The sequence below is a fragment of the Micromonospora sp. NPDC048887 genome (genome assembly GCF_040649715.1).
Classification (GTDB): Bacteria; Actinomycetota; Actinomycetes; order Mycobacteriales; family Micromonosporaceae; genus Micromonospora.
The window spans coordinates 1-53837 of record NZ_JBEZGA010000019.1 but is presented as its reverse complement, the minus strand read 5'-3'; the positions used below and the strand labels follow the sequence as shown (position 1 = coordinate 53837).

The following is a 53837-nucleotide window of genomic DNA, read 5'->3' as shown; positions in this document are numbered from 1 at the left end:
AGAGCATGTACGACGACCTGCGCTCGGACGTCACAGGCGTGCACGACGAGTTGAAGGACGTGGCGAAGGCCGCCGACCTGCGCACCCCGAGCGTGGCGACCAGCACCCCCGCACCCACCCCGACGCCCCCGGCCCCCCGCCCGTCCTACGACGACGCCACCTGACCGCTCGCCCTCTCGCGCGCCGTCGATCATGAAGGTGGCGGCGCGTCGGCGACCGCCAACCTCATGATCGTCCGCTGAAACGGGCGCCGCCCCCTCCCGCATGGCGGGAAGGGGCGGCGGAGAGCGGGAGCGGTGCGGGTCAGCGGCCGGCCGGCTTGAGGCCCAGGGGCTTGCCGAGCAGGGACTCACGGCGCACGGCCAGGCGGTCGGCGACCTCGAACAGCGCCTTCGCGGCCGGGGCGTCCGGCTGGGCCAGCACGATCGGCTGACCGGCGTCGCCGCCCTCGCGTACCCGGGTGTCCAGCGGGATCTGCCCCAGCACCGGCACCTGCGCGCCGATCGTACGGGTCAGCGACTCGGCCACCGCCGCGCCGCCGCCGGCCCCGAAGACCTCCATCCGGGAGCCGTCCGGCATCTCCAGCCAGGACATGTTCTCGATCACGCCGACCACCCGCTGGTGGGTCTGCAACGCGATCGCGCCGGCCCGCTCGGCCACCTCGGCGGCGGCCGCCTGCGGCGTGGTGACGACCAGGATCTCCGCGTTCGGCAGCAACTGGGCCACCGAGATCGCGATGTCGCCGGTGCCCGGCGGCAGGTCGAGCAGGAGGACGTCCAGGTCACCCCAGTAGACGTCGGCGAGGAACTGCTGGAGCGCCCGGTGCAGCATCGGCCCGCGCCAGACCACAGCGGCGTTGCCGGGGGTGAACATGCCGATCGAGATGACCTTCACGCCGTGCGACTGCGGCGGCATGATCATGTCCTCGACGCGGGTCGGCGCACCGTCGGCGCCGAGCATCCGGGGCACCGAGTGACCGTAGATGTCCGCGTCCACCACGCCCACCGACAGGCCCCGGGCGGCCAGCGCGGCGGCCAGGTTGACGGTGACGCTGGACTTGCCGACGCCGCCCTTGCCGCTGGCGACCGCGTAGACCCGGGTCCGCGAGCCCGGCTGGGCGAACGGGATCACCGGCTCGGCGGTGGCGCCGCCACCGCGCAGCTTCGACTGCAGCTCCTGGCGCTGCTCCGGGCTCATCACCCCGAAGGTGATCTCGACACCGCTCACGCCGGGTACCGCGCCCACGGCGGCGGTGATGTCGCTGCGCAGCTTGTCCTTCAGCGGGCAGCCGGCCACGGTGAGCAGCAGCTCCACCCGGACCACGCCGTCCTCGTCGCGCTCGGCGGACTTGACCATGCCGAGTTCGGTGATCGGCCGGCGGATCTCCGGGTCGTTGACGGTGGCCAGGGCGGCCTGGATCGCGTCGGAGACGGTGCTGACGGGTGCTGACATGCCCGCAATGCTACGTCGCGGGTCATCCGCCACCGCCGCTGGCGGGGGCGGTGTGAGCGATTCGATGACCGGTCAGCGGTCGCGCGCGTAGTCGCTGTCCAGCTCGTCCCGGGGCTCGTCCAGCGGCTCGCCGCCGCCCGCCCGCCGGCCCTCACGCTCCTGCTGCCGCCGCTCCAGCTTGCGCCGCCGCTCGGCCGCCTCGTCCAGCTCCTCACCCAGCCGGGTCAGCTCCGAGCGCAGGAAGTCCCGGGTCGCCACGTCACCCATCGCTATCCGCAGCGCGGCGATCTCCCGGGCCAGGTATTCCGTGTCGGCCTTCTGCAGCGTGGCCCGCCGCCGGTCCTCGTCCATCGCGATCCGGTCCCGGTCCGCCTGCCGGTTCTGCGCGAGCAGGATCAACGGCGCGGCGTACGACGCCTGGAGGGAGAGGATCAAGGTCAAGAACGTGAAGGTGTACGGGTCGAAGCGCAGATTCGCCGGCGCCAGCGTGTTCCACAGGAACCAGGCCACCAGGATCAGCGTCATGTAGACGAGGAAGTTCGCCGTACCCATGCCCCGGGCGATGCCCTCGGCCCAGCGGCCGAACGTCTCCGCGTCGACCCGCGGCAGGTGCAGGCTCCGCGGGGCGCGCGGCTGGTCGAGCCGGTCGCCGCGTCGCTGGTCACTCATCGTCGCCGTCCAGGGTGCCGTCGTCGGTGGCGGACGAGGTGGATGCCGCGTCCCGTTCCCGCCAGTCCCGCGGCAGGGAGTGGTCCAGCACGTCGTCCACTGTCACCGCGCCGACGAGCCGGTTGTTCCGGTCCACCACCGGCATGCCGACCATGTCGTACGTGGCCATCCGGCGGGTGATCTCGGGCAGCGGGGTCGACGTGCGCAGCGGGTCGATGTCGTTCACCACGATGCCGCCGAGCAGGTCGGCCGGCGGTTCGCGGAGCAACCGCTGGAAGTGCACCATACCCAGGTAGCGGCCGGTCGGTGTGGTGAGCGGGGCACGGGCCACGAAGACCTGGGCCGCCACGGCGGGGGACAGTTGCACCTCCCGGATCCGGGCCAGCGCCTCGGCCACCGTGGCGTCCGGCGGCAGGATCACCGGCTCCGAGGTCATCACGCTGCCGGCCGTTCCGGAGGCGTAGCGCAGCAGCTGGCGTACCGGGTCGGCCTCGTCCGGCTCCATCAGGTCCAGCAGCACGTCCTGCTCCGGCGGGGGCAGCTCGTTCAGCAGGTCGGCCGCGTCGTCCGGTTCCATCTCCTCCAGGACGTCGGCGGCGCGCTGGCGGTCCAGCGCGGCCAGGATCTCCACCTGGTCGCGCTCGGGCAGCTCGCTCAGCACGTCGGCCAGGCGTTCGTCGTCGAGCGCGGCGGCCACCTCGTTGCGCCGGGCGTCGGGCAGGTCCTGGAGGGCGTTCGCCAGGTCGGCCGGGCGCATGTCCTCCAGGACGGCGAGCAGGTTCGCCGTACCCCGGTTGTCGCCGACCGTGCCCAGGCCGCGGACCCGGTCCCAGTCGACCTGGTGGAGGTGGCCGCGGCGGGTGAGCCGGCCGGTGTGCTCGCGGACGGCGACCCGGCCCAGCGCCCACTCGCCGCCGCGGCTGCACTCCATCGCCACGTCCACCACCGAGCCGGCCTGCCCGCTGTCGAGCTGGACCCGCCGGTCGAGCAGCTCCTGGAGCACCAGCAGCTCGTTCGGGCGCTTCTCGAACCGGCGCAGGTTGAGAGTGCCGCTGCCGAGCACCACCGCGTCCGGGTCGATGGAGGTGATCCGGTTGATGGACAGGAAGATGCGTCGCCGCATCGGCATCTCGGCGACCAGACCGACCACCTCCGGCGGTCGCTGCGTCGCGCGCATCCGGGCCACCGCGTCCCGGACACGGCCGACCTGGTCGCCGTTCGGGTCGAAGACGGCGACTCCGGCGAGTCGAGCGAGGTAGACCCGGTTCGGCGTGCTCACGGGCACCAGCCTAAGGGCCTACTCTCTAACAGCATGTCGACCTTGGGCTACGAGATCGTGGACGTCTTCACCGACCGCCCGTTCGCCGGCAACCCGCTGGCCGTGGTGTTCGGCGCGGAAGGGCTGGCCACCGAGCAGATGCAGGCGCTCGCGCTGGAGTTCAACCTGTCCGAGACGGTCTTCGTGCTGCCCCCGACGCAGGTGGGCGCCACCTACCGGGCCCGGATCTTCACCCCGGCCGACGAGCTGCCGTTCGCCGGGCACCCGAGCGTCGGCGCCGCGGTGACCGCGAGCCGGCGCGGCGTGTTCGGCACCGGCCGGGTCACCCAGGAGTGCGGCGTCGGCGTCCTGCCGCTCGAGGTGACGGCCACCGGCGCGACGCTCACCGGCGGCACGCCCACGCTCGGCCCGGAACTCGACCCGGAGCCGCTGCTGGAGATGGTCGGCCTCGCCGGACCGGACCACGTCGGCCCGCCACCCCGGGTCGCCGGGTGCGGTCTCGAATTCCCCTACCTTCCGGTACGCCCGGACGCGGTGGCCCGGGCACTGTTGAACACGACGGCGGCGCAGCGGTACGGAGTGGAGCACGTCAGCCTTTTCTCCTGGGACGCCGATTCGCAAACCGCGCACGCCCGGGTCTTCGTGCCGGGGCTGGGGGTACCCGAGGATCCGGCGACCGGCTCGGCCGCCCTGGGACTGGGCGTGTGGCTGGTCGCCAGCGGCCTGCTTCCCGGCGACGGCCGCGCGGAGTACACCGTCCGGCAGGGCATCGAGATCAACCGCCCGTCCACGCTCCACTGCACGGTGACCGCCTCCGGCGGGCTGGCGATGGGCGCGACGGTCTCCGGCCAGGTGATGCCGGTGGCCCGAGGCGAGATCACCGTCCCCCCCTTCATCGGCTGAGCCCACCCACCCCCCACCCCATCCCTCCTCCCTCCTCCGCCCCCCGCCCCCCGCTCCGGTGATCAAGGAGTTTGTGCCGGCGAACGGGCCGGGGAAGGACACAAACTCCTTGATCACCGCGGGCGGGGGTGGGGGCGGCGGGGGCGGGCGGGGTGGCGGGGTGGCGGGGTGGGGCGAGTTGGGGTGGGGATGGGGGAGGATGGCGGGGTGAGCGACGAGGTGGACGAGCGGGTGACGCCGCCGCTCGTGGACGAGGCGGTGAAGAAGGCCGCGGTCTGCTGGGTGAGCACCGGCGGCGGCCCGGCGTACGCGCTGTGGTGCCTGCCGGTGGAGGGCACGCTGCTCGTGGTCACCGGCCCCGGCGAGCAGGCCGCACCGGGGCTGGCCGGCAGCGACACCGCCGACGTGACGCTGCGCGGCGATCACGGCGGGCGGATCGTCACCTGGCCGGCGCGGGTGACCCGGCTGCGACCGGGCACCGAGGAGTGGGAAACCATCGCGCCGCTGGTCGCGGCGAAGCGGCTCAACGCCTCCGGCTCCGCCACGGAGCTGGTCGAGCGGTGGGCGGCGCAGGGCTGCGCGCTCAACCGGCTCGCGCCCGCCGGCACCGCAGTGACCGGCGCCGACCTGCCGGACGGCTCGCTCAGTGAGCAGCCCCGGCCGGCGCCTGTGGTGCGGGCCGCCCGCAAGCCGTTCCGCCTGCACCGCGTCCGCCGCCGCTGACCGTGTGAAGCCGTTGACGAGCCGGTCAGGCGACAGGGACCGGGTCGAGCAGGCCGAGCACCTCCGTCAGCGAGGTCATCGACGGCCCGTGGAAGCCGTGGTCGGCGTTGAGCACCACGTGGTCGGCGAGGTCCGGCGCGGCCAACCGGACCGCGCTCAGCCCGGCCCGCTCCGCCCCGGTGAGTTCCTGACTGTCGCCGTCGCCGACGTAGAGGCAGTCGGCCGGCTCCTGGCCGAGCCGGTAACACGCGGCCAGGTAGAGCGCCGGATCGGGCTTGCAGCGTCCGACCCGTATCGAGAAGACCTGGGCGTCGAGCAGTGGCGCGACGGCGAGCTGCGGCAGGAACGCCGGCAGCTCGTGCGTGCAGTCGCTCACCAGCCCGGTGCGTACGCCCCGGTGGCGCAACGCGGCCAGCACCGGCACCGCTTCGGCGCGTAGCCGGGCGCCGGCCCGCACGGCCCGGTGGCGGGTGGCGACGGCGGCGCGTACCGCCGCGTCGGACGGGTGGACGCCGAGCCGGCCGCACACCCACCGCATCGTCGACTCGGCGTCGCCGAAGGATCCGCTGGCCCGTTCGTAGTAGCTGCTGTCCAGCACCTCCACCAGGGACTCGGTGGAGCAGCCGAGCGCCTCGGCGGTGGCGCGGTGGGCGGCTCCGCGCCGCGCGCCGTGGGTCAGGGTGCCGAAGAAGTCGAACAGCACCGCCTGGAACCTGGGCATGAGGGACGCCTCCGGACGTCTGTCAGGGATCGCCGGGACGTGCATGATCGTAACGGTTCGTTGACGGTGCGTGTCTGTCGGGTGTCCGGGTGAGGATTACCGACCGTTCCGCACCCGCCACTCGACGCGTCGGCTGGTCGGCGATCCTCGCCTGGGGCGGCTCTGGCCGGCCCGACGCCGCCGGGCGGCTGAGCCGGTCGGGGCGAAGTCGCGCCGTTCCGGCCACCGGGCGGTCCGGTTTGCACGAAAGTGCTCAGGGTGGGGGCGGACCGGGACGACGCGGCGGAGGCGGGCACCGTCGTCACGCCCTCGGCCGAGTTCCCGCCGCTCGGCGACGAGGACCGGGCGGCGCTCGGCCGGATCGGCGAACGCTGGCGCGGCCCTCGCGACGCCGACGACCTGCCGGTGGACCCGGCGCTCGGGCGGCACGACCGTCACCCGGCGCCGACCCGGTTCGGCCGGCTGGCGCCGATCGACATGTTCACCGTGGCGCAGCCGGGCGAGCTGGTCGCCACCGGGGCGGCCGACCTGCCCGGTGGCCGGGCCGGGCGGGCCGCCACCCGGGTCCGCCGGGCCCTGTTCGGTCCGCCGTTGTCCAGCGCTTCGGTGCTGTACGAGCGGATGCGCAAACTGGTCGCGCTGCCGGTGCTCTCCTCGGACCTGCTCAGTTCCGTGGCGTACGGGCCGGAGGCGATGCTCGCGGTGCTGGTGCTGGCCGGGAGCGCCGCGCTCGGCCTGGCGTTGCCGCTCGCCGCCGTGCTCGTGGTGCTGATGGTCGCGGTCGGCCTGTCCTACCGGCAGACCATCCCGGCCTACCCGCACGGCGCCGGCTCCTACATCGTCGCGGGGGACAACCTCGGGCGTACGCCGGGACTGGCCGCCGCCGCCGGGCTGATGCTCGACTACGTGCTGACCGTGTCGGTGTCGGTGGCGGCCGGGGTGCACGCGGTCACGTCGGCGCTACCCGGGCTCGGCCGGTGGACCGTGCCGCTCGGGGTGCTGGTGATCGCCGTGCTGCTCGCCGGCAACCTGCGCGGCGTACGGACCGCCGGGAACATCTTCGTGCTGCCCACGTACGCGTTCGTGGTGGTGCTGGTCGCGGTGCTGGCGGTCGGGTACGCGAAGGCCGCCTCGCGGGGTTTCGCGCCGCTGCCGCCGCCCTCGGTGCCCGCCGCCGAGGGCCTTGGCGTGCTGCTGGTGCTGCGCGCGTTCTCCTCCGGCGCGGTGTCGATGACCGGCATCGAGGCGGTCTCGAACGCGGTTCCCGCGTTCCGGCCGACCGAGTGGCGCAACGCCCGCACCACGCTCGGCTGGATGGTCGCCATGCTGGTCACGCTGTTCGCCGGCCTGGTCGGGCTGATCCACCTCGACGGCCTGGCGCCCCGGGCGGACGAGACGCTGCTGTCCCAGCTCGGCCGGGTGACGTTCCCGAGCGGGCCCGGGTACGCCATCCTCCAGGCCACCACCGCGCTGATCCTGCTGCTCGCCGCGAACACCGCGTTCAACGACTTCCCCCGGCTGCTGTTCTTCATGGCCCGGGACGGCCACGCGCCGCGCCGGTTCCTGCACATGGGCGACCGGCTGGCCTTCAGCAACGGGCTGGTGGCGCTGGCGCTGACGGCCGCGCTGGTGTTCGTCGCGTTCGGCGGGCACACCGAGCGGCTGATCCCGCTCTACGCGGTCGGTGTGTTCCTCGCCTTCACGCTGTCCCAGACCGGGATGGTGGTGCACTGGCGGCGCCACCGGGGGCCGGGATGGCGTCGCCGGCTCGCCCTGAACGCGGCGGGTGCGGCGCTGTCCGGGCTGGTGCTGCTCACCGCGGCGGTCGCCAAGTTCACCGAGGGCGCCTGGGTGGTGGTGCTCGCCGTGCCGCTGCTGGTGCTGCTGTTCCGCCGGATCCACAGGCACTACGACCGGCTGCACCGCGCGCTGGCGCTGCACCCGCCGCCGTCGGCGCCGCCCGCCGAGGGCGACGAGCTGCCCCAGCAGGTACGCCATCTGGTGGTCGTGCCGGTGGCCCGGCTGAACCGGGCGTCGCTGCGCGCACTGGCGTACGCCACGTCGCTCGGGCGGCCGACGCTCGCCGTGCACCTCGCGCCGGAGGAGGCCGAGGCGGACCGGTTCCGGGACCAGTGGCGGGCCTGGGGCGACCACCTGCGGCTGGAGACGATCGTGTCGCCGTACCGGTCGGTGATCGGGCCGCTCGCGCACTACCTGGAGGCGCTGCACGCCGCGCACCCGGAGCTGACGCTCACCGTGATCGTGCCGGAGGTGGTGCTGCGCCGACGGCGGTACCGGTTGTTGCACAGCCGCGCCGAGCAGCGGCTGCGGGCGGCGTTGCGGGCGCTGCCCGGCGTGGTGGTCACCAGCGTCCCGGTGCACGTGTCGCGGTGACGCTCAGAGGTACCCGGCGAAGTGGTCGGCGACCAGCGCGGCGACCGCCTCGGCGTCCCGGCCCAGGTCCACCTCGATCACGCGTACCCCGAGCGTCCGGGCGCCGGCGACCGCGTCGGCGGCGACCAGCTCGTCGCGCGCGATCCGATGACGCCACGCCCGCTCCGGGTCGCTCACGCCGGGATGCCGGGCCGTCGCCCGCGGCAGCCGTTCCACCTGGTACGCGCGGAACTCCGGCGTCGGCACCAGCACCACCATCTGCCCTGTCGACTCGACGACCGGGGCGACCAGTTCGGGCCGCAGCCCCCAGCCCTCGGCGACCACCCGGCGGCCGCTCACCAGCGCGCTCAGGTCGTCGAGCACCCACTCGAAGCGGCGCGGAAACCCGGCGAGGGTCTCGGCTGCCATCCGCTCCGGGTCCGTCGTCACCCAGGTCGCCTCCGCGTCCGGGCCGTCCGGCGGCTCACCCCGTCGGATCCGGTCGGCGATCCGCCGGTCGTCGTGCCCTCGCGCGTCGTGGCGGTCGTAGAGGTACGCGGTCAGCCCGTACCGCAGTGCCAACGTGACCGCGAGTGTCGTCTTGCCGGCCCACTGCGCGCCGCCGATCCAGAGTGCGCGGCGGGCGGTGGCCAGGGGATCGAAGTCCACGCCCCGACACTGCGCCTCGCCAGCCTCAAGATCAAGTCTTGTTCTCGGCGTCCCCGCGTGATGAAGTGAGGGAGAAGGCGCAGCTCAGACGTCGCGTACCTCCAGCACCCGGGTGGCGGGCGCCGCGTCGCCCAGCTCGGCGCGCAGCGCGACGCGGTCCGGGTCGACCAGGAACGCGTCGAGCCCGGCGCGGGCGGCGAACCGGATGACGTGCACCTCGGTCTCCCCGTCGCCGGTGCGCAGCCGCCGTTCCAACTCGCCGCCGTGCCGGCCGAGCAGCGCCAGCACCCCGTCCTCGTAGCGCCGCCCGGCGTCCATGTCGGCGCTCAGGTCGACGAGCGCGACCAGCAGGACCTCTTGCTCTGTGGTCATATGTCCCCTCGGTGTCGTCAGGCGTCGAGCCCAACCGCCTGCGCGCTGGCGGTCCAGAGCCGCGCGGCGAGCGCCGGATCGGCCGCCTTGGGCCGGGGCCGGTGCGGCTTGCGGTCGGCGTAGTAGCCGCCGTCCGTCAGCCGGGACGGGTCCTGGCAGGCCAGCCACACGAGCGTCTCCGCGCCCTTCTCCGGGCTGCGGAACGGCAGCAGCCGCATGCCGAGCGCCACGATCCGGCTCTCGTTGCCGAAGCGGGTGCGCACCACGCCGGGGTGGAACGCGTGCGCCGGCACCTCCGGCCAGCGCCGCGCGGCCTCGGCGGTGAACAGGATGTTCGCCTGCTTGCTGGTGCCGTACGCCCGGAACGGCCGGTACGAGCGCAGCGCGGAATTGAGGTCGTCCGGGTCGAGCACGCCGCTGCGGTGCGCGTCCGAGGCGGTGACCACCATCCGCCCGATCCGGTCGGCCAGCAGGTTGCTGAGCAGGAACGGGGCGAGGTGGTTGGCCTGAATGCTCAGCTCGAAACCGTCGACCGTCGTGATCGGTTCCAGCACGATCGCGCCCGCGTTGTTGGCGAGCACGTCGATCCGGTCGTACCGCTCGCGCAGCCGTTCGGCGAGCCCGCGTACGTCGTCGAGCACGGCGAAGTCGGCGCGGAACAGCTCCGGCTGCTCACCGCAGCACTCGCGGACCCGCTCGCCCGCGGCGCGCAGCCGGGCCGGGTCGCGGCCGACCAGCACGACCTGGTCACCACGGCGAGCCAGCTCCTCCGCGGCGGCCAGGCCGATGCCGGAGCTCGCCCCGGTCAGCACCACGATCCGACGGTCAGTGAGATCTTCCACAGGTCCATTCACCCCAGTCACGGCACGAGGTTACCGTGGCGTCACCACGCCCTTTGGGATCGTTAAGTTCTCGAAATCCACCGCTGCGCCGGCACCGCGCCGGACGCTGGAAGGAGCGCATCCATGACCGCTGTCGGTCGTCCCCGCCGATCCTGCCTGGCGGTACCCGGCTCCAGCGTCAAAATGCTCGGCAAGGCCCAGGGCCTCCCCGCCGACCAGGTCTTCCTCGACCTGGAGGACGCGGTCGCCCCGCTGGCCAAGCCGGACGCGCGCAAGAACATCGTGGCCGCGCTGAACGAGGGCGACTGGACGGGCAAGACCCGCGTGGTCCGGGTGAACGACCTGACCACGCCGTGGACCTACCGGGACGTCATCGAGGTGGTCGAGGGCGCCGGGGCGAACCTGGACTGCATCATGCTGCCGAAGGTGCAGAACGCCGAGCAGGTGCACTGGCTGGACCTGCTGCTCACCCAGATCGAGAAGACGCTCGGCCTGGAGGTGGGCCGGATCGGCATCGAGGCGCAGATCGAGAACGCGGCCGGGCTGGTGAACGTGGACGCCATCGCCGGGGCCTCGCCCCGGGTCGAGACGATCATCTTCGGCCCGGCCGACTTCATGGCCTCGATCAACATGAAGTCGCTGGTGGTCGGCGCGCTGATCCCGGACTACCCGGGTGACCCGTACCACTACATCCTGATGCGCATCCTGATGGCCGCGCGGATGCACGACAAGCAGGCCATCGACGGCCCGTTCCTGCAGATCCGGGACGTGGACGCGTTCCGTGAGGTGGCGAAGCGCTCGGCGGCGCTGGGCTTCGACGGCAAGTGGGTGCTGCACCCCGGCCAGATCGACGCCGCCAACGAGGTCTACTCCCCGGCGCAGGCCGACTACGACCACGCCGAGCTGATCCTCGACGCGTACGACTACTACACCTCGGAGGCGGGCGGGAAGCTCGGCGCGGTGATGCTCGGCGACGAGATGATCGACGAGGCGTCCCGCAAGATGGCGCTGGTGATCGCCGCGAAGGGCCGTGCCGCGGGCATGTCCCGTACCTCCTCGTTCACCCCGCCCTCGGAGTGACCGGCCCGGGCCGCCCCGAGTTCGCGGGGCGGCCCGCCGGGTTCAGTAGGTCGTGCCGCTGTAGCCGGACGACTCCTGGTTGGCCGCCCAGACAATCAAGATCACGATGGCGGCGGTGGCCAGCACGGCCAGCGCGGTGGCGATCCAGCCGACGATGATGCCCGCGGTGGCGAAGCCCTCGCCGCCCTCACCGCGTTCCCTGATCTGCTTACGGGACACGTGACCGAGGATCGCGCCCACCACGCCGATGTAGCCACCGAGGCCGTAACCGCAGAGGCCGAGCGCGCCGATGATCGAAACGATCATCGCGGCGATGGCCAGGCCGTTCTGCTTCGGTCCGGCGGGGTACCCGTATCCGGGGTAGCCCCCCGGGGGCGGGTACGCGCCCGGCTGCGGGTAGGCGCCCGGCGGGTAACCGGCCGCCGCGTACGGGTCGGCGGACTTCATGCCGGCGTACGAGTCGGCGGGCGCGTACGGGTCCGCCGGGCTGGGCTGGGCCGGGATGGGGTTGCCGGCCATCGGCAGCAGCGGGTCAACCGGTGGGCTCGACTGCGGCCCGGCCGCCGAGGGGTCCTGCCAGCCACCGGACGGTGGGGGATAGGTCATCTGATCATCTCCAGGTACGTGGTCGCGCTCAGGGTAGCCACCCGGCGCGCGACACGGGCGTCCCCTTTCGGCCACCGCGTTGCCCGTTCGGTCGGCACCGGGCAGGATCTTCGGCATGGCACTTGACGCGCGTGGGGGTCGGTCGCGACGGGACATGAGCCGGCCGGGGTCGGTGCGGCGCCCGCGTGGCGGCGAGCCGGTCGGCGCCGCCGATTCCGAGCGGCCCGCGCCGCTGCCGGAACCGGCCACCATGCGCCTGGACGGCCGGGTCGCGCTGGTGACCGGCGCGGGCAGCCCCGACGGCATCGGGTACGCGACCGCGCGCCGGCTGTCCGACCTGGGCGCCCGGGTGGCGATCGTGTCCACCACGAGGCGCATCCACGATCGCGCGGGCGAGCTGGGTGTCACCGGTTTCGTCGCCGATCTCACCGACGAGTCGGAGGTGGGCGCGCTCGCCGACGCGGTCGCCGAGCAGCTCGGCGACGTCGAGGTGCTGGTGAACAACGCGGGGCTGGCCAGCCGGGCCAGCCCGGAGGTGCTGCGTCCGGTGGCCCAGTTGACGTACGACGAGTGGCGCGGCGAGATCGACCGCAACCTGACCACCGCGTTCCTGAGCAGCCGTGCGTTCATCGGCGGCATGGCCGAGCGGGGCTGGGGCCGGATCGTCAATCTGGCGGCCACCGCCGGGCCGGTGAACGCGCTGCCCACCGAGGCGGCCTACGCGGCGGCCAAGGCCGGCGTGGTCGGGCTGACCCGGGCGCTGGCGATGGAGATGATCGCCGACGGCGTGACGGTGAACGCGGTGGCGCCGGGCATCATCCACACCGCGGCATCCACCATGGCGGAGATCAAGCAGGGGCTCGGTACGCCGGTCGGGCGTCCCGGCACCCCGGACGAGGTGGCCGCGGCGATCGCGTTCCTCTGCTCACCGGCCGCCTCGTACATCACCGGGCAGATGCTCGTGGTCGACGGCGGCAACAGCGTCCGGGAGGCGCAGTTCCGCTGACCGTCAGTGGGTGCTGTTGTCGGAGTTGGCCCAGAACGCCAGGCCGATCCAGCCGCAGCAGATCAGCACGCCGAGCGCGGTGAAGATGTAACTGAGGACCAGCCCCCAGGTGGCGAGCTGGTCGCCGTCCTCGCCGGTCTGCCGGATCTGCCGCTTGGCCAGGTGGCCGCAGACGATGCCGGCGGGCGCGAAGACGAACGCGAAGACGAGCGACAGGATGGCGAGCACGTTCGTGCCACGGGGTCCTGGTCCCTGGCCGGGCGGGCCGTACTGGCCGTAGGGCGGCTGCGGCGCGTACGGCGGCTGCTGGCCGTACTGCTGGTGCTGCTGGCCGTACTGCGGCTGCCCGTACGGCTGGCCGTGCGACGGCGACTCGTACGGCGAGGGTGGCTGCTCGTCACTCACGCGCGCCCCTTTCCCCAGGTCGACGGCCTTTTCTCTTGCGGACGCTACCCGCAGCGGTGAACCTTTTCACAGCGGTTGTGTGGACTGGTCACCTTGGCGCGGCCGGTCCCGGGGCCGATACTGACCGAGCGTTCAGTTACCCATGAGTAAGGCGCCGACCCCGGAGGCTGAGATGGCCCGACTCGCCCAGACACCCGGACTGACCGACGTGCAGCGGTCGATCCTGGAAACCGTCCGGGAGTTCGCCGACAAGGAGATCATCCCGCACGCGCAGCGGCTGGAGCACGCCGACGAGTACCCGAGCGACATCCTCGACGGCATGCGCGAGATGGGGCTGTTCGGCCTCACCATCGACGAGGAGTACGGCGGCCTGGGCGAGTCCCTGCTGACCTACGCGCTCGTGGTGGAGGAGCTGTCCCGGGGCTGGATGTCGATCTCCGGCATCGTCAACACCCACTTCATCGTGGCGTACCTGGTCTCGCAGCACGGCTCGGCCGACCAGAAGGCCCGGCTGCTGCCCCGGATGGCCACCGGCGAGGTGCGCGGCGCGTTCTCGATGTCCGAGCCCGAGTGCGGCTCGGACGTCTCGGCGATCAAGTCGAAGGCCGTCCGCGAGGGTGACAACTACGTCCTCAACGGCCAGAAGATGTGGCTGACGAACGGGGCGTACTCGTCGGTGGTGGCCACCCTGGTCAAGACCGACACCGGGGCCGACTCGGTCTACGGCAACATGAGCACCTTCCTGCTGGAGAAGGAGCCCGGCTTCGGCGAGACCGCGCCCGGCCTCACCATCCCCGGCAAGATCGACAAGATGGGCTACAAGGGCGTCGAGACCACCGAGATGGTGCTCGATGGCGTCACAGTGCCCGCCTCCGCCGTGCTCGGCGGCGAGGAGAAGGTCGGCCGGGGCTTCTACCAGATGATGGACGGCATCGAGGTCGGCCGGGTCAACGTGGCGGCCCGCGCCTGCGGCATCTCGATCCGGGCGTTCGAGCTGGCTGTCGCGTACGCCCAGCAGCGCCACACCTTCGGCCAGCCGCTCGCCAAGCACCAGGCCGTCGCGTTCAAGCTCGCCGAGATGGGCACGAAGATCGAGGCCGCGCACGCCCTCATGGTCAACGCGGCCCGGCTCAAGGACGCCGGCCAGCGCAACGACGTCGAGGCCGGCATGGCGAAGCTGCTCGCGTCCGAGTACTGCGCCGAGGTGGTCCAGGAGGCGTTCCGGATCCACGGCGGCTACGGCTACTCCAAGGAGTACGAGATCGAGCGCCTGATGCGCGAGGCGCCGTTCCTGCTGATCGGCGAGGGCACCTCGGAGATCCAGAAGACGATCATCTCGCGCGGCCTGCTCAAGCAGTACAAGCAGTAGGACTCATCGTTCCGCCACGCCGGGGGCCGGTTCCGGTGCGGTCACCGGCAACCCCACCGCCAGTGCCTCCGGCGTGGTCCGGAACCGCTCGATCGCGGCGATCAGCCGCTCGGCGCGAGCAGCCGGCGGGACCACAGCCCGTCGCGGTCGGGCACCGCCGCAGCCGCCATCGGGCCGGGATCGGACATGCCCGAAGGGTACGCGCCGTCAGCCGGCCGTTCCGCCTGGCGTACGGGTCAGTCCGGCGGCGGCCCGCTCGACGATGAGGCATCTGTCCTCGACGTAGTCGAGGCCGGCCTCCTCGGCGATCCGGCGTGCCTCGTCCGAGAAGATCCCGAGCTGCAACCACACCGCCGGGGCGCCGATCGCCACCGCCTGCCGGACCACGTCGACCGCGTCCCGGGCCGGGCGGAACACGTCGACCAGGTCGACCGGGTGCGGGATGTCGGCGAGCGTCGGGTACGCCTTCTCGCCGAACAACTCGTCCACCGTCGGGTTGACCGGGATGATCCGCCAGCCGTGCCGCTGCATCTCCAGCGGTACGCGGTGCGCGGCCTTGCCCGGGTCACGGGAGGCGCCCACGACGGCGATCACGGCGGAGTCGGCGAGGATCTGCTGAGCGGAACGCATCCCCCGACACTAGCCCCGCCGGTGCGGGTTCTCTCGGCGGCTAGAGCAGGGAGAGCTGTTCGGCGGCCGGGGCAGGCGGCGGAGTTTCGGGCAGTCGGCGGTTGTCGCCGGTCTCGCCCCGGTGCAGCCCGTGCCGGCGTGCCGCGATCCGCACCCGCGCGGTCACCTCCCGCTGGTACGCCTGCGGCGCGTACGAGCCGGCCTGGTAGAGCTGCCGGTAACGGGGCACCAGGTGCGGGAACTCCCGGGCCAGCCAGCGGGCGTACCACTCCCGGGCGCCGGGCCGCAGGTGCAGCGGCAGCGGCGTCACGCCGGCCGCGCCGGAGGCGGCGATCGCTGCGACAGTGGCGTCGATCGACTCCTCGTCGTCGCTGAGACCGGGCAGGATCGGCGCCATCAGCACACCCACCTCGAAGCCGGCGTCGGCGAGCTGACGGACCGCGTCCAGGCGGCGGCGCGGGCTCGGGGTGCCCGGCTCGGCCGCCCGCCAGAGCGCCTCGTCGACGAACCCCACGGAGTACGACAGCCCGACCCGGGTCACCTCGGCGGCCTGGCGCAGCAGTGGCAGGTCACGCAGCAGCAGCGTGCCCTTCGTCAGGATGGAGAACGGGTTCGCGAAGTCGCGCAGCGCCTCGATGATCTGTGGCATCAGGCGGTAGCGGCCCTCGGCCCGCTGGTAGCAGTCCACGTTGGTGCCCATGGCGACGTGCGCGCCGCGCCAGCGCGGAGCGGCCAGCTCCCGGCGTACCAGCTCGCCCGCGTTGACCTTGACGATGACCTTGCGGTCGAAGTCGGCACCGGCGTCCAGGTCGAGATAGGTGTGGGTGTTGCGGGCGAAGCAGTTGTGGCTGACCACACCGTTGGCGATGAAGTCGCCGGTGCCGGTGGTGATGTCCCACAGCGGAAGCTCCAGGCCCAGATCCTCGACGGCGGTCACCTGGAGCCGCGCCGCGCACTTGAGCGCCATGCCCTCGATCGAGCGCCGGGCGGTGACTGCCGGGTCGGTGAGGTGGAAGAAGCGCAGCCGCTCCGGCAGCCCGCCGGTCAGCCGGAGCTGACGCGCCGCACCCGGCGTACCCGGCACGTCGAGCGCCCAGCGGAAGTCGAACCGGTCCAGCGCGGCGGCCGTGCGGGCCCGGCTCTCGTCGTCCGCGACGCTGATCCGGAACACGCCCCGGTGGCATGTGCCGGCGGCGTCGAACATGCCGGCCAGGTAGCCGAGCGCCCAGTCACCGGTGGTGTCGTCGGGTGGCGCGAACAACCCGGTGACGACCTCGGCCGGGCCGGATGTGCGTACCACAGTGGTCGTCGCCCGCCGGCCGACCCGGCCGGCTGTGGCCCGCTCGACGGTGACCCCGGCGTCGGCCAGGTAGCGCTCGGCACGATCCAGCGCCTCCGTCTCGGCGGTGGCCAGCCGGAAGCGGGCACCGAAGCCGGGCCGGTCGTGGTCGCGGATCAGGGCGTGCAGGTAGCCCCTGTGGTAGTCGGCCGAGCGTTTCGGCGCGACCGCGAACCGGCCGGTGCCCAGCAGGCGGTTGCGGGTGGTCAGGTGAGGACGGCGCCCGCCGCCCCGCATGGTTCCGGTGACGTGCTTCCAGCCGCGTTCGGTGAGGAACCGGTGGTCGCCGCTGGCGACGAGCGTGGTGCCGTCGGCCAGGGTGACCCGGTAGGCCCGCTTCACAGTGGACCACTTGTCGAGCACCGTGGTGACGACGTAGTGGCGGTAGGCGCCGCGCCGGCGGGTGCCGTAGATCCGGTCGCCGGGCTCCAGCTCGCTGATCGCCCTGGTGCGGCCGTCGGCCATCAGGATCGGTGTGTCGCCGCCCAGACAGTAGACGCACGCGTGCGAGCAACCACGGTAGGGGTTGATCGTCCACTCGAACGGCACCCGCGACTGGCCGGGCACCCGGTTGATGATCGACTTGGCGTGCACCTCGTAGAACGTCATGCCGGCGAAGCCCGGGGTGTCGAACGTGCGGGCGACGGCGCCGGGCAGCGCCAGCGGCAGGGGTGGAGCCGCCGGCGCCGCCCGATCGGGAGTCCCCTCGTCCGGGGGAGCGGAGAGGTTGTCCCAGCGCATGGCGTTCATTCGAACATGTGTACGAACAAAGCGCAAGTGATGCTCCGGACACCGCGCGCCGCCGGGGCCCGGGGCGGGTGCAGGATGGAGGCATGGAGACGTCGACCTTCGTCTACGACGGCGACTGCGCCTTCTGCACGAGTTGCGCGCAGTTCATCGAGCGCCGCATCCCGACCGGCGCCCGGGTGGTGCCGTGGCAGTTCGCCGACCTGGCGGCGCTGGGCCTGACGGAGGCCGAGTGCGAGGAGGCGGTCCAGTGGGTGGGCGCCGACGGCTCCCGCGCCGCCGGTCCGGACGCCATCGCCCGGCTGCTCGGCGACAGCGGGCCGCTCTGGCGGTTCGCCGGGGCCGGGCTGCGCCTCGTGCCGGTCCGCGCGGCGGCCTGGCCCGCGTACCGCTGGGTGGCGCGCAACCGGCACCGGATGCCGGGCGGTACCGCCGCCTGCGCGTTGCCGCAGGAGGCCCGGGAGCGGCTGTACGGCCCGACCGGCCGCCCGGGTCCGACCGCCTGACCGGCGTACCCGCGCTCAGGCGGTCGCCGGCGCGGAGGGGGCGGGGGCCGGCGTCACATCGGCGGTCGCCGGCGCGGGGGACGTCGGGGCGGCCGGCGGCGGGCGGCCGAGCAGGCGCCTGACGAACACCACGGGGCGGACCTTCTCCAGCGCCAGGAAGCTGGTCATCGCCGCCAGGTGCGGCGCGAACGAGATGGTGATCGTCGCGATGGTCACCAGGTGGAACGAGTAGAAGAAGCCGACGGTCATCGTCCGCCACCGGGCCGGCAGCACGAACACCAGCGGGCTGAGCAGCTCGAACGCCAGGATGCCGAACTGCGCCACGATCAGCAGGTGCGGCACCTGCGCGATCAGGTCGGCGAGGTCGGTGCCGCGCCGGATGATCGCCTTCGCCAGCACGGAACCGGTCGCCCAGTCCCAGCCGCCGAAGCGGAACTTGGCCCAGGCGGCGAGGAAGTACGTGCAGATGACCGCGATCTGGGTGACCCGCAGCGCCCAGCCGCCCGCCTCGGTACGGGTCGGGTCGCCGTGCCGGGCGCGCCCCGCGGTGGGCAGCACGGCCAGTGCCACCAGGAGCGCGAACCGGTCGTGGTCGACCTTGCCGTAGCTCATCGCCACGATCATCCACTCGAAGTACAGCGCGAAGACCGTCCAGCCGAGCAGCCGGTGCGCCCGGCCGGTGGCGGCCAGCAGCGCGGTGACCAGCAGTGCCCAGAACACCACGCCGACCAGGGCCGGGGTGGGGGTGGGCAGCGGGAGCAGCCGGCCGACGAGCAGCGGCTGGTAGAGGTCGCCGGGAACGTCGACCCGGGTGCGTACCCAGGGGGTGAAGACGACCAGGTCGGCGGCGACGAAGAGGTAGACCAGGGTGCGAAAGGCGGCGATCCGGCCGCGCGGGACCGCCTCGGTCAGCCAGCCGGTCATCGGCCGATCTCCCAGCGCACCGCTGTCTCGTCGGTCCACCTGCCGGTCGGGCGGCCACCCTGGATGTCGAACCAGCGGACGACGATCCGCACCTCGACCAGCTCGGGTGCGCCGGGGTGGCGTTCGGCGTACGCGTCGGCGACGGTGCGCAGCAGGCTCGGGTCCGTGGCGTACCGGCCCTGCTGACCCTCGATCTCGGCCCGGCGGATGCCGGTGGCCTCCTGGCCGAGCGCGACCACCGTCCCGGTGGTGTCGACGCCCTCGACCCGGGTGTCCGGGGCGGGCGCGTTCGGCGGGTCGGAGGTGGAGTACATCCGGAACGGCCCGAACGGGAAGTCGTCGTCGGTGCCGCGCACGGTGCCCAGGAGCAGCAGCGCCAGGCCGAGCAGGGTGGCGCCCACTCGGACCGCGCGCCCGCGGGCGGTCAAGGTCTCCATCGTGTGGTGACGTTACGGGAGTGAAGTGGCCGAAAGTGTCCCTCACTCGGCCATTCCTCACTACCCGTCCCGCCGGTCCGGCGGGCGCGAGGACGCCGCCGGCCGGCACCCCGGAGGGCGCCGGCCGGTGGCGTACGGAACGTCAGTGGTTGTGCTCGGCCAGCTTCTTGCGGACGTCGTCCATGTCCAGCGCCTGGACCTGCTCGATGAGGTTCTCCAGCGCCGACTCCGGCAGCGCGCCCGGCTGGGCGAAGACGATCACGCCGTCACGGATCGCCATGATCGTCGGGATGGAGCTGATGTTGAACTTCACCGCCAGCTCCTGCTGCGCCTCGGTGTCGACCTTGCCGAAGGCGATGTCCGGGTGCTTCTCCGAGGAGCGCTCGTAGACCGGGGCGAAGCGCTTGCACGGGCCGCACCAGTCCGCCCAGAAGTCGAGCAGGACGATCCCGTCGCGCCCGGTCACCTCGTCAAAGTTGGCCGTGGTCAGCTCAACCGTTGCCATTTGCTCTCTCCGATCACCGCGGATTGTCGTACGTCCGGTGGAACCAGGGTCAGTCCGTCCGAATTCCCGGCGCGCGGGTGACGAAACGCTGAGCGCCGGGACGGTGACCCTGAGCACATCGAACCCCATCTGTTCGCCCCGGCCGTGCGGAACGCAAATGCATGCCGCACTTGCGTGACGGGCGGTGATGGGAGCGTTTCCAAGGAGATCACGCTATGTGTCCGCTACGCGCCGGTAACTTCGGCCTTGACAAGCGTCTATGCAGCCTGCGGTGATCGCTTACCGACTGAGTGTCGGTTACTTTCAGTAGTGTTACGAAAAGATAAATGTGACCTCCGTCTCTGTCGGCGGAGGGTGGTCGTACGGCAGAATTCTTCGCATCAGAGCGTGGGCGGCGGGTGCCGGGGAGGGCCCCGCCGCTCATTGCGTCCGGACCTCGGTGACCCCCGGTGTGACATTTCCGCCGGGCGAGCGCCCCGCCCCTCGCCTTAACAAGCGATAAGGCATGCTGTGCCGAACTCCATCGCCGCCCGTGAAGGGGACAAGGATGCAGTTCGGCCGCTACTACGAGGAGTTCGAGGTCGGCGCGGTCTACCGGCACTGGCCGGGCAAGACGGTCACCGAGTACGACGACCACCTCTTCTGCCTGCTCACCATGAACCACCACCCGCTGCACATGGACGCGCACTACGCCGAGTCCGCCTCGCAGTTCAAGCGCAACGTGGTGGTCGGCAACTACATCTACTCGCTGCTGCTGGGCATGTCCGTGCCGGACGTCAGCGGCAAGGCGATCGCCAACCTGGAGATCGAGTCGCTGCGGCACGTCGCGCCCACGTTCCACGGCGACACCATCTACGGCGAGACGACGGTGCTGGACAAGCGGGAGTCGGCGTCGAAGCCCGACCGCGGCGTGGTGGCGGTCGAGACCCGCGGCTACAACCAGGACGGCACCCTCGTCTGCGTGTTCCGCCGCAAGGTCATGGTGCCGAAGAAGGAGTACGCGGCCGCCGCCGTCCCGGACGGCGTCGACCCGGAGCGTCCCAGCTTCCCCGAGCCGCGCTGACCTCACGTCCGTCCGGTCACCGGGCCTCGTTCCCCGTTCGGCGGGGACGGGGCCCGGACCTCGTCCGGGGGCATATGCTCGGGCTGGAGGTTCCCATGAGCCACTCCGTAGCCGGCGAACCGCCCTCCGCCGGTCGCCGCGCCGCACCGCTCACCACCGCCGCCTACTCCGCGGCGGAGTGGGACCTGCTGACCGACCTGCCGGGCCGCGTCCTCGTCGCCGCCGCCTCTCCCGGACCCGGACGCCCGCCGCGCGGTGTGGCCGCCGGTCTGGCCGGCCTGGACGCGGTCGCCGCCGGCCGGGCGTTCGACAGTGATCTCGTCCGCGCCGTGGTGGCCGCGATCTACGCCCGCCACGACGGGGCCACCGAGCGGGACGAGCGCCTGACCGACCTGGTCGACCTGCTGGCCGCAGCCCGGGCCGCGGTACGTGTGCTGCGCCGCCGGGCCGATCCGGCCGACTCGGCGGCGTACCGGCAGTGGGTGGAGTCCGTGGCGGCCCGGGTGTGCCGGGCCGGGGAGGGCGCGCCGAGTCCCGCCGACACGCGTTTCCTCGACCGGCTGGGCGGCGCGCTCGACCTGCGCTGACAGTGACGCCGCCGGGCCGTACCCTCGGCAACCGTGACCGACGACCAGCTCGACGTGGGTGTGGGGCCGTGGCCCGGTGACCCGCCGGACGACCCGCGCTACGACCCGGAGCTGCTCGCCGGCGGGGACCGGCGCAACGTGGTGGACCGCTACCGCTACTGGCGGCGCGAGGCGGTGGTGGCCGACCTGGACCGGCGCCGGCACGACTTCCACGTCGCGATCGAGAACTGGCAGCACGACTTCAACATCGGCACCGTGGTCCGCAACGCCAACGCCTTCCTCGCCGCCGAGGTGCACATCGTCGGGCGGCGGCGGTGGAACCGGCGGGGCGCCATGGTGACCGACCGCTACCAGCACGTCCGGCACCACGCCACGATCGAGGAGTTCGTCGCGTGGGCGCGCGGCGAGCGGCTGCCGGTGGTCGGGATCGACAACCTGCCCGGCTCCCGGCCGATGGAGACGGCGGTGCTGCCGCGCCGCTGCGTGCTCCTGTTCGGCCAGGAGGGGCCGGGGCTGTCGCCGGTGGCCCGGTCGGCCTGCGACGCGCTGTTCTCCATCGCCCAGTACGGTTCGACCCGGTCCATAAACGCGGGTGTGGCCAGCGGCATCGCCATGCACGCCTGGATCCGGTCGTACGCCGGGCCGCCGCCGGACTGAAACCCCGTGGGTCCACCACCGGACGGAAATCCCACGCGCCCCGCTTGACGCCTCGCGGGTCCGGGACGACGGTGAGGGTGTGACTGTCGCGGTGAGTTGTCCGAAGTGCGCGGGGCCGGTGCGCGAGCCGGACCTGATGCACGCCGAGCACCGGTGCGTGCGCTGCGGCCCGGTCGCGCCGCTGCACGTGCCGGAGCACATCAGCGCCGAGATCATGGCCAGCGTGGTGGAGCGGGTGGCAGCCGATCCCGATCCGGCCGACCGGCTCCGGATGCCGCTGTGGTGTCCGTGGCCGCTCCCGCCGGGCTGGACGCTCACCGGCGTCGCCTGGGCGGGCGACGAGCGGGCGGGCGTACGGGCCACTCTGGTCGCCTGCGCCGGTCCGGCCCCCCTGGACGGTGGGCCGGCCGATCTCATCTTCGTCGCCGAGGAGCCCGGCGTCGGTCTCGGTTCCCGCTTCGCGGGACTGCCCGGACCCGATCCCGGTCCCCAGGTGGAGGAGGCGCTGACCGACCCCGGCCCTGGTCATCCCGAGCGTCTGCCGCACGCGAAGATCCGGGCGGGCGGTCATCCGACTCCACTGTGGCTCGTCCGTTCCGTAACGGATCGAAGCGCGTACGCCGGCGAGGCTCGGGGAATGTGGCTCCATGCGATAGCCTGGCCGGCGAGCGCGGGTCACCTCCTCGCGGAAGAGGTCGTGTTGCACGACCTCACCGAGTGGACACCGCCCGAACTCGTGTATGGCGCACCGTCTCCGTACCTGCACGGGCGGGCCTGACCGGCTCGCCACGGCGAGTCGGAGAGAGCGGACGCAGATATTCACGGTAAGACACCATGCTGATACTCTGGGTGCCGCTGCGGTAAACGGACCCGGCGCCGCGCGAGAGGATGGCCCGCTATGGTCAAGAAGGTCCTCACCTGGGCCGGCATCGCATTCTTGATCTTCTTCGTTGCGTACCGGCCCAACTCCGCCGCCGACGTCTTCAAGTCTCTCGGTGGCGGCATCATGGACATCGCGCAGGGGTTCGGCGACTTCTTCACCAACCTCGTCGCCTAGCCGCCGATGGGAAGCCCTTCCGGTCCACCCTTCGACCCGGACGACCCCGACCGGGCGCGACGGGAGCGTGACACCGAGCCGATCCCCCGGATCGACCCGGACGACCCGGCCGGTTACGGCCCCGGCCCGTACGCGGACGCGGACGACGTCGGTTACGGCAGCGCCTACGCCGCCGAGGGGCGGTCCGGCCGGGCCTGGGCGCGGGATCCGGACGGCTTCCCGGACCAGCCGATCTCCGAGGAGGAGCTGGCCGGGCTGCGGTCCGACGCCACCGGCATGGCACCCCGCCGGGTGCTGCCGCTGGAGGACGAGCCCAGTTCGCTCGTGGCGCGCTACCTCTTCCCCACCGAGCGCTACCGGGGCGAGTGGAAGCGGCACTGGATCCACCTCACCACCCCGATCATCGTCGGCGTCGCGGCCACGTTCGTGCTCGGCTACCTCTCCGGCTTCCTCGCCGGGCGGGACGTCGGCGCGTTGACCACCGTCGCGGTGCTGCTCTGGTTCGCCGTGATGGGCTGGGTCGCGTGGAAGGTCGCCGACTGGTGGTACGACCGGTTCATCCTGACCAACAAACGGGTGATGGTGGTCAACGGCATCATCACCCGGCAGGTCGCGATGATGCCGCTCACCCGGGTCACCGACATGAAGTACGAGCAGAGCCCGACCGGCCGCGCCCTCAACTACGGCACGTTCGTGCTGGAGTCCGCCGGTCAGGAACAGGCACTCCGGGTGATCAAGAATCTGCCCAACCCGAACGAGCTCTACCTGCGTGTGGTCGAGGAGATGTACGAGCCGCAGGCGGTCGAGGCGCGGTTGGGCAAGGAGGCCGACGAGGCCAAGGCCGACGACGGAGCCTGAAACTTTTCGTCCGAACATCGGATGAACTGCACACCTTCCGCCATCGACCCGACCGGCGTGGCCGTGGCATTCTGCCAGGCAGGACGGGGGGAGATGACTGTGGTGAGCAGAGACCCGCTGGAGGAGGAGTTCCGCGAATTCGTCGCGGCCCGGTCCGGCGCGCTGCTGCGCACCGCGTATCTGCTCGCCGGTGACTGGGCCACCGCCGAGGACCTGCTCCAGACCGCGCTCACGAAGACCTACCTGGCGTGGAAACGGCTCGGCGGGATCGACGCCATCGAGCCGTACGCCCGCCGGGTCATGGTCAACACGTCCACGAGCTGGTGGCGGCGCCGCTGGCACGGCGAGCGTCCCACCGAGGTGCTGCCGGAGCGCGCCGGCGTCGACGAGATCGAACAGCAACTCGACCGGGACGCGCTCTGGCGGCACCTCCAGGCGCTGCCGGCCCGGCAACGGGCCGTGCTGGTGCTGCGCTTCTACGAGGACATGTCCGAGGCGCAGACCGCCGCGCTGCTGGAGATCTCCCCGGGCACCGTCAAGAGTCAGACCTCCAGGGCGCTCAACACGCTGCGCCGCCGGCTGGGCTCCGAGGCGGCCCTGAGCCTCCCCACGCCGGCCGACGCGCCCGCCGGGACTCCGTCCGCCCCGGCTCCGGCCGGCCGGTCCGGCCGCGCCGTCCATCCGACCACGGGTGCCGAGCCGGCCCGAGCACCGGCGCCCCGGTCCGCCGCCCGGGTGCCCCGGCCGGTCCAGTCCCCGGCCCCGGTCCGTCCCGCGCCGGTCCGCCCCGCCGTCCCGATCGCGGCGGAGAGCCGATGAGCGGCCCCCGGCACGACTGTGACAACCGGACGGGCAGCCCGGAGCGTCCATTCCCCGTGAGCGACGACGAGCTGGAGCGGGCGCTGCGGGAGACGCTGACCCGCCGCGTCGCCACGTCCCGCCCGCTGACCGCCGACCCGGCGGGGGAGGTCCTGCGCCGGGCGCGGCGCGTGGGCCGGCGGCGTACGCTCAGCGGCCTGGCGCTGGCCGGGGTCGCCACCGTGTCCATCACCTTCGGGGTGGTCCAGTTCACCGCGCCGGGCGGCGACGGCGGCACCCCCACCGTGGTGCTCGGCGATCCGCCCGTCCTCGCGCCCTCCCCGCTGTCCACCGAGCCGCCCTCGGTCACCCGCTACGGGCCGATCCGCGCCGAGCTCGACCTGCTCGTCGGTGACCGGCTGGACACCAGCGGCGGCGAACGGCGTCAACTGACCGGCGTGAGCGGCGTCGAACGGGCGCAGCGGATCCACGACGAGGAGGGCTGGCTGCTCACCTCGGCGGCCACCGCCGCCGGCCGTACCCTCTGGTGGGCTCCGGTCGACGGCACCGCGCCGCAGGTCATGCTGGCCGCCGCGGACGCGGTGGCCGTCTCGCCGGACGGACGCCAGGTCGCCTGGCGGGACGGCCCGGACGTGATCGCCGCCGGTGTGGTCGCCGGTCAGCTCATCGCGTCGGTCCGGACCGCCGCGCCGGAGGGCGCCGTGCCGGTCGGCTTCGCCGGCGACGCCGTGCTCATCCAGCAACCCGGTGGCGGGGGGATGAGCGTCTGGAACCGCGCGCTCGGCGGGCAGCCGGGGCCGGTGAACCAGGACGTACGCGTCGTCTACGGCACCCGCCCCGACGGCCGGGCGGTCGGCCTGGTCGCCGCCGGCCCGGACGGCCAGCCGTGCCTGGGTCTACTCGACCCGGCCCGGGACCTCGCCCCGGTGCGTGTCGCGTGCGGCCCGAGACTGGCCACCGACGGCCGTGGCGCCCTCTCCTTCGACGGCCGGTGGCTGCTCGCCAACGGCACGGCGCGCACCGCCCTCCTGATCGACCTGGCCGATCCGGCCAGCCCGGCTCTCCACCCGGCCGGCCCGGTGCTGGCCGGCGGGGTGGCGTGGACCCGGGCCGGTGTGGCGCTGCACGTGGACGCGAACGGCGGGTTGGTCCGGGTCAAGCCCGATCGGGTGCTGGCCGGTGACCGGCCCACGGGTTCACCTGTCGAAGGACTGGCGCCGCACGAGCGTCCGGTGGTGGTGGCCGGCGTCCCCACGGCGCCGGACGGGGCGTAGCGTCGGGCGGGTGAGCGTCCCCGCCCGCATCGACCTGCACACCCACTCCACCGCCAGCGACGGCACCCTGACCCCCGCCGAGCTGGTCCGGGCCGCCGCCGACGCGGGGCTGGACGTGGTGGCACTCACCGACCACGACACCACCGCCGGCTGGGCGCCCGCCGTCGCCGCCCTGCCGCCGGGCCTCACCCTGATCCGCGGCGCGGAGATCTCCTGCCGCTGGTTCGGCGCCGAACCGGCGGTCCCGCTGCACCTGCTCGCGTACCTGTTCGACCCGGCCGAGCCGGAACTGGCCGCCGAGCTGGCCCGGGTCCGCCGGGCCCGGGAGGAGCGCGGCGAGCGCATCGTCCGGCTGCTCCAGGCCGACGGGATCCGGGTGAGCTGGACGGAGATCCTGGCCGGAGCGGGCGGCGGCACCGTCGGCCGTCCGCACATCGCGCAGGCGCTGATCCGGGCCGGTCTGGTCGCCACCACCACCGAGGCGTTCGGGCCGGACTGGCTCGGCGAGCGGTACCGGCTGCCGAAGGACGACATCGAGGTGTTCCGGGCGGTGGCGCTGGTGCGGGCGGCCGGCGGCGTGCCCGTCTTCGCCCACCCGAGGGCCAGCCGGCGCGGCCGGATCGTGCCGGACGAGCTGATCGCGGACCTGGCGGCGGCCGGCCTGGCCGGGCTGGAGGCCGACCACGAGGACCACGACCCGGCCGAGCGGGCGCACGTCCGAGGGCTCGCCGCCGACCTGGGACTGCTGGTCACCGGCTCGTCCGACTTCCACGGCACGCACAAGACGGTACGGCTCGGCGCGTACACCACCGGCCCCGAGGCGTACGAGCGGATCGTCGCGCTGGCCCGCGGGGTGACCCCTGTCGCTTCAGGCTGAAGCGCTCCGACGGCACGGCTACCGTGTCCGCGTGGATCTCAAGCTCTTCGGCGAGGTCTTCGTGACCCTGCTGGTGATCGTCGACCCGCCCGGAATGATGCCCATCTTCCTCGCGCTGACCGGGCCGCTGCCCGCGCGCGACCGGAACCGGGCCGCCTGGCAGGCCGTGGCGCTGGCGCTCGGAGTCATCGTGATCTTCGCGGTGGCGGGGCAGACGATCCTGGCGTACCTGCACGTCGACCTGCCCGCGCTCCAGGCGGCGGGCGGCCTGCTGCTGATCCTGGTCGCGCTGGAGCTGCTGACCGGCAAGGCGGACGACCCGAGCAACCAGGTCACCTCCAACATCGCGTTGGTGCCGCTCGGCACGCCGCTGCTGGCCGGGCCGGGCGCCATCGTGGCGACCATGCTGTTCGTGCAGCAGGCCGGCGGCGCCGTCGACTACCTCGCCATCGGGCTCGCCATCGTCGCGGTGATGGTGACCGTCTGGGTGGTGCTGCGCTTCTCCGGCGGGATCGTGAAGGTGCTGCGACCCGGCGGCATCGAGGTGCTGACCCGGATCGCCGGCCTGCTGCTGGCCGCCATCGCCGTGCAGCTCATCGCCGACGCGATCGCCGCGTTCGTGACCCAGTACCTCAACAACGCCTGAGCGGGTCCGTCCGGTGTCGTACCCGGATGGCAGGATTCAAGCGTGCGACGACAGGCAGCAGCCAGCGGTTCCCGGGCTCCCCGGCCCCGCGCAGAGCAGTCCGAGCAGCTCGGCTTCGAGGGCATGCCGGAGCGCCTGTTCGTCTGCACGCCCAGCAAGCTCGGCGCCTACGCGGACTGTCCCCGCCGCTACCGCTACGCCTACGTGGACCGCCCCGCCCCGCCCAAGGGCCCGCCGTGGGCGCACAACTCGCTCGGCGCCAGCGTCCACACCGCGCTGAAGAACTGGTACGCGCTGGCCCCCGACCGCCGCCGCCCCGAGGTGCTCGGCACGCTGCTCAAGGGCACCTGGGTCCGCGAGGGCTACCGCGACGACGAGCAGGAGCGCGACGCCTTCCGGCGGGCGCTGACCTGGCTGGAGAGCTACGTGGCGGGCCTCGACCCGGCCGACGAGCCGGTCGGCGTGGAACGCGTTGTCGCGGTCAAGACCGCTGTGCTCGCGTTCAACGGCCGCACCGACCGAATCGACTCGCGCCCCGGCCCGGACGGGCGGCCCGAGCTGGTCATCGTCGACTACAAGACCGGCCGCACCGGGCTCGACGCCGACGACGCGCGCGGCTCGCAGGCGCTCGCGCTCTACGCGTACGCGGCCGAGCGGGTGTTCCGCAAGCCATGCCGCCGGGTCGAGCTGCACCACCTGCCCACCGGCACCGTGGCCGCGCACGAGCACACGCCGGAGTCCCTGCACCGGCAGCTCACCCGCGCCGAGGACACCGCCCGCGACATCATGACCGCCGAGCGCGCGGTGGCCGACGGCGCCGACCCCGACGAGTCGTTCCCCACCGAGCCGGGTCCGAGGTGCGGCTGGTGCGACTACCGGCGCACGTGCCCGGCCGGCGCGCAGACCCCGGGCAAGGAGCCCTGGTCGGCGGTCGAGCGGTTCGCCGACCCGGACTGACCGGGGCTCACCGTCAGGCCGCGGCCAGGCGGGCGGCGCGTTCCTGGGCGGCCTGCTGCAACGGCCCCTCCCGGTAGCGCCGCGGCACCGCGGCCAGCGCCAGGCGCAGCGCCCGCGCGCTCAGGTCCGCCGACAGGGCGGTGGTGGGCAGGCCCAGCCCGCCGTAGAGCCGCAACGCCCAGGGCGGCAGCATCCCCAGCGCGGTGGCGGCGATCCCGAAGTACGCCCAGCGCGGCGGGCCGAGGTTCAGGCCGACCCGCGCCGGCAGGCTGAGCTTCCACGGGATCGGCGGCGCGGTCAGGAACAGCGCGGTCTCGGCCGCCTCCCGGGTCATCCGCAACTGCGGGCGTACGTCCCGGTAGTAGTCGGCCACCTCGGCGGCGGTGCCCGGTACGTCGTCCGGGTCCAGCCCGACCAGGGCCGCCGACCGTCGCTGCTCGGTGTAGTAGCCGTCCACCTCGTCGTCGGTGAGCGCCAGACCGGCCCGCCGGGCGGTGCTCACGAACGACTCGACCTCGGTGACGTGCACCCAGCGCAGCAGCTCCGGATCGTCGACGCGGAACTCCGCACCGGTGAACGGGTCGGTGGCGCGCATCCGGGCGTGCCGCGTACGCAGCCGCCGCCCGGCCGCCTCCGCCTCGGCGGTGGTGCCGTAGATCGTCGTGCCCACGTACGTCGCCGTACGGACCAGCCGGCCCCACGCGTCGGTGCGGTAGTTGCTGTTCTGCGCCACGCCGGCCATCGCGCGGGGGTGCAGCGCCTGGAGGTAGAGGGAGCGCAGGCCGGCGACGATCAGGATCGGTTCCTCGTGCACCTTCCACGTGACCGATCCCGGACCGAAGAGGCCGAGGTCTTCGGTGTCCACCGATCAAGAGTGCCACGCCGGGCGTGGCACTCCGGTCAGTCGTCGGCCGAGCGGCGGGACTGGCAGGCCGGGCAGAGACCCCAGAAGGTCACTTCCGCCTCGTCCAGCACGAAGCCGTGCGCCACGTTCGGGTCCAGACAGGGGGCGCTGCCGACCGCGCAGTCCACGTCGGCGATCTCACCGCAGCCCCGGCACACCACGTGGTGGTGGTTGTCGCCGACCCGGGCCTCGTACCGCGCGGGGCTGCCGGCCGGCTCGATCCGGCGGGACAGGCCGGCCCGGGACAGGGCGCCCAGCACGTCGTAGACGGCCTGGGTGGAGACCGAGTCGATCCGCTGGCGGACCCGCCGGGTGATCTCGTCGACCTCCAGGTGACCGCCGGCGGAGAGCACGTCCAGCACGGCGAGACGCGGCCGGGTGACGCGTAGGCCCCTCGACCGGAGCAGCTCCTCACCTGTGGACACGCATCCATGACAGCACGGGCCGGGCGGGCCGACAAGCGAGCGTCGTTCACCCGTGGCCGGGGCCACAGGTGAACCGTTGCCGCCGCGCCCGCGTGTATCGAAACAGGCGGTGTCACGCCGTACGCTGGGCCCGCTAACCACCCACTCGCCGGAGGTGTCGCGGTGTTCAGGGAAATCAACGGTCTACCGCTCCACGTACTCGTCATCCACGCGGCGGTGGTGCTGGTGCCGCTGCTGGCACTGCTCGCCGTCGGGTACGGCGTGCTGCCCCGCTGGCGGCCCCGCCTCGGCTGGGCGGTCGCCGCGCTCGCCGTGGTCACCCCGATCGTGGCCTGGGTGGCGACCGAGTCCGGCGAGGCACTGGAGGAGGCCCTGCGCGCGAAGGGCTACCCGCCGGACCGGCTCCAGCAGATCCACGAGCACGCCGAGTACGGCGACACGCTGTTCTGGTTCGCGCTCGGGCTCGGCGTCGCGGCGCTGCTGCTCGTGCTGTCGACGAGCCGTTTCGTCGCGGACCGGAAGCTGCCCCGCTGGCTGCCGGTGGCGCTCACCGTCGTGGTGGCGGTGCTCGCGGTCTTCGCGATCGTGTACGTCTACCTGACCGGGGACAGTGGCGCCAAGATGGTCTGGGACGGCGTCGTCTGACCGCCGCGGGTCAGAACAGCACCCGCGAGCAGAGCAGGCAGGTGAGCAGCACCAGCACCACCGCGACGGCCGCCCCGATGCCGTAGGTGAGCCGCTGCGCCCGCTGCTCCGCCTGGTCCATCGCGGCCATGTCCTGCGGCGGCAGCCGGCGGGGCGGTGACGGCTGCACGTGTACCGGTGGCCGCCAGCCGGGCGGCGGAGGCGTACTCGGCGGCGGTCCCGCGTATCCCGAGGGCGGCTTGCCGCCGGGCGACCCCGGCCACGCTCCGCCGGCCACCGTCCAACCGCCTGCCGCCTCCGCTCGTGCCCATGGGCTCTCGGTGGCCGCCTCGCGTGACCACGGGCTGGCGCTGCCGGCCGCCTCCGGCTCGGGCGGCCCGAAGGCCCCGGCCGGCTCGGTGGTGCGGTCCGGGTCGCCGGCGCCGGAGGGGCGGGCTTCGGGGCCGGCCGAGTGGGCGTCCGGGCCGCTGCCGGGAACCGCCCGGGAGGCGTCCTCCCCGGCCGGTGCCGGTTGCTCCGGGCGTCGCCAGGTCTCGTCGTCGGGGCTGCCACCGCTCGGCGTCGTCACGCCGTCCGACGCTACCAACGCCCCGGCGGGTCGGCCGCCCGACGCGTCGATCACCGGCACCCTCGGTCGCGCCCGACGTTCCGAAGCCGTCCGGGGGCCACGGGTGGGCGCGGGCGTCACCGCCGGGCTCGGCCGTCCGGCCCGCCACGTTCCCGGGGATCGGGCCGGCGGCCGATTCGGCGGTATCGTTGCTGCTCGTGACCGACCCCGCCATCCGGGCACCGCGCGATGACGACGACCGCGTGGTCGACCTCAGCGACGACTTCGTGGTGCTGCCCGAACAGACGAGCGACGACACCGACCGCGGTTGGGGTGAGCGCCCCGGCGGCAACGACGACTGGCTGCTCGCCGAGCGCCCCCCGCACTGGGGCTGACCGCGTCGTGCCGGGCTGATCGCCGGGGCTCGGGTCAGCCGCGTACCACCACTGCGAAGCGGCTGCCCTCCGGCAACCCGACCGCCCGCCGCGCCTGTGCCGGCGGCAGCGCCAGGTAGAGCGCCGACGAGCCGTCGACCGCCCCGGCGGCGCCCACCACGTCGAGCACCAACGCGCGCGGGGCCAGCAGCGCCGGGTCGGGCGCACCGCCCGCCGGCACGACGAGCAGGTCGACCCGGGCACCCGGGCGCAGCACCGCGAGTGCGGCCGGCTCGGCCAGCCGGATCGGCACGCCCACCGTGCCGGCCGGCAGGGCGCGGATGCCGCCGGAGGGCGGCGCCGACGCCGGGGCGGCCGGTGGGATTCGGGGCGGTGGGCAGGACTGCGGCGTCTGGAGCACCGCCGCCGCCAACCCGAGCAGCACCGCGACGAGCGTCACCCGCAGCAGGGTCCGGCGCCGGGGCAGCCCGCGCCAGCGGACCGGACGCAACGTCGCCTCGCCACCAGTCACCGCTGCCTCCCGCCGCCGGCCGACCATCCGATCCGCAGGCTAGGACCGGATCAGGTCGCTCGCCGTCCCACGGCCCGTCGCTGTGGATAACCCGCCGGCCTGTGGAAAACCGTTCCCCGTGCGGGCCTGCCGTCACCAGGGACGGTGGCCGCTGCCGGACGGGCTGATGCGGCAACCTCGCCGAGCGGGCGAGCGTCTGCCGCGAACGGGAGACGGCCACACGGAACGTGGCCGCCCCCGAGAAGGGGACGGCCACGTGCCGGTACGAAGCAGGTCAGGAGGAGCTGGACGCCGCCGGCGCCTTGCCGGCCGTCGAGCCCGACCCGGAGCCGGACGACGAAGAAGACCCGGACGACGAGGACGACGAACCGGACGACGAGGACGAGGAGTCCGACGACGAGGAGGACGACTCGGTCTTGGCCGGCTTGCCCGACGAGGTCGAGGAGGCGTTGTCGGAACCGGACGAACGGGAGTCCGTGCGGTAGAAGCCGGAGCCCTTGAACACGATGCCCACCGAGTTGAAGAGCTTTCGCAGCCGCCCCTCACACGCCGGGCACTCGGTCAGCGGGTCGTCCGAGAAGGACTGCACCGCCTCGAGCTGGTGGCCGCACGCGGTGCAGGCGTACTGGTACGTGGGCACGTTCTCCTCCGGATCTTGGCACGGCCGGTTTGGCACTCGTGGTCTTCGAGTGCCAATGGTGCGTCATCACCCCCGGGTTCGTCCAGCGGAAGCGCCCGGGCCCACACCCGGTACCGCCACCAACCCGTCCGCCGGGGTGATCACGCAGTGCACCGGGCGGTCGTGCGGCAGGGCGGGCACCGCCTCGACCAGCTCGCCGTCGTGCAGCAGCGCCACTGTCGGCACGGTGGCGGGCACCCGGGCCAGCGCGCGGTCGTACGAGCCGCCGCCCCTGCCCAGCCGGATGCCCCGGCGGTCCACCGCGACGGCGGGCACCACCACCAGGCCGGCTCCGGCCACGGCGGAACGTCCCCGGGGTGGCGCGGTCGGCTCGCGCAGGCCCCGACCGGCGGCGCGCAGTGACTCCGGGCCGGTGTACGGGGCCCAGTCCAGGTCCAGGTCGTCGCGGAGCACCGGCAGCAGCAACTCGGCCTCGGGCGGCAGCGCGGCGCGCAGCACGTCCGGCAGGTCGTCCCCGCCGGGCTCGGAGGAGACCGGCACGTACGCGCTCATCCTGGCCGGCCGCAGCCGGCGTACCAGTGTCACCAGCTCGGCCTGGACGGCCGCCGCCGCCACCGCGCGCTGGACCGCGGACATCGACCGGCGGGCGGCGAGTAGCGCGACGCGCATCTCCCGCTTCGCATCGTGCGCTTCATCCGAAAATTCCGGCACGCAACACTCCTGACGCAACGCTTGCCTAATGGTCGCTCTGTGTCAGCATCGCACCAAGAGGGCGGACCTTCCGGGGGGAAGATTGACGCTACGCGGGCGGTTGACGGCGGCTTTCCTCGCGGTGGTCCTCGGCCCCGTCCTGCTCGGCGCGTTCTTCGTCGGGGCCACGCTCAGCGCCGTCGACCGCAGCCGCGCCACCGAGCGGCTGGGCCTGGCGGCGGCCGGTGTGCGTACCTCGGTCGACGCGCTCTGCCAGCAACTACGCGCGGCGGCAGACGCGGTCGCCCTGGTCAGCGACCCCGCTCTCCGGCCCCGATCGGCCGACCAGGTGGTCGCGCGGGGCCTGGCCGCCGCCGTGCTGATCGCCGACGCCGCCGGCCGCACCACCTACGCCACACCGGGCGGGACGGCCGGGCGCTGGCAGGACTGCGCCGGCCCGCCGGCCACCCCCGTCGCCGCGCTGTCCGCCCAGGTCCGGCTCCGCGACCAGGCCGGCACCGACCTGGGCGCGGTCGCCGCCGCCCAGCCCGTCGACCGGGCGTTCGTGGCGCGGCTCGCCGCGGTGACCGGCGTCGGGGTCACCCTCCTCGACGACCCCGGCGGCATCACCCAGACGACCGAGGACCAGGGGGTACGCGCAGCGGTGCTGGCCGCCGCCGGAAAGGCCGACGGGAATCGGGTGACCGGGACCGGCGACGGCCGGTACGTGCGCCGGGTCGGGCCGTCTCCCGGTCAGCCGCTGCCACTGGTGCTGTCGGTGCCCGGCGAGCGCACGGCCGGTCTGTACGGGGCGCTGATCGCGGCCGGCGCGCTCGCCGCCCTGCTCGCCGTGCTCGCCGCCTGGCGGCTGGCCCGGGTCACCACCCGGCCGCTCGGCGAGCTGGCCGGTGCGGTCGACCGGGTGGCGCGCGGCGACCTGAGCGCCCGGGTGCCGGTGCGCAGCCGCGACGAGATCGGGCGGCTGGCCAGCGCGTTCAACCGGATGACCCGGGAGACCGGCAGCTACGTGGCGGCGTTGACAAGCAGCCGCGACCAGCTCCGCAACCACCTCGCGGTGCTCGGCGACACGCTCGCCAGCACGCACGACCTGCAACGCATCCTGCGGGTGATCCTGGACAGCGCGATCGGCGCCACCGGCGCCCGGGCCGGTGCGGTGCTGCTGGTCGACGGCGACGGCGTACTCGTCGGCCGGTGCGTGGAGGGACTGACCGGGCGCTGGCCCACTGCCGACCCGGCCGACCCGGCGACGCTACGGGTGCCGGTCGGCGCCGGGGTGCTCGGCGCGGTGGCCGCCACCGGCGAACCGCTGCGCGGACGGTGGACGCCACCTGACACACCGACCGGGGAGCCGTCCTGCGAGACGTACGTGGCCGTGCCATTCGCCACCCCCGGCGCCACCGAGCCGCGCGGCCCGGACCGGCCCGGCCACCCGCCCGCCGACGGCGACCCGCCCGGCTCGCCCTGCGCGGCGCTCGGCGTGCTGGTGCTCTACGACCGGCTCGGCGGGCACGAGTTCCACGACGACGACGTGGTGACGCTGCGGACGTTCGCCGGGCACGCGGCGGTCGCCGTGGAGAACGTCCGGGTGCACGAGGAGGCGCAGCGGCTCTCCCTCACCGACCCGCTGACCGGGCTGTGGAACTACCGCTACCTGCGCGAGTCGATCCGCCGCGAGGTGGAACGGGCGAACCGCTTCGGCCGGATGCTCAGCGTGCTCGCGCTCGACCTGGACCGGTTCAAGAACGTCAACGACACCTGGGGGCACGCCGCCGGGGACGCCGTGCTGGTCGAGTTCGCCCGCCGCGTACGCGGCGTGATCCGCGAGGTGGACCTGGCGTTCCGGCAGGGCGGCGAGGAGTTCGTGGTGCTGCTGCCGGAGACCGACGCCCGGGGCGCGGCGATCGTCGCCGAGCGGCTCGGCGCGGTGGTACGCGACCAGCCGGTGGCGGTCGAGGGCAGTGGCGACGAGCCGGTGCGGGTGCCGGTGACCGTCTCCATCGGCATCGCCGTCTACCCGGACCACGCCGCCGACGGCCAGCAGGTGCTCGACGCCGCCGACGACGCGTTGTACGCGGCGAAGGCCGCCGGACGCGACGGCTACCGGCTCGCCCCGGCGCCCGATCCGGTGCCCACCCAGGAGATCCCGGTGGTGGCCGCCGGCCTCAGCCCGCCGGACGGGCTGCCCCGGGCCGGCTCGGCGGACCCGGCGGGCACCGTCAAGGGCGGCGCGTCTTCCGGTCCTCACCCGCCGCGGCAGAGCCGTGGCCGATAGTCTCGCGGCATGTCGGAGCACTCAGCGAACCCCTCAGCGGCCCCCGGTCGCTCCCGTGCGGTCAAGGCCGTGATCCCGGCCGCCGGCCTGGCCACCCGGTTCCTGCCGGCCACCAAGGCGGTTCCCAAGGAACTGCTGCCGGTCGTCGACCGGCCGGTGTTGCAGTACATCGTCGAGGAGGCCGCCCAGGCCGGCATCGACGACATCCTGCTGATCACCGGTCGCGGCAAGACCTCGATGGTGGACCACTTCGACCGCCGGCCCGACCTGGAGGAACGGCTCGCCAAGAAGCCCGAGCTGCTGGCCGAGGTCAAGCGCACCGAGGAGCTGGCCGCGATCTACACCGTCCGCCAGCCGGAACAGCTCGGTCTCGGCCACGCCGTCGGGTACGCCGAGTCGCACGTCGGCAACGCGCCCTTCGCGGTGCTGCTCGGCGACGAGTTCGTCAAGCCCTCCGAGCCGCTGCTGCCGGCCATGCTGGAACTCCAGGCCCGCACCGGCGGTGTGGTGCTCGCGTTCTTCGAGGTCGACCCGGCCGAGACCAGCCGCTACGGCATCGCGTCGGTCGAGCCCGCCGAGTCGGAATACTCCGACATCGCCGAGGTCGTCAAGGTCACCGGCATGGTGGAGAAGCCCAGCCCGGAGGAGGCCCCCAGCAATCTGGCGGTCCTCGGCCGGTACGTGCTCCCCGGGAAGATCTTCGACGCGATCCGGCGTACCGACCCGGGCAGCGGCGGCGAGATCCAGCTCACCGACGCGATGGAACTGCTGCGTACCGAGGGGGTGCCGGTGCACGCCATCGTCTACCGGGGCACCCGCTACGACACCGGCATGCCGCTGGGCTACCTCCAGACCGTGGTGCAGATCGCCGCCGAGCGGGACGACCTGGGCGCCGAGTTCCGCAAGTGGCTCGTCGAGTTCGTCAACAACGGCGACGAGACGGTCACCGCCGCCGTCCTCAACGGCATCCGCGACGCGTCCGGCGGTGCCGATACATGACCGCGACGGCCGACGCCGAGGCGGCCGCGAACGAGTTGACGCCGCTCGCCGACTACCTGGGCAGTGTGCTGCGCAGGTTACGCGCGCTGCCTCCACTCGACCTCGACCTGACCCAGGCGTACGGCAACGTGCTCGCCGAGGACGTGGTCGCCCCGCACTCGTACCCCGCCTTCGACCAGGCGGCGGTGGACGGATACGCCGCGCGCTGGGAGGACATCTCCGGTGGGAGTCGGGGGCCGGGCTACGTCCCGGCCCCCTCCGGTATGCCCGGCGGCCGCAGCATCCGCCTCAACGTGGTGGGCGACCTGGGCGCGGCGAGCTGGCGGCCGGTGCGGCTCACCCCCGGCTCGTGCTTCTCGGTGGCGGCGGGCGCGCCGCTGCCGATCGGCGCGGACGTGGTCGTCCCGGTGGAGTGGACCGACCAGGGCATGGCCGCCGTGGAGATCTTCCGCGCCCCCAAGCGGGGGTACGGCCTGCGCCGCGCCGGGGAGGAACTGGTCGCCGGCACGCTGCTCGCCCGCGCCGGGGCGTACGTGTCCCCGGCTCTGGTCGCGGTGTTCGCCGCCACCGGCATCGGGCACGTCGTGGTGCGGCCCAGCCCGCGCGTGGTGATCGTGGCCACCGGCGACGAACTGGTGGACGTGGGCCGGGGCAGCCAGCCCGGTCAGGTGGTGGACACCAACTCGCACGCGCTGACCGCCGCGGCGGCGGAGGCGGGCGCGCTCGCGTACCGGGTGGGGATCTGCGACGACGACCCGGAGGCGCTGCGTGGCCTGCTGGAGGACCAGACACTGCGGGCCGACCTGATCATCACCACCGGCGGCACCGGCACCGGCCCCGGTGACATGGTGCGCCGCATCCTGTCCCGCCGCGACGGCGGCCGGGCCGGGCCGGTCGCCTTCACAGAGGTGGCCCTCTATCCCGGAACGGCCCTCGGGTTCGGTACGGTCGGCGCCGAGGAGGTGCCGGTGGTGTGTCTTCCCGGTGAGCCCGGTGCGGCGCTGATCGGCTTCGAGGTGCTGGCCCGCCCGGCCATCCAGCTGCTGGCCGGGGCCGAGCCGGTGTTCCGGCCGAGCGTCCGCGCGCACCTGCTGGAGACGGTCTCGTCCCCGGTGGGGCTGCGCGAGTTCCGGCCCGCGCACGTGGCCGAGCGGCGCGGCGGCGGGTACACCGTGCAGCCGCTCGCCGGTGGTCCGTACACGCTCTCCGGCCTGTCCGACGCGAACGGCCTGCTGGTGCTCGGCGAGCGGGTCACCACCGCCGCCGCCGGATCCACCGTGGATGTGTTGTTGTTGGACCGACGCCGGTGAGCGTGCGGTTCCGGCGGGCGCCGGGGTGGCCGGCGGTGCTGGTGGACGGTCCGGTGGTGCTGCGGCCGTATCGGCGTTCGGACGCCGCCGCCTGGTCGGAGATCCGGCGCGCGAACCGGGACTGGTTGGCCCCGTGGGAGTCCCATGTGCCCGGTGGCTGGTACGAGACGAACTCACCCGCCGCGTTTCGCCTGGTGCACGCCGACCAGCGCAGGTCCGCGCGTACCGGTGAGGGCATGCCGTTCGCCGTCTGCCTGCGTGAGGACGGCCGGGAGCGGCTGGTCGGTCACGTGAACGTGGGCAGCATCGTGCGGCGGGCGTTCTGCTCCGGCTACGTGGGCTACTGGGTGGACTCCCGGGTGGCCGGTCGCGGTGTGATCCCGACCGCTGTGGCGCTCGCCGTCGACCACGCGTTCGGGCCGGGCGGCCTGCACCGGATCGAGGTGAACATCCGGCCGGAGAACATGCCGTCCCGGCGGGTGGTGGAGAAGCTCGGCTTCCGCGAGGAGGCCTATCACGTGCGCTACATGCACATCGACGGTGCATGGCGCGACCACATCGGATACGCGATGACCGGTGAGGAAGTGGCTGCCGAGGGCGGCTTGCTGGCGCGGTGGCACCGCGTACGTGACAACCGCCGCTGAGGCGTACGCCCGGCGCGGCGCACTGTGAACCGGGTCGGCGGCCCGTAACCTCAAGTAACTGCAAGCTGTGGCAAGCGCTGCCAGCCCGCACGAAGTGCGCCGTAAACGAGGGTCTACGGAACAAGTTGCGGCAGTGTGGCGCTCGTCGCTAACATTGGTGACGGGAGGGGTGAGGGTGCCCACGTCGGTGCTCCTCGCCGTCCTCGCCGCCGCCGGTCTGCTCGCCCTCGCTCCGGCGCTGGTCCGCCGGTACGACGCCACCGAGCGGCAGGTGGCGGAGCGGGCGCAGTCGACGGCGCGGGTGCTCCAGCGCCAGCGTCGACGGCGCACCGTGCCCGGGCGTCGACCGCTGCACCCGCCGCGCTCCCTGGTAGTGACCCTTAGTGAAGACTCCGACACGGGAAGTCTTGCCCGCCCGGTTTCCGCGCCACCGCTGCGCCGCCGTTCCGGGCGGCTCCGGCCCGTCTCCGCCATCCCGGCCCAGTCCCGCCGACGGAACCCACCCCGGCGGCGGCACACCCCGGCGATCTACCGGCGGCGCCGGGTGCTCGCCGCGCTGCTGCTGCTCAACCTGGTGGAACTGGGCGGCGTGGTGCTCGTCGGACCCGGGTTCTGGATCAGCGTCTCGGTCACCGGCACACTGCTCGTCGCGTACGTCGTACACCTGCGGCAGCGCGCCCTGGCCGAGCGCCGGCGGCGGCGCGCGGACGCCCGCGAGGCGGCCTGGCTGGCCGCCCGCCAGGCCGAGGTGCGCCGCGAACAGGCCCGGCGCGCGGCGGCCCGGCGAGAGGCGCAGCGCCGGCTGGCCGCCCAGCGCGAGGCGGTCCGGCGTACGGCGATGGGGCTGGACCGCCCGGCGGACCTGCCGCCGGCGGCGAGCGGCGGCTCGGTGTCCTACCGGCGGGCAGGTGGCCTGCGCGGACGCCCCTACCAGTCCGGCCGAGGCGCCTGACCGCCTCGTTCGCGGCTTTGCTGGTGGCGATCTTGGAAGGTTTCGGCCCCTCCAGGGGCCTTTTCCTTCCAAGATCTACGGGGCGGCGGGGCGGTTCGCGTCGTGGGGGCGCGACCTGTTAGCCTTGTCGTCGGCCCGCCCGGTGAAAGCCGGGTGGGACCGACGCCGGTTCGCCGGCGGAGGGGCTGTGGCGCAGACCGGTAGCGCACCTCGTTCGCATCGAGGGGGTCAGGGGTTCAAATCCCCTCAGCTCCACCAGTAACACCGTTGACCAGGGGAAATGCCGCTAGCAAGATCAGCGGGCACAGATCCGGCACAACTCAGCGAGAATCCGGGGCCTTCGGGCCCCGATTTCGTTTGGCGCTCGCCTCGCGCAGCGCGCCGCTGATGATGTTGCGGCGGCGGTCCTTCTTCGGCCACCAGTGGACGTAGGTCTCCAGCGTGATCCGCAGGCTGGAATGCCGCAGCGCGTTCTGCACGTCGGTGGGGTCGGCACCCGAGGTGATGAGGCGGGTGGCGAAGTAGTGCCGCAGGGAGTGGAAGGTGCCCTCATCGGGCCAGCCAGCCGCTCTGCACCATCCCCGCCACATCGTGGACCAGCGTTGGTCGTGAATCGGCCGGCCCAGCTCGTCGGTGAACAGCAGTGGCACCAACCGGCGCTTGGGTTCCCTGCCCGGGTCGGGAGTGCCGGCGGTGATGTCCGGCAGCTCGACCAGGGCGGGCGGGTAGGTACGGACGTGCTGGGCGAAGACGTCCGCGACGTGGTCGTCCAGGTCCACATCACCGACCGAACCGGCCTTCGGCGGAGCGAGGTAGAAGCCACCGTAGGCGACCTTGTGGAACCGCAGTTGCTGCACCACGTGCAGTTCCTGCCGAGCCGGGTCGATGCACCGGGTGCTGTCCTCCAGGCCGAGGACTTCCCCGAGCCGCATCCCCTCACCCGCACCGGCCCAGATGGCCGCCTGATACTCGTCGGGCACCACGTCGACCAGGGCCAGGACGTCATCGTCGGTGGGCACCCACTTCGGCGAGCGGGAGAAGCCCCGCAGGATCGCGAACAGCCGGATGGACTTGCACGGGTTGTCGGGGATCACCTTGTCGGCCACCGCCGAGTTCATGATGTTGTTGAGCAGGTCGAAGTAGGTCTTCACCGACGATTGCGCGACGTTGTTGCGCAACAGCGTGGCCACCCACTCCAAGACGTCGGTGACGGTGATCGCCCGGATCGGCCGGTCCCCGAAGTGCGGGTAGTGGTGGTGACGCAGCCGAGATTCGGTGTGGCGCTGGTAGTCGAGGGCCTGCCCGATCTGACGCGACAGCCGCCACCGCTCCCCGTAGTCCTGGAAGGTCAGACGGCGCTCCCCCTGATCGATCCGGACTTCCTCGGCGAGCCCCGCGCGTGCCTTGGCATCCCAGGCTTCCGCGTCGACCTTCCGATCAAAGAGACGTTCCCGCGCCTCCCCGTTGCGGTCGACGTATCGACAGCGCCACCGCTTCCCGCGCCCGTAGCGCTTGGACTTCAGACGCTCGTTGTTCGGACCACGCTTGCTCAGGTACCACAGATCATCGATGGGCATGTCAGGCCGCCTGATCTTCCAGCCATGCCCGGACGTCGGCCGGGTTGTAGCGCAGGTGGCGGCCGACCTTGAAGGCGCGAGGGCCGGTGCGGCGGTGCCGCCATTGGTACAGCGTTCCGACGGGAACACGGAGGAACGCGGCCGTGTCTTGGATCGACCACAGTTCCGGCAGTGGGAGCGGGGTGGGTGCGGTCATTGTGGCTCCTTCCTGGTGATGGTGATATAGGCGCGGCTTTCGCCGCTGTAGTCGGCGGTGCGGGTGCTGGTGCGGCAGGTGACGCGTTCGCGCCCGCCGTGGTGGGCGACGAGCTGGGCCGCGATGGTGACGGCGTGGGTGGTGACGGTGGCGGTCGGGCCGATGAGCCGGACCGCGACCAGCGGGCGGGGACGTGTCGGCATGGGTGCTCCTTCCGGGACCGGGTGGCTGGGGTGTTGCTTGCGCTGTGGAGTTGTCAAGGAACGGGTTCACGGGCGTTGACACGTACGTGTCAAGCGGCCAGGGATCGGGCCGCGCGGGCGGCGGTGAGTTCGTCGGCCAGGGCGTCGAGTCCGGCTTGGTGTCGTGCGCGAGCTTGGGCGGCGGCGGTGTTGGCCAGCAGGGCATCGCCGGTGCTGATCCAGCCGGTCGCGTGGTAGCCGAGTTCGTAGATGACCTGCTCGGCTTGTTCGTCGTCCCAGGTGTGGGGGTGGCCTTCGGTACGCCGCCAGATGGTGCGCTGGTGGCGGATGAAGCCGAGGGTTGCGGAGAAAGCGCGGCTCTTGGTGGCGATGTGCCCGCCGTAGCCGAACTGGTGGGCGTAGCGGCGCAGCCGCGCGTAGGCCGGGTGCTCGCCCAGGTCCCAGCAGGCGCGGATGAGGCGGCCGAGGTGGGTTGCCGGGTCGCCGTGGACGTCCACGGTGAGGTCATCGACGCGGCGCAGGGCCAGACCGGTTACCTCGGTGCTCTTGGTGACGTACTTGGCGATGTAGCCGGTGATCTGGGCGAGGTTCACCGTGCCGCCGGGGGCGTTGACGTGCTTGACGTCCAGGCCCTTGTCACCCCAGGCGATGTGCCAGCCCTGGCCGCCGTTGGAGGGGTGGTCGGCGGAGGTGTAGGAGGTCTTGACGAACGCCGTCCGCGCCGCGTCCTCGAACATGTCGCGGGTGATGGCCGCTGGCGGCGGAACGATCGCCTCCGGGCAGTCGGGGTTGTAGCCGTCGAGGCGGATCAGCGCGTGGTAGTGCACGACGCCGCGTGCCTGGAACTCGTAGACCTTGATGTAGCGGCGGCGCAGCTCGACACCATGGGCGCGGCCGAGACGGCGCAACTCGCGGTCGACCTGTTGGATGGTGCGGCGCCACAACTCAGGCGCTTCGTGGTTCCACACCACCTGTCCGTCGTGGTCGTAGCAGTCCAGGCAGAACGGTTGCCCGAGGTGGCTGTCACCGGCCTTGTGCCGGGCGGTGCAGCGCAGCTCGACACCGTGAGGGCAGACGCGGCCGAATGGACGGCAGATGTCCGCGCGGCAGGTGCAGCCGTCCTTGCGGCGGCAGTCCGCGGCGTGGACTTTGACCGTTCGGTGGTGCACCGGTCCGAACGAGGGCGCGGTGGCGGTGAGGAAGATGGCGATGTGTTCGTGCAGCGGCGGCAGTCCCCACCGGTCGCCCTGTAGCCCGGCCTTGATGAGGTGGTAGGTGTCGCGGCGGTAGACCTCAGCGCAGGACGGGCAGACGGCGGCGCGGCGGTTGCCGCACGGGGTGTAGATCGCGCCGTCGGGCATGGTGTCGGTGTCGATGGTGACCATGCGGTTGCCGTCACGGTCGTTGACGTGGATCTGCCCCGCCAGCCGGATCGGGTGCTTGCACGCCGACGCGGCGCGGACGTGGCCGAGCCAGTCGGCGTAGTCCGGGTCCTGGGCGCGGGCGCGGCCGGAGGCGACGGTCCGGGGATCGTGGCCGCGTACCCAGCCGTCACCGGCGGGGCGGGTGGAGGTGGGTACAGCCCAGGGCCAGTGGCCGGTGTCTGCGTCGGCGGAGGCTCCCGTACCCGGGACCGTGGTGGTCCCGGGTGCGAGAGGCAGCGTCGAGGAGGTCACGCGGTGGCTCCCACGGCAGTGCCGTTGTGCTGGTGATCGTTGATGGTGGTCGGGTTGTTGAGGGCCGTCAGGAGGTCGGCGGCCGTGTGGGTCGGTACGCGCAGCCGGACGGCGAGCTGGCCCGGGTTGATCGGTTCGCCGTGGGCCTTTTCGTGCGCGGCGGCGACGAGCCGGGCGTTGGACAGCAGCGCGGGCGGCGGACCGGTGGTAACCGGTGCCGCAGGTGCCGGGATCGGGTCCGTGGCGGTGTCCGGGGTCGGCTCGACCGTCGTCGGGGTGTCGGTGTCCTCGCCAGAGGTGGGCGGGTTGACGGGTTCGATGGGACGCGGATCGGTGTCGGGAATCGGGTTGGTGGCCGGGGTCGCGGCGGCCGGGCGGACCAGCGGCGAGGCGGGGATGTCGGATGACGGGGCCTCGGCGGTGGTGGCCGGCGCAGGTGCCGGGACGAGATCGGTGGGCCGGGTGGTGCGGTTTCCGGTGGCGAGTAGTGCGGCGGTGGCCATGAGCATCAGGCCATCCACGGCGAGGGGACCGAACCAGACGACGAGGGTTTCCTCGTTGTAGTGGTCGAGCAGTCCGGACAGGTGCCGGTAGGACACGAACGCGGCGACCAGGGCCACGGGCGGCAGCCCGACCCAGCGCAGCACGTTCCAGCCCCAGCCGGTCGGCCAGGGCGTACGAGCAAGGATCTCGATGGCGATGAACAGGAACAGCGGCCACACGACCGCAGAGACCACCGCACCGGGTTCCGGCGACCAGTCGGCCGGAGCGTCTTTCGGGGCGATGAACGAGTGAGCGATGTTCGCGGCGACGGAGACAACTCCGCCAGAAAACGCGCCGATATAGGCGTAGACGCGGCCGTTCTTTTTCGCCTTGGTAGCGGTGGGCGGGTACGTCATGAGGTCACCTCTTGGCAGTCGAGGCAGGTGCCGGTACGGCGGGGGATGTAGTAGGGCTTGACCTGGCCGCAGTCGGGGCAGGTGCGCCGGGCGGCGAGCGCCTTGTCGATGGCCGCCAGTTGGGCGGCGGTGGCGGTGCGCTTGGGTTGCGCGAGGTCGAGGCGGTAGAGGTAGGCGACGCGCTTGCCGCGACGCCAGAGGATCTGCGCGGCGGGATCCTGGCCGCCGGGGCGAAGGTCGCGGGCGCGGAGCTGACGGCGGGTCAGCAGGTCGCCGGGAGCGAGTTTGAACGGGTAGGTCGGCAGGCCGTAGCGCTCGCCGGTCGGGTCGTAGAAGACCATCGGGTCGTCCTCCGAGTCGTCGGCCTCGTCCTGGTCCTGGTGGTCGTCGCCGGTCGTGGTGCCGGTGGCGAAGGTGGGGTGTTCGTAGGTGTCCCGGTCGATGTCCTCGGGCAGGAACGCTGCCGAGCAGACGGCGCACACGATCGGCCCTTCTTCGAAGGCCGTGGTGGAGATGCGCAGCTTGCGGGGGCACTCGCATTCACACGAGACGCCGTTGTTGTTGTTCGTGCGCTGCTTGCCTTCCCCGGTGGGTTCGGGGTGGCGGTAGAAGCGCAGCGCGTCGGCGAGCGTGTTGAGTGCAGCCCGGTAGCGGGCTCGGGTGAGGTCGGTCAGGGTGCAGGGGGAGTAACCGAGCTTGTCGTCCTTGGTGGTGGACATGCCGAGTTCGGCGGCGAGGGTGGCGAAGTGCTTGTTGTGCCAGCGGCCCTGGCGGGAGGTGTCCTGGATGCCCCGGGCGTCGGCCAGGGCGTGGGTGGCCTCGTGCAGGAGAGTGGTGAACACGGCTTCCGGTTCGCGGGACAGGCCCTCACCGGAGATGAGGATTTCGGGGAGCTGGTTGTCGCCGTGCTGCCAGCGCAGAGCGGCGAAGTGACCCCACTTCATGCCCTGGTTGGGCTTTGTAGGAGAACCCGAGCCCACGACGATGACTGCTGCGGGCACCTCGGGGTGACGATCGCGGATGTCGGCCCATGCGTATTCAAGAGCGCTGATGATGTTGGCGGTGGAGATGCCGTCTTGACACGTACGTGTCAGGTCGGTGATGTGGGCGGCGGTGCTCATGCGGCCCTCCGGATGGTGTGCTTGCGGTTGGCGATGGCGGCGGCGCACAGCGCCTGCGTGACGTGGGCCGGGGTGCGGCCGGGGGTGGTCTCCCAGGCGAAGACCGGGGCGTGCTGGCCGTCGTGGCCGACGGCGATGAGGTAGGTGTTGAACCACTCGACGGCGGCGCTGTAGGTGTGCTGTTCGGCGTCGGTGATGCCGGTGAGGTACCAGCGGGGACGGCCGAACACGGCCGCCCGGATCGCGCCGAGGATCGACGCCGGGTAGAGGCCGGTGCGGTGACAGGCGCACTTCGCGGTGCACCCGTCATGGGCGTCGTAGAGACCGGTCGGCGTCCAGCCGTGCTGGCCCAGGTAGAGGGCGGCGCGGTCGAGGATGGCGTGGACGTTGCCGGTCGGCAGCGCGGTGACAGTGCTCATCGGGCGGCCCGCCAGGCGAGGAAGCCGTCACGGGTCGGGTGCTTCTCAGCCCAGACGCAGGCATCCGCGTAGGTTTCGAGGTCGTCCTCGGTGGCGTGGTCCCAGTCGTAGTTGTCAGCGGCGGCGCGCAGCGTGGTGATGACCTGCTCGGCGGTCTGGTCGTCGCGGTCGTTCCACTCGATCGCGTCCGTCGGAGCGGTGTTCCAGTCGTCGCCGTAGGCGATGATGCCGAGGTCGGTCAGGTAGTCGGTGAGGTAATCGACGGCGCGGCGGCAGTCGCGGGCACCGGCCCCGTGGGTGGCGGGGATGGTGATGAGGCGGCCGTGGGCGGCCATGCCGATCGCGCCGACGGCGCAGGCGGGCGGGAAGGTGCCGCCCTGGTTGCTGTAGTAGGTGCCCTTGATCCAGCCGTGGATTTCCAGGTAGCGGGCGGCGCAGCGCAGGATGTCGGCCGGGGTCAGGTCGGCCAGCGCGCCGGGGGTGGTGGTCGGTTTTTGGGTAGGGTTCATGGCGGCCACGTCCTTTCGTGGGCGGTGGTTGGGCCGACAGATCGGGCAGCTTTCCTAGGGCAGGTCCCGGTCTGTCGGCCGTTCCTCTATCGGTGGTGCAGGTGGAGCCGGAGGAACACCCGCTGCCGGTCGTCATGAGGGCCAGCGGCGGTGGGTGCGGAGCGGAAGACGAGTACGCCCGCGTTGCGGGTGATGGCGGTCAGCGCGGCGACGTCCTCACCGGTGCCGACGAGCACCAGGTCCACCACGCGGGTCGGGACAGCGGTCCGGCCGTTCACGCCGCCGCTCCGATCTCGGAGCTGTCGTGGCGGCGGGTCCAGGCGGCGTAGTCGGCCACGCGGATGATGTCGGTGTCGCTCATGTAGGCGGCCTTGACGCGGTTCGGGATGCCGCCTTCGGCGATGAGGAAGCCCTCGCCCTGGTTGTTCGGGTCGATGGTGTTGGACGAGAAGCCCCGGGCGTACCAGCCGTGGCCGAGGATGATGTCCGAGGACACGTCGTTGGTGCAGCGGCCGGCGAACCGCCACGCGAACAGGTCCCGCAGCGACGGCGGGATGATGTCCGAGGACGGTCGCTGCGTCGCGGCGGCGACGATGATCCCGACGGCACGGCCACGGGCCACGATGTCGCGCAGCAGCGCGGCGAACAGTTCCTGGGTCTTCTTGTCCCCGGCGGTGGCGGAGAAGTAGGCGATCTCGTCGCAGGCGACGAGGATCTGACCGAACACGTCGTTGCGGCCGATCTTGCGGCGGCGGCGCGACATCAGGAACGAGTAGCGGTTGTCCATCACCGTCTGCACCCGGCGCAGGGTGCGGATGGCGTGCTCGATGTCCGGGCCGACGAACACGTCGGCGGCGTCCTGCCACAGACCGAGTTCGACCTGCTTGCCGTCGAGCAGGCACAGCCGCACGTCCGGGCAGAGGGCGGCGTGGCCGACGATGGTGTTCAACAGCGAGGACTTGCCCGCGCCGGGCTCACCGCCGATGAGGATGTTCCGGTAGATCATCGGCAGGTAGACGGCCTGGCCGAACTCGTCGATGCCGAGGAACACCGGGTCGAAGATGGACAGGCCCGCGCCGACCGGCACCGTGTCGGCCGACGTGGCGGGTAGTTCGATGGTGTCGGTGAGGTCCATGACGGGCTCCCGGTGGGTCGGTTGACACGTACGTGTCAAAGGCGGGTGAGGGTGGGAAGGGCGCGGACGCTTGACCCGGTGGGTACTGGTCCGCGCCGTCCCGGTCGGTTAGGCGTAGTCGGAGGGGTCGAACCCGTTGGTTGGGCTCGCCTCGGTGGTGGGGTTGCGCGGTTTGCGCGGCCGAGGAGTCTCGGCGGTGAGGGTGGCCGGGGTGTCCGGCACGTCGGGCAGGTCCAGGCCGACCGGCGGCATGCCCGGGGAGGTGGGGGCGTTGGCGGGCATGTCCGTAGGGACGTGGTCCGGCAGCGGGGACACGATGGTTGCCGCGAGGGGTTCGCGGCGGGTGATGTCCAGGCGGATCAGCGCGGCGTAGCGGCGGGAGGCGCGCATGACGCGGACCTCGTTGGCCCAGCACGCGACGGCGAGCTTCTGCACCTGGCCGTCCTGCTCCAAGTCCCGCAGGGACAGACCGGGGCGCAGCCACACCCACACCCGCTCACCGGCCGGGGTCGGCTTGGCGGGCAGGATCAGCGGCAGCGAACCGTGCCGGTTGGTGGCGATGAACGCGGCGAAACACAGCCGCAGCCGGTGCCGCACCACCAGGCACCACACGAGCGCCATGACACGGCGGCGAACCGGGCCGACAGCGGCCGGCACGCCGACGACCAAGGCGACGACGAGCAGCGAGCCCCACAGCGGGGTCGACTGCATCAGCGCGGTCCAGCCGTAGACGGCGGCCAGGCCGAACGCGATTTCCGGCAGCCAGTGCCAGAAGACGCGCAGGACCGGCCACGCCACGATCAGCGCGAACGTCACCGCGCCGAGCACAGCGCCGATGACACCGCCGAGCAGGGCGCCCACGATCGGGTGCAGGTAGTGCGAGGCGACGGTGGCGGCCAGGAGGCCGACGACGCCGAGAACGACCCAGAAGGCGATGGTGGCCCGGCGACGGTAGGACCGGGCGATCGGAGCTTCGATGACGGTGACGTTGCCCCCACGGTTCGACCAGCCGAACGGGGACCGCGACGTAGACTTGGACACGACAAGTCCTCCCAACACGGGACCGGAGTTGTTGACAGGACGCGGGCTCGCAGACGACGCCAATCACCAGCGAGCCCGTGTCCACCACTTCTGTTGGAGCAGATGACACGCCCGCCGCTAGGCGGCGGTGTCCAGCGGCGTCAGGCCCGAGGCCCGGAACGCCACACCCGAACGGACCTTGCCGTCGCGGTCGTTGACCCAGGGCAGCGCCTCCAGGTCCACCGGCTGCACCGGCTGACGGACCGTCACCGGCGGCATCACCGGGTTCACGACCGTCACGTTGATGACCTCCGCGCTGCCCTCCGACAGGGCGTAGAGGTGCACGGTCCACATCGGGTTCTTGGTCTCCCGGTCGAACTTCTGCTGGCCGTTCTGGTCCAGCTTCGGCACCGGGTTGACCGACACCTCGTACGACACCCGGGAGGTGTCCAGCAGCAGACGTCCCATGACTGACTCCTTCATCTCGTGAGCTGAGCCCGTATCGCCGGGCCGGATGCGTCCTCCCTGGACGGCAGCTCTTCTGGAATCAGGGTGCTTCGATCGGTAGTGACGAGTTCACCACGAGATATGGACGACTAGGGACGTCCTTGCTACGGTAAGTCGTCCCCGAAGTCGTCCCGTTGCTCAGGAGCAGGAGCGTCCATGCCGAACGACCGTCTACGCAGCAGGATGCTGACGAAAGGGCTGACGCCTGGGGTACTCGCGGAGAGACTTGGTGTCGACCCGAAGACCGTCGAGCGTTGGATCACCCAGGACCGGAACCCATACCCGCGCTATCGCCACACGATCGCTGAGTTGCTGGACGAGAGCGAGTCCTACCTCTGGCCGGACGCTCTGCCGGCGCAACGAGCGGCGCAGGTCAGCCAGTCCGAGGTGGTCCACATCTACCCTCGCCGCGGAGCCGTCCCGACTGACCTCTGGCAGCAGCTCTTGGAGAAGGCCACCCGACAGATCGGCGTCCTGGTCTACGGCGGCCTGTTCCTGCCCGAGTTCAACCACCGATGGGTGCCGACGCTTCGCGAGAAGGCGCTCGCAGGCGCCCAGGTGGAGTTGCTATTCGGCGATCCCGACGGCAAGCACATCGCCGAGCGAGGGAACGACGAGGGCATCGGCGCTGCCATGTCGAGCAAGATTCTGAACGCGCTTGCCTTCTACAAAGAGCTACGAGACCTGGACACCGTCGGGATCTACTACCACGACACGATCCTCTACAACTCCATCTACCGCTTCGATGACGAGATGCTGGTTAACACTCACCTCTACGGCACACCCGCCGCCTACGCCCCGGTGTTGCATCTCCGGCGCATCGGCGGAGCGGAGCTGTTCGACAACTACGTCGCCAGCTTCAAGCAGGTACTCGGGAAGAAGCGGGCCGTCTGGCCTGAGCACTGAGTCGCCGCCGATGGGAGGCTAGGACCATGGCCCGGACCGAGCACTTCAACGACCCGAACGCCCCGAAGCCGAACAGCATCGTGGTTGCAGTCACCGTCTTCGTGCAGGATGAGCTGGGCCGGGTACTCCTCATCCAGCGGACCGACAACGGACTTTGGGCGCTGCCCGGCGGCGGCCAGGACTTCGGGGAGTACATCGCCGAGACGGCTGTCCGTGAGACGCGCGAGGAGGCCGGCGTAGAGGTAGCGGTGACCGGCATGGTCGGGATCTACACCAACCCGAATCATGTGGTCGAGTACAGCGATGGCGAGGTGCGGCAGCAGTTCTCGATCTGCTTTCGTGGCCGCTACGTCAGTGGTGAGCCAACCCCGAGCGACGAGTCCTCCGAGGTGCGGTGGGTCGCACGCGACGAGCTGGCTGACCTCTCGATCCACCCGTCAATGCGGCTACGGATTGCCCACGGCTACGAAAACCGGCAGCAGCCGTACATCGGCTAGGCCGTCAGCCGTTCTTCCGTTCGACGGACAGCTTCAAGCAGCGGCGCTTCCGCTTTCATCCAGAAGCGCGTCACCAGATCATCCGGGCCGTATCGCTCGCGGATCTCCGCCAACCGTTCATCCACGGTGAGGTCCTGGCCGTCAGGCCCGGTAGTCATGTCGGCGAACCAGAGAGCATCGGACGTCGGCGACTGTTCGAGGGGAAACTCCGCCATGAGGGCAGGCTTCAACCCCCGTTCCTCAGCTTCGTACGAGGCGCACGAGTGATGGGCGACCAGGCTTGCCAGACGTGGTTGGAAACCCTGCCGGAGCAACCATCGAGCACCATCCAGCGCATGAAAGCCGGTGTCAACGATGTCAGGGGCGTAGCCGATGTCATGCAGCCATCCCGCAGCAGCGAGCAGTTCTGCGTCATCCCCGACGAGTCGGCCAAGGCTCTCAGCCTTCGCTCCGACGGCCTGCACGTGCTTCCACCGACGAGGAAGAGCCGCAGACAGGCATTCCTCAGAGAGTTGAACGGCTCGGTCAGCTAGACGGTTCACCGTGCCAGGCTACGGCTCTGGCGCTCACAGTTGTAGAGGCTGACCAGGCCCTCATGCCAGTCGAGGGGCGGGCATCGCTTGCCCGAGAGCGGATGACCAGCAGGTGAAGAGGGGCATGGAGATGGCGGTATGCCAGGTTTCATTGCCGGGACCGATCAGGGCTGTGAGGGTGTCATTTTTGATCGACCAGTGCACGGGCGTGCCAGCGCCGTCTTCGCCGACCTGCATTGACCGTCACGCGGTCCTGCGGGCTGCGGACTTGCCGACGGTGAAGGCCAGGATCTGCGGCCGCAGTAGTTCGGAGCTGAGCCGCAGGCGCTATGGCCGGGCTGAGTCAGTGCGAGTCCTCATCAAGCCCCCACTTCTTGTCAACCTTTGTTTGAAGGTGTTTGACCAGTCGGCGACGCCTTACCACAATATGGCGGCGGATCCATCGACCGGGATGGCGTAGCCAGAATGGGGCACCGTAGGCCTCGGCAGCGAGCTGGATAAGTGAGCTATCTTGAGGCACAATCCGGCCCCGGGTGGGCTGCTCATTTCCCCTGCGGTGCCAAGGAATGCCAGCGGCATCTTTGAACATGATTTCGAGTACGAAGGGTCGTGGTTTACGTTCCTTCCAGGAACCCCACGGCTTGGAATCATCAAATCGCCAGTTGCCCCGGACCCGCGAATTTGCGATGACGATATCCGTCGACCGGTGCAGGAAGTTCTGGCCAGCAAATAACTCGTAATCGATTTCGTCGGCTAGCTGAGGTGAGACAATCAGATTTGAAATCGGTGCCGTGCTCTCGTTTTGGACAAACCAGGTGACACCAGTCCACCCGCTCTCTTCGTTCCCCACGTAGTGCTCTACGCCGACAACTACCAGTTGGGCCTGGCCAGAGTCGGTACTTTCTTTCTCTTCTCTCCGGATGCGTATTTCGTGACGGAGCAGGAGGCCAGTAAAGAGGACGGCCACCGTCGACATAACTAGGCCGGCGATGCTTCCCCAGGCCTGCATCCAATCAGTGATCTTCGGGGCGTCGGTCGCGAGCACTGAGTCAGGGTAGGCCGCTTGGGCCACCCGGTGCTGACGTCAGAGTGGACCGCCGAGGCGAGTAGGCGTGTGAGGAGTTTCTGTACGGGATCAAGGCGGCCCGCTTCGCAGGCCGCGCGCGCCGCCGAACCTGGGCCGGGCCTGTCGGCCCGCCGCGTTGCCTCTGGCCTTCGGCCGCTGGCACGCGGTTGCCAGCCCGCCGGCGGCGCGACATACGAAGAAGCCCCGGGCCGCCATGGTCGATGGCAGGTCCGGGGCTTTGGGGAAGACAAGACACAGACAGTGCCTCCGGCGGGGCGCTCGGGCACTCTGGGATGGTGACGCCACCCCGACAACCTCCGTCCGGGCGAAGCCGATCAGGTGGGGCCTGCCCGGTCAAGGTCGTTCAGACGTAGGGTGCTCCACCTTGACCGGGCAGGCCCCACCTGATCCACGGTGTGCGGACGAAGGCCGACGGGATGGCTAGAGGCGCGCGGGCGGATGGGCAGCAGCTCCCTTGACCTACGCGGTGGTCACCTTCTTCGCCAGGAAGGTCCGGCACTCACCGGTGCTCTCGAACAGCACCGTCGAGAGGTAGTGATTTCCGTCCCTGGTCTGCCTGGTCTCGATCTCGGTGCCGATCTCGTCAATGCCCTCCACTCGGACACGACGCGGGGGCGGAGTTCCGCCGTGAACCTCTGTCTTCAATGCGATATCCATGCACTGAGTGTGACCGGCAGGTACGACAAACGGCCTGCGGCCTCGTGGGGTTGGTCGCCAGCAAGACAAGACGCCATGAAGCCGGTCCGTGCCCGACGCAGCGGTCAACATCAGGCAGCAGAGGGCGGCCGGAGAGGTTGGCTAGGAGGCCCGTTCTTCTACGACCAGCCGACACTAGACCTCCTGATCCCGATCAACCCGATTCCCAAGCTGATGCTCGGCAGCTTCCAAACCGTCCGTGGAGGCATCGGCCTACATTCGCTCGACGTAGGGCACACTTGCGTGGACGGCCCGGCCGGGGAGCCCGCCCTCGCGCGGCTGGAGCTAGCCGGGCGGCAGCTCGGTGATGCGACGGGGCACCGTCGCGGCGACAGGTGTCTTGGAACCCGACGGGCCGTCCCTAGAGCTGCCTCGGCCTGAGTGACTAAATGAGTGACGACGGGTGCGAGCAAGGCCGGACGTCCCTGGACGCTGGCGGACCGTTCGTGCAGTAGAGCCCTAAGACTCGCGCAGCTCATTGACGGCCGGTCGTTCCTTCACACCGAAGAGGCACTAGTTCGGATAAAGTAGTACCGCCGCAAAGATCAAGCACTAGTGCGAGAAACCGTCATGACCTGTTCTAGATGATGTGTGGTCGCCCTGGGCTGGAGGTTGCTCGGTCATGGGCGCGAGCTGCTCGAGACGATGGGCAATTTTATCTTGGTCCTGCGGCGCTTGCGTCAAGGGGGTGTTGATGAGTGGAAGCCCCCCCATAGGGGGGTCTCCTTCGGGTTGAGGAGTGGAGCGCGTAACAAGACGGGTCGCGCTTTCGGTCACCAGGCCGGAGACCGCCCCCGTAATCGCCGCCTTTATTATTTCCTTGGCCACGGACTCGCCTACTGCGAGTGCAGCCAAAGGTGCTCCGGTGGTGGCTGCTAAGACGCCGACGCCGATTGCCAACGCGATTCCTGCAATGGCACCGCGCTGAAGATCCTGGGGCCGATTCGTATGCGATGGCGAGGACACCACGATCGCTTTTTCGAATGCCTTTCTGGTCCTGGGCCGCTCACGCGTTAAGGCTGCGGTCAGAATGTCCGTCGCGCCGCTCGCTGCTATCTGCGCTAGCTGTTCTGCCGTCACCTTCGTACTTAGGATGGCGGAAACATGGGTTGCTGATCTTGTCAGCACCTCCCAGCCAAGTCCGTCCGCGTAGTCGAGCGCGCTCTCGTCGTCGTGCGCTGCCGTTGACAGCTTCCCTAGCGCGGCGAGTGCCATATCGATGTCGTACAGCCGCTGTACCAGTGAGCTGAACCCTTGATCGACCATGACATCCATTGTGACTGATGGAACCGCTTTACGTAACTTGGCTTCACCGTCCAGCCTCCGACTCCCGGTGAGATTGCGTCCGGAGGCAAAGATCTCGCCGTAGCCAGGCCGTCGAAGGGGAACCGGCAGCGACTGTCGTTGACCAGCCACGGCGGTTCTAGCCGTGCTCTTGCCCCGTTTGCTCGGCTTGAGCCACCCCCGCTTTCATGGAGCTTCTTGACCATGGTCTGATGGCCGTGGGGGAGGAAGTCGTCCGTGGCAGCACCGAAGAAGTACCCCGACG

Annotated in this window: 64 protein-coding genes, 1 tRNA gene and 1 pseudogene (1 of these 66 running past the window's edge); 30 read left to right on the top strand and 36 right to left on the bottom strand. The window is 71.8% G+C overall.

Annotation, left to right across the window (positions count from 1 at the left end; all coding sequences use genetic code 11):
- Positions 1 to 164: the 3' end of a preprotein translocase subunit TatB gene (locus tag AB0C17_RS24680; protein ID WP_357381266.1), read on the top strand. The gene continues 259 nt to the left of window position 1, outside the view; 164 of the gene's 423 nt are visible here — the last part of the coding sequence; its start codon lies beyond the left edge, outside the window; the stop codon is at positions 162 to 164.
- Between the two features lie 139 nt (positions 165 to 303).
- On the opposite strand, the gene AB0C17_RS24675 is transcribed toward AB0C17_RS24680, so the two are convergent.
- From AB0C17_RS24675 to AB0C17_RS24665, 3 genes are all read right to left on the bottom strand, one after another.
- Entirely contained in the window at positions 304 to 1452 is a 1149-nt protein-coding gene (locus AB0C17_RS24675; RefSeq protein WP_357381268.1) for a P-loop NTPase, read from the bottom strand.
- Between the two features lie 72 nt (positions 1453 to 1524).
- Positions 1525 to 2121 (bottom strand): DUF1003 domain-containing protein, encoded by a 597-nt coding sequence (locus AB0C17_RS24670; RefSeq protein WP_357381270.1) that lies wholly within the window; start codon positions 2119 to 2121, stop codon positions 1525 to 1527.
- Entirely contained in the window at positions 2114 to 3400 is a 1287-nt protein-coding gene (locus AB0C17_RS24665) for a CBS domain-containing protein (RefSeq protein WP_357381272.1), read from the bottom strand. Before AB0C17_RS24665 ends, AB0C17_RS24670 begins: the two co-directional genes overlap by 8 nt.
- A gap of 33 nt (positions 3401 to 3433) precedes the next feature.
- Here AB0C17_RS24665 and AB0C17_RS24660 point away from each other — a divergent pair, with 33 nt between their 5' ends.
- Both AB0C17_RS24660 and AB0C17_RS24655 read left to right on the top strand, forming a co-directional pair.
- Positions 3434 to 4303: a PhzF family phenazine biosynthesis protein gene (locus AB0C17_RS24660; protein WP_357381274.1), complete on the top strand. Its 870-nt coding sequence runs from the start codon at positions 3434 to 3436 to the stop codon at positions 4301 to 4303.
- 189 nt (positions 4304 to 4492) lie between these two features.
- Positions 4493 to 5026: a hypothetical protein gene (locus tag AB0C17_RS24655; RefSeq protein WP_357381276.1), complete on the top strand. Its 534-nt coding sequence runs from the start codon at positions 4493 to 4495 to the stop codon at positions 5024 to 5026.
- Positions 5027 to 5051: 25 nt separating this feature from the next.
- Here the strand turns inward: AB0C17_RS24655 and AB0C17_RS24650 are convergent, their stop codons facing one another.
- Entirely contained in the window at positions 5052 to 5747 is a 696-nt protein-coding gene (locus AB0C17_RS24650) for an HAD family hydrolase (RefSeq protein ID WP_357381278.1), read from the bottom strand.
- 258 nt (positions 5748 to 6005) lie between these two features.
- Between AB0C17_RS24650 and AB0C17_RS24645 the strand changes: the two genes are divergently transcribed.
- Positions 6006 to 8141, top strand: coding sequence for an APC family permease (locus AB0C17_RS24645; protein ID WP_357471850.1), 2136 nt, complete (start codon positions 6006 to 6008; stop codon positions 8139 to 8141).
- 3 nt (positions 8142 to 8144) lie between these two features.
- On the opposite strand, the gene AB0C17_RS24640 is transcribed toward AB0C17_RS24645, so the two are convergent.
- From AB0C17_RS24640 to AB0C17_RS24630, 3 genes are all read right to left on the bottom strand, one after another.
- The gene (locus tag AB0C17_RS24640; RefSeq protein WP_357381282.1) at positions 8145 to 8789 is read right to left on the bottom strand and encodes a hypothetical protein; all 645 of its coding nucleotides are present in this window, start codon (positions 8787 to 8789) and stop codon (positions 8145 to 8147) included.
- Between the two features lie 84 nt (positions 8790 to 8873).
- Positions 8874 to 9161, bottom strand: a complete 288-nt coding sequence (locus tag AB0C17_RS24635) for a hypothetical protein (RefSeq protein ID WP_357381284.1) — start codon at positions 9159 to 9161, stop codon at positions 8874 to 8876.
- 17 nt (positions 9162 to 9178) lie between these two features.
- Positions 9179 to 10003 (bottom strand): SDR family NAD(P)-dependent oxidoreductase, encoded by an 825-nt coding sequence (locus AB0C17_RS24630; protein ID WP_357381286.1) that lies wholly within the window; start codon positions 10001 to 10003, stop codon positions 9179 to 9181.
- Between the two features lie 123 nt (positions 10004 to 10126).
- On the opposite strand from AB0C17_RS24630, the gene AB0C17_RS24625 reads away from it, so the two are divergent.
- Positions 10127 to 11083: a CoA ester lyase gene (locus AB0C17_RS24625; RefSeq protein WP_357381288.1), complete on the top strand. Its 957-nt coding sequence runs from the start codon at positions 10127 to 10129 to the stop codon at positions 11081 to 11083.
- A gap of 42 nt (positions 11084 to 11125) precedes the next feature.
- Here AB0C17_RS24625 and AB0C17_RS24620 read toward each other — a convergent pair whose 3' ends face one another.
- On the bottom strand, positions 11126 to 11689 hold the full coding sequence (locus tag AB0C17_RS24620) for a DUF4190 domain-containing protein (protein ID WP_357480653.1): 564 nt from the start codon (positions 11687 to 11689) through the stop codon (positions 11126 to 11128).
- A gap of 154 nt (positions 11690 to 11843) precedes the next feature.
- Here AB0C17_RS24620 and AB0C17_RS24615 point away from each other — a divergent pair, with 154 nt between their 5' ends.
- On the top strand, positions 11844 to 12695 hold the full coding sequence (locus AB0C17_RS24615) for an SDR family NAD(P)-dependent oxidoreductase (RefSeq protein WP_357381292.1): 852 nt from the start codon (positions 11844 to 11846) through the stop codon (positions 12693 to 12695).
- 3 nt (positions 12696 to 12698) lie between these two features.
- Here AB0C17_RS24615 and AB0C17_RS24610 read toward each other — a convergent pair whose 3' ends face one another.
- Positions 12699 to 13100, bottom strand: a complete 402-nt coding sequence (locus tag AB0C17_RS24610) for a DUF4190 domain-containing protein (RefSeq protein WP_357480650.1) — start codon at positions 13098 to 13100, stop codon at positions 12699 to 12701.
- A 172-nt stretch (positions 13101 to 13272) separates the two neighbouring features.
- Here AB0C17_RS24610 and AB0C17_RS24605 point away from each other — a divergent pair, with 172 nt between their 5' ends.
- Positions 13273 to 14469 (top strand): acyl-CoA dehydrogenase family protein, encoded by a 1197-nt coding sequence (locus AB0C17_RS24605; protein WP_357381296.1) that lies wholly within the window; start codon positions 13273 to 13275, stop codon positions 14467 to 14469.
- A gap of 207 nt (positions 14470 to 14676) precedes the next feature.
- Here AB0C17_RS24605 and AB0C17_RS24600 read toward each other — a convergent pair whose 3' ends face one another.
- Together AB0C17_RS24600 and AB0C17_RS24595 are read right to left on the bottom strand one after the other, a co-directional pair.
- Entirely contained in the window at positions 14677 to 15099 is a 423-nt protein-coding gene (locus tag AB0C17_RS24600; RefSeq protein WP_357381298.1) for a CoA-binding protein, read from the bottom strand.
- Between the two features lie 40 nt (positions 15100 to 15139).
- Positions 15140 to 17179: an intein-containing Rv2578c family radical SAM protein gene (locus tag AB0C17_RS24595; protein WP_357480684.1), complete on the bottom strand. Its 2040-nt coding sequence runs from the start codon at positions 17177 to 17179 to the stop codon at positions 15140 to 15142.
- 92 nt (positions 17180 to 17271) lie between these two features.
- Here AB0C17_RS24595 and AB0C17_RS24590 point away from each other — a divergent pair, with 92 nt between their 5' ends.
- Positions 17272 to 17691, top strand: coding sequence for a DUF393 domain-containing protein (locus AB0C17_RS24590; RefSeq protein ID WP_357381302.1), 420 nt, complete (start codon positions 17272 to 17274; stop codon positions 17689 to 17691).
- Between the two features lie 15 nt (positions 17692 to 17706).
- Here the strand turns inward: AB0C17_RS24590 and AB0C17_RS24585 are convergent, their stop codons facing one another.
- The 3 genes from AB0C17_RS24585 to trxA form a co-directional block, all read right to left on the bottom strand.
- Positions 17707 to 18615, bottom strand: a complete 909-nt coding sequence (locus AB0C17_RS24585; RefSeq protein ID WP_357471856.1) for an MFS transporter permease — start codon at positions 18613 to 18615, stop codon at positions 17707 to 17709.
- Entirely contained in the window at positions 18612 to 19052 is a 441-nt protein-coding gene (locus AB0C17_RS24580) for a hypothetical protein (RefSeq protein WP_357471859.1), read from the bottom strand. Before AB0C17_RS24580 ends, AB0C17_RS24585 begins: the two co-directional genes overlap by 4 nt.
- Before the next feature lie 142 nt (positions 19053 to 19194).
- Positions 19195 to 19557 (bottom strand): thioredoxin, encoded by a 363-nt coding sequence (trxA, locus tag AB0C17_RS24575; RefSeq protein ID WP_269702434.1) that lies wholly within the window; start codon positions 19555 to 19557, stop codon positions 19195 to 19197.
- A 547-nt stretch (positions 19558 to 20104) separates the two neighbouring features.
- Here trxA and AB0C17_RS24570 point away from each other — a divergent pair.
- The 11 genes from AB0C17_RS24570 to AB0C17_RS24520 all read left to right on the top strand — a co-directional run bounded on the left by AB0C17_RS24570 (position 20105) and on the right by AB0C17_RS24520 (position 28352).
- On the top strand, positions 20105 to 20620 hold the full coding sequence (locus tag AB0C17_RS24570; RefSeq protein ID WP_013283894.1) for a MaoC family dehydratase: 516 nt from the start codon (positions 20105 to 20107) through the stop codon (positions 20618 to 20620).
- 95 nt (positions 20621 to 20715) lie between these two features.
- Positions 20716 to 21207: a hypothetical protein gene (locus AB0C17_RS24565; RefSeq protein ID WP_357480647.1), complete on the top strand. Its 492-nt coding sequence runs from the start codon at positions 20716 to 20718 to the stop codon at positions 21205 to 21207.
- A 33-nt stretch (positions 21208 to 21240) separates the two neighbouring features.
- Entirely contained in the window at positions 21241 to 21864 is a 624-nt protein-coding gene (locus AB0C17_RS24560) for an RNA methyltransferase (protein ID WP_357381310.1), read from the top strand.
- A 79-nt stretch (positions 21865 to 21943) separates the two neighbouring features.
- The gene (locus AB0C17_RS24555) at positions 21944 to 22642 is read left to right on the top strand and encodes a DUF6758 family protein (protein WP_357471862.1); all 699 of its coding nucleotides are present in this window, start codon (positions 21944 to 21946) and stop codon (positions 22640 to 22642) included.
- Between the two features lie 120 nt (positions 22643 to 22762).
- Positions 22763 to 22921, top strand: a complete 159-nt coding sequence (locus AB0C17_RS24550; RefSeq protein ID WP_013283898.1) for a hypothetical protein — start codon at positions 22763 to 22765, stop codon at positions 22919 to 22921.
- A gap of 6 nt (positions 22922 to 22927) precedes the next feature.
- Complete coding sequence (locus AB0C17_RS24545) at positions 22928 to 23779, top strand: PH domain-containing protein (RefSeq protein WP_357381314.1); 852 nt, start codon at positions 22928 to 22930, stop codon at positions 23777 to 23779.
- Between the two features lie 99 nt (positions 23780 to 23878).
- A complete protein-coding gene (locus AB0C17_RS24540) occupies positions 23879 to 24598 on the top strand; it encodes a SigE family RNA polymerase sigma factor (protein WP_357480644.1) in 720 nt (239 codons plus the stop codon).
- A 56-nt stretch (positions 24599 to 24654) separates the two neighbouring features.
- Positions 24655 to 25872: a hypothetical protein gene (locus AB0C17_RS24535; RefSeq protein ID WP_357471865.1), complete on the top strand. Its 1218-nt coding sequence runs from the start codon at positions 24655 to 24657 to the stop codon at positions 25870 to 25872.
- Between the two features lie 10 nt (positions 25873 to 25882).
- Positions 25883 to 26749, top strand: coding sequence for a PHP domain-containing protein (locus AB0C17_RS24530; RefSeq protein ID WP_357381320.1), 867 nt, complete (start codon positions 25883 to 25885; stop codon positions 26747 to 26749).
- Between the two features lie 31 nt (positions 26750 to 26780).
- Positions 26781 to 27395: a MarC family protein gene (locus tag AB0C17_RS24525; protein WP_013283903.1), complete on the top strand. Its 615-nt coding sequence runs from the start codon at positions 26781 to 26783 to the stop codon at positions 27393 to 27395.
- A gap of 42 nt (positions 27396 to 27437) precedes the next feature.
- Positions 27438 to 28352, top strand: coding sequence for a PD-(D/E)XK nuclease family protein (locus AB0C17_RS24520; protein ID WP_357471868.1), 915 nt, complete (start codon positions 27438 to 27440; stop codon positions 28350 to 28352).
- 13 nt (positions 28353 to 28365) lie between these two features.
- On the opposite strand, the gene AB0C17_RS24515 is transcribed toward AB0C17_RS24520, so the two are convergent.
- Positions 28366 to 29217, bottom strand: a complete 852-nt coding sequence (locus AB0C17_RS24515; protein WP_357480641.1) for an oxygenase MpaB family protein — start codon at positions 29215 to 29217, stop codon at positions 28366 to 28368.
- 35 nt (positions 29218 to 29252) lie between these two features.
- A complete protein-coding gene (locus AB0C17_RS24510) occupies positions 29253 to 29681 on the bottom strand; it encodes a Fur family transcriptional regulator (RefSeq protein ID WP_357381327.1) in 429 nt (142 codons plus the stop codon).
- 162 nt (positions 29682 to 29843) lie between these two features.
- Here AB0C17_RS24510 and AB0C17_RS24505 point away from each other — a divergent pair, with 162 nt between their 5' ends.
- The gene (locus tag AB0C17_RS24505) at positions 29844 to 30326 is read left to right on the top strand and encodes a DUF2231 domain-containing protein (protein ID WP_357381329.1); all 483 of its coding nucleotides are present in this window, start codon (positions 29844 to 29846) and stop codon (positions 30324 to 30326) included.
- A gap of 10 nt (positions 30327 to 30336) precedes the next feature.
- Here the strand turns inward: AB0C17_RS24505 and AB0C17_RS24500 are convergent, their stop codons facing one another.
- Positions 30337 to 30894, bottom strand: coding sequence for a hypothetical protein (locus tag AB0C17_RS24500; protein ID WP_357381331.1), 558 nt, complete (start codon positions 30892 to 30894; stop codon positions 30337 to 30339).
- Between the two features lie 197 nt (positions 30895 to 31091).
- On the opposite strand from AB0C17_RS24500, the gene AB0C17_RS24495 reads away from it, so the two are divergent.
- On the top strand, positions 31092 to 31268 hold the full coding sequence (locus AB0C17_RS24495; protein WP_192580693.1) for a hypothetical protein: 177 nt from the start codon (positions 31092 to 31094) through the stop codon (positions 31266 to 31268).
- Between the two features lie 34 nt (positions 31269 to 31302).
- On the opposite strand, the gene AB0C17_RS24490 is transcribed toward AB0C17_RS24495, so the two are convergent.
- Positions 31303 to 31779, bottom strand: coding sequence for a flagellar biosynthesis protein FlgA (locus tag AB0C17_RS24490; RefSeq protein ID WP_357381334.1), 477 nt, complete (start codon positions 31777 to 31779; stop codon positions 31303 to 31305).
- 227 nt (positions 31780 to 32006) lie between these two features.
- On the opposite strand from AB0C17_RS24490, the gene AB0C17_RS24485 reads away from it, so the two are divergent.
- Positions 32007 to 32264 (top strand): hypothetical protein, encoded by a 258-nt coding sequence (locus tag AB0C17_RS24485; RefSeq protein ID WP_357381815.1) that lies wholly within the window; start codon positions 32007 to 32009, stop codon positions 32262 to 32264.
- A 14-nt stretch (positions 32265 to 32278) separates the two neighbouring features.
- On the opposite strand, the pseudogene AB0C17_RS24480 reads toward AB0C17_RS24485, so the two are convergent.
- Positions 32279 to 32419, bottom strand: a pseudogene (locus AB0C17_RS24480) (FmdB family zinc ribbon protein); the annotation flags it as partial.
- Between the two features lie 66 nt (positions 32420 to 32485).
- Positions 32486 to 33088, bottom strand: coding sequence for a 5-formyltetrahydrofolate cyclo-ligase (locus AB0C17_RS24475; protein ID WP_357471872.1), 603 nt, complete (start codon positions 33086 to 33088; stop codon positions 32486 to 32488).
- 124 nt (positions 33089 to 33212) lie between these two features.
- Between AB0C17_RS24475 and AB0C17_RS24470 the strand changes: the two genes are divergently transcribed.
- From AB0C17_RS24470 to AB0C17_RS24445, 6 genes are all read left to right on the top strand, one after another.
- Positions 33213 to 35402 carry a diguanylate cyclase gene (locus AB0C17_RS24470; protein WP_357381338.1) on the top strand — a complete coding sequence of 730 codons (2190 nt, stop codon included), beginning with the start codon at positions 33213 to 33215 and terminating at the stop codon, positions 35400 to 35402.
- A 9-nt stretch (positions 35403 to 35411) separates the two neighbouring features.
- On the top strand, positions 35412 to 36401 hold the full coding sequence (locus AB0C17_RS24465) for a UTP--glucose-1-phosphate uridylyltransferase (RefSeq protein ID WP_357480638.1): 990 nt from the start codon (positions 35412 to 35414) through the stop codon (positions 36399 to 36401).
- Entirely contained in the window at positions 36398 to 37711 is a 1314-nt protein-coding gene (gene glp, locus AB0C17_RS24460) for a gephyrin-like molybdotransferase Glp (RefSeq protein ID WP_357381342.1), read from the top strand. Before AB0C17_RS24465 ends, glp begins: the two co-directional genes overlap by 4 nt.
- Entirely contained in the window at positions 37708 to 38355 is a 648-nt protein-coding gene (locus AB0C17_RS24455) for a GNAT family protein (RefSeq protein WP_357381344.1), read from the top strand. Before glp ends, AB0C17_RS24455 begins: the two co-directional genes overlap by 4 nt.
- 169 nt (positions 38356 to 38524) lie before the next feature.
- Positions 38525 to 39307, top strand: coding sequence for a hypothetical protein (locus AB0C17_RS24450; protein WP_357381347.1), 783 nt, complete (start codon positions 38525 to 38527; stop codon positions 39305 to 39307).
- A gap of 181 nt (positions 39308 to 39488) precedes the next feature.
- Positions 39489 to 39565 (top strand) — tRNA-Ala (locus tag AB0C17_RS24445).
- Between the two features lie 62 nt (positions 39566 to 39627).
- On the opposite strand, the gene AB0C17_RS24440 is transcribed toward AB0C17_RS24445, so the two are convergent.
- From AB0C17_RS24440 to AB0C17_RS24385, 12 genes are all read right to left on the bottom strand, one after another.
- Positions 39628 to 40884: a site-specific integrase gene (locus tag AB0C17_RS24440; protein WP_357480635.1), complete on the bottom strand. Its 1257-nt coding sequence runs from the start codon at positions 40882 to 40884 to the stop codon at positions 39628 to 39630.
- A gap of 1 nt (position 40885) precedes the next feature.
- Positions 40886 to 41080 carry a helix-turn-helix domain-containing protein gene (locus AB0C17_RS24435; RefSeq protein WP_269702405.1) on the bottom strand — a complete coding sequence of 65 codons (195 nt, stop codon included), beginning with the start codon at positions 41078 to 41080 and terminating at the stop codon, positions 40886 to 40888.
- Positions 41077 to 41283: a hypothetical protein gene (locus tag AB0C17_RS24430; protein WP_357480631.1), complete on the bottom strand. Its 207-nt coding sequence runs from the start codon at positions 41281 to 41283 to the stop codon at positions 41077 to 41079. The genes AB0C17_RS24435 and AB0C17_RS24430 overlap by 4 nt, the downstream gene beginning before the upstream one ends.
- 89 nt (positions 41284 to 41372) lie before the next feature.
- Positions 41373 to 42959 (bottom strand): replication initiator, encoded by a 1587-nt coding sequence (locus AB0C17_RS24425; RefSeq protein ID WP_357480628.1) that lies wholly within the window; start codon positions 42957 to 42959, stop codon positions 41373 to 41375.
- Positions 42956 to 43858 (bottom strand): hypothetical protein, encoded by a 903-nt coding sequence (locus AB0C17_RS24420; RefSeq protein ID WP_357480625.1) that lies wholly within the window; start codon positions 43856 to 43858, stop codon positions 42956 to 42958. Before AB0C17_RS24420 ends, AB0C17_RS24425 begins: the two co-directional genes overlap by 4 nt.
- Complete coding sequence (locus AB0C17_RS24415) at positions 43855 to 44199, bottom strand: RRQRL motif-containing zinc-binding protein (protein WP_357480681.1); 345 nt, start codon at positions 44197 to 44199, stop codon at positions 43855 to 43857. Before AB0C17_RS24415 ends, AB0C17_RS24420 begins: the two co-directional genes overlap by 4 nt.
- Positions 44200 to 44975: 776 nt before the next feature.
- Positions 44976 to 45398, bottom strand: coding sequence for a hypothetical protein (locus AB0C17_RS24410; protein WP_357480622.1), 423 nt, complete (start codon positions 45396 to 45398; stop codon positions 44976 to 44978).
- Positions 45395 to 45907, bottom strand: a complete 513-nt coding sequence (locus AB0C17_RS24405; RefSeq protein ID WP_357480619.1) for a hypothetical protein — start codon at positions 45905 to 45907, stop codon at positions 45395 to 45397. The genes AB0C17_RS24410 and AB0C17_RS24405 overlap by 4 nt, the downstream gene beginning before the upstream one ends.
- Positions 45908 to 45993: 86 nt before the next feature.
- Positions 45994 to 46185 (bottom strand): hypothetical protein, encoded by a 192-nt coding sequence (locus AB0C17_RS24400; protein WP_357480615.1) that lies wholly within the window; start codon positions 46183 to 46185, stop codon positions 45994 to 45996.
- Positions 46182 to 47042, bottom strand: a complete 861-nt coding sequence (locus AB0C17_RS24395; RefSeq protein WP_114918888.1) for an FtsK/SpoIIIE domain-containing protein — start codon at positions 47040 to 47042, stop codon at positions 46182 to 46184. Before AB0C17_RS24395 ends, AB0C17_RS24400 begins: the two co-directional genes overlap by 4 nt.
- 108 nt (positions 47043 to 47150) lie before the next feature.
- Complete coding sequence (locus AB0C17_RS24390; protein ID WP_357480611.1) at positions 47151 to 48083, bottom strand: hypothetical protein; 933 nt, start codon at positions 48081 to 48083, stop codon at positions 47151 to 47153.
- 117 nt (positions 48084 to 48200) lie between these two features.
- Complete coding sequence (locus AB0C17_RS24385; RefSeq protein ID WP_355343309.1) at positions 48201 to 48530, bottom strand: hypothetical protein; 330 nt, start codon at positions 48528 to 48530, stop codon at positions 48201 to 48203.
- Between the two features lie 195 nt (positions 48531 to 48725).
- Here AB0C17_RS24385 and AB0C17_RS24380 point away from each other — a divergent pair, with 195 nt between their 5' ends.
- Positions 48726 to 49475 carry a helix-turn-helix transcriptional regulator gene (locus tag AB0C17_RS24380; RefSeq protein ID WP_210942613.1) on the top strand — a complete coding sequence of 250 codons (750 nt, stop codon included), beginning with the start codon at positions 48726 to 48728 and terminating at the stop codon, positions 49473 to 49475.
- A 26-nt stretch (positions 49476 to 49501) separates the two neighbouring features.
- On the top strand, positions 49502 to 49972 hold the full coding sequence (locus AB0C17_RS24375; protein ID WP_357480607.1) for an NUDIX domain-containing protein: 471 nt from the start codon (positions 49502 to 49504) through the stop codon (positions 49970 to 49972).
- On the opposite strand, the gene AB0C17_RS24370 is transcribed toward AB0C17_RS24375, so the two are convergent.
- From AB0C17_RS24370 to AB0C17_RS24355, 4 genes are all read right to left on the bottom strand, one after another.
- On the bottom strand, positions 49969 to 50436 hold the full coding sequence (locus tag AB0C17_RS24370; protein WP_357480604.1) for an HD domain-containing protein: 468 nt from the start codon (positions 50434 to 50436) through the stop codon (positions 49969 to 49971). The two genes, AB0C17_RS24375 and AB0C17_RS24370, sit on opposite strands and share 4 nt — an antisense overlap.
- Positions 50437 to 50848: 412 nt before the next feature.
- Entirely contained in the window at positions 50849 to 51550 is a 702-nt protein-coding gene (locus tag AB0C17_RS24365; RefSeq protein WP_357480601.1) for a hypothetical protein, read from the bottom strand.
- A 501-nt stretch (positions 51551 to 52051) separates the two neighbouring features.
- The gene (locus AB0C17_RS24360) at positions 52052 to 52189 is read right to left on the bottom strand and encodes a hypothetical protein (protein WP_357480598.1); all 138 of its coding nucleotides are present in this window, start codon (positions 52187 to 52189) and stop codon (positions 52052 to 52054) included.
- A gap of 651 nt (positions 52190 to 52840) precedes the next feature.
- Entirely contained in the window at positions 52841 to 53563 is a 723-nt protein-coding gene (locus AB0C17_RS24355; RefSeq protein WP_357480595.1) for a hypothetical protein, read from the bottom strand.
- Positions 53564 to 53837 lie beyond the last annotated feature (274 nt).

What these genes read in the sequence shown, in the direction of transcription:
- AB0C17_RS24675 (WP_357381268.1), bottom strand. Translation starts at nt 1,452, where the DNA reads ATGTCAGCACCCGTCAGCACCGTCTCCGACGCGATCCAGGCCGCCCTG.
- AB0C17_RS24670 (WP_357381270.1), bottom strand. Translation starts at nt 2,121, where the DNA reads ATGAGTGACCAGCGACGCGGCGACCGGCTCGACCAGCCGCGCGCCCCG.
- AB0C17_RS24660 (WP_357381274.1), top strand. Translation starts at nt 3,434, where the DNA reads ATGTCGACCTTGGGCTACGAGATCGTGGACGTCTTCACCGACCGCCCG.
- AB0C17_RS24655 (WP_357381276.1), top strand. Translation starts at nt 4,493, where the DNA reads ATGGGGGAGGATGGCGGGGTGAGCGACGAGGTGGACGAGCGGGTGACG.
- AB0C17_RS24650 (WP_357381278.1), bottom strand. Translation starts at nt 5,747, where the DNA reads ATGCCCAGGTTCCAGGCGGTGCTGTTCGACTTCTTCGGCACCCTGACC.
- AB0C17_RS24635 (WP_357381284.1), bottom strand. Translation starts at nt 9,161, where the DNA reads ATGACCACAGAGCAAGAGGTCCTGCTGGTCGCGCTCGTCGACCTGAGC.
- AB0C17_RS24625 (WP_357381288.1), top strand. Translation starts at nt 10,127, where the DNA reads ATGACCGCTGTCGGTCGTCCCCGCCGATCCTGCCTGGCGGTACCCGGC.
- AB0C17_RS24620 (WP_357480653.1), bottom strand. Translation starts at nt 11,689, where the DNA reads ATGACCTATCCCCCACCGTCCGGTGGCTGGCAGGACCCCTCGGCGGCC.
- AB0C17_RS24615 (WP_357381292.1), top strand. Translation starts at nt 11,844, where the DNA reads ATGAGCCGGCCGGGGTCGGTGCGGCGCCCGCGTGGCGGCGAGCCGGTC.
- AB0C17_RS24605 (WP_357381296.1), top strand. Translation starts at nt 13,273, where the DNA reads ATGGCCCGACTCGCCCAGACACCCGGACTGACCGACGTGCAGCGGTCG.
- AB0C17_RS24600 (WP_357381298.1), bottom strand. Translation starts at nt 15,099, where the DNA reads ATGCGTTCCGCTCAGCAGATCCTCGCCGACTCCGCCGTGATCGCCGTC.
- AB0C17_RS24595 (WP_357480684.1), bottom strand. Translation starts at nt 17,179, where the DNA reads ATGCGCTGGGACAACCTCTCCGCTCCCCCGGACGAGGGGACTCCCGAT.
- AB0C17_RS24590 (WP_357381302.1), top strand. Translation starts at nt 17,272, where the DNA reads ATGGAGACGTCGACCTTCGTCTACGACGGCGACTGCGCCTTCTGCACG.
- AB0C17_RS24585 (WP_357471856.1), bottom strand. Translation starts at nt 18,615, where the DNA reads ATGACCGGCTGGCTGACCGAGGCGGTCCCGCGCGGCCGGATCGCCGCC.
- AB0C17_RS24580 (WP_357471859.1), bottom strand. Translation starts at nt 19,052, where the DNA reads ATGGAGACCTTGACCGCCCGCGGGCGCGCGGTCCGAGTGGGCGCCACC.
- trxA (WP_269702434.1), bottom strand. Translation starts at nt 19,557, where the DNA reads ATGGCAACGGTTGAGCTGACCACGGCCAACTTTGACGAGGTGACCGGG.
- AB0C17_RS24570 (WP_013283894.1), top strand. Translation starts at nt 20,105, where the DNA reads ATGCAGTTCGGCCGCTACTACGAGGAGTTCGAGGTCGGCGCGGTCTAC.
- AB0C17_RS24565 (WP_357480647.1), top strand. Translation starts at nt 20,716, where the DNA reads ATGAGCCACTCCGTAGCCGGCGAACCGCCCTCCGCCGGTCGCCGCGCC.
- AB0C17_RS24550 (WP_013283898.1), top strand. Translation starts at nt 22,763, where the DNA reads ATGGTCAAGAAGGTCCTCACCTGGGCCGGCATCGCATTCTTGATCTTC.
- AB0C17_RS24545 (WP_357381314.1), top strand. Translation starts at nt 22,928, where the DNA reads ATGGGAAGCCCTTCCGGTCCACCCTTCGACCCGGACGACCCCGACCGG.
- AB0C17_RS24475 (WP_357471872.1), bottom strand. Translation starts at nt 33,088, where the DNA reads ATGCGCGTCGCGCTACTCGCCGCCCGCCGGTCGATGTCCGCGGTCCAG.
- AB0C17_RS24465 (WP_357480638.1), top strand. Translation starts at nt 35,412, where the DNA reads ATGTCGGAGCACTCAGCGAACCCCTCAGCGGCCCCCGGTCGCTCCCGT.
- glp (WP_357381342.1), top strand. Translation starts at nt 36,398, where the DNA reads ATGACCGCGACGGCCGACGCCGAGGCGGCCGCGAACGAGTTGACGCCG.
- AB0C17_RS24440 (WP_357480635.1), bottom strand. Translation starts at nt 40,884, where the DNA reads ATGCCCATCGATGATCTGTGGTACCTGAGCAAGCGTGGTCCGAACAAC.
- AB0C17_RS24435 (WP_269702405.1), bottom strand. Translation starts at nt 41,080, where the DNA reads ATGACCGCACCCACCCCGCTCCCACTGCCGGAACTGTGGTCGATCCAA.
- AB0C17_RS24430 (WP_357480631.1), bottom strand. Translation starts at nt 41,283, where the DNA reads ATGCCGACACGTCCCCGCCCGCTGGTCGCGGTCCGGCTCATCGGCCCG.
- AB0C17_RS24420 (WP_357480625.1), bottom strand. Translation starts at nt 43,858, where the DNA reads ATGACGTACCCGCCCACCGCTACCAAGGCGAAAAAGAACGGCCGCGTC.
- AB0C17_RS24415 (WP_357480681.1), bottom strand. Translation starts at nt 44,199, where the DNA reads ATGGTCTTCTACGACCCGACCGGCGAGCGCTACGGCCTGCCGACCTAC.
- AB0C17_RS24410 (WP_357480622.1), bottom strand. Translation starts at nt 45,398, where the DNA reads ATGAGCACTGTCACCGCGCTGCCGACCGGCAACGTCCACGCCATCCTC.
- AB0C17_RS24405 (WP_357480619.1), bottom strand. Translation starts at nt 45,907, where the DNA reads ATGAACCCTACCCAAAAACCGACCACCACCCCCGGCGCGCTGGCCGAC.
- AB0C17_RS24395 (WP_114918888.1), bottom strand. Translation starts at nt 47,042, where the DNA reads ATGGACCTCACCGACACCATCGAACTACCCGCCACGTCGGCCGACACG.
- AB0C17_RS24385 (WP_355343309.1), bottom strand. Translation starts at nt 48,530, where the DNA reads ATGGGACGTCTGCTGCTGGACACCTCCCGGGTGTCGTACGAGGTGTCG.
- AB0C17_RS24380 (WP_210942613.1), top strand. Translation starts at nt 48,726, where the DNA reads ATGCCGAACGACCGTCTACGCAGCAGGATGCTGACGAAAGGGCTGACG.
- AB0C17_RS24375 (WP_357480607.1), top strand. Translation starts at nt 49,502, where the DNA reads ATGGCCCGGACCGAGCACTTCAACGACCCGAACGCCCCGAAGCCGAAC.
- AB0C17_RS24355 (WP_357480595.1), bottom strand. Translation starts at nt 53,563, where the DNA reads ATGGATGTCATGGTCGATCAAGGGTTCAGCTCACTGGTACAGCGGCTG.